The sequence below is a fragment of the Solirhodobacter olei genome (assembly GCF_004010155.1).
Taxonomy (GTDB): domain Bacteria; phylum Pseudomonadota; class Alphaproteobacteria; order Rhodobacterales; family Rhodobacteraceae; genus Solirhodobacter; species Solirhodobacter olei.
Map to the genome: position 1 here is coordinate 57,672 of NZ_RRYH01000019.1, position 56,468 is coordinate 114,139.

51 protein-coding genes and 2 pseudogenes (2 of these 53 cut by a window edge) are annotated in these 56,468 nt (G+C 65.2%); 19 read left to right on the forward strand and 34 right to left on the reverse strand.

The window, feature by feature from the left end; genetic code table 11:
• On the reverse strand, positions 1–608 hold the 5' portion of the coding sequence (locus tag EIP85_RS14600; RefSeq protein WP_127902949.1) for an SDR family NAD(P)-dependent oxidoreductase. Its footprint begins 169 nt before the window's first position; the window shows 608 of its 777 coding nt (coding positions 1–608); it begins with the start codon at positions 606–608; its stop codon lies beyond the left edge, outside the window.
• The gene (locus tag EIP85_RS14605; protein WP_127902950.1) at positions 605–1,954 is read right to left on the reverse strand and encodes an aspartate aminotransferase family protein; all 1,350 of its coding nucleotides are present in this window, start codon (positions 1,952–1,954) and stop codon (positions 605–607) included. Before EIP85_RS14605 ends, EIP85_RS14600 begins: the two co-directional genes overlap by 4 nt.
• A gap of 263 nt (positions 1,955–2,217) precedes the next feature.
• Between EIP85_RS14605 and EIP85_RS14610 the strand changes: the two genes are divergently transcribed.
• Together EIP85_RS14610 and EIP85_RS14615 are read left to right on the forward strand one after the other, a co-directional pair.
• Positions 2,218–3,141: a nitrilase-related carbon-nitrogen hydrolase gene (locus EIP85_RS14610; RefSeq protein ID WP_127902951.1), complete on the forward strand. Its 924-nt coding sequence runs from the start codon at positions 2,218–2,220 to the stop codon at positions 3,139–3,141.
• Between the two features lie 4 nt (positions 3,142–3,145).
• The gene (locus EIP85_RS14615; RefSeq protein ID WP_127902952.1) at positions 3,146–4,060 is read left to right on the forward strand and encodes a polysaccharide deacetylase family protein; all 915 of its coding nucleotides are present in this window, start codon (positions 3,146–3,148) and stop codon (positions 4,058–4,060) included.
• A gap of 59 nt (positions 4,061–4,119) precedes the next feature.
• Here the strand turns inward: EIP85_RS14615 and EIP85_RS14620 are convergent, their stop codons facing one another.
• From EIP85_RS14620 to EIP85_RS14630, 3 genes are read right to left on the reverse strand one after another with little or no spacing between them, the layout of a single operon-like run.
• Complete coding sequence (locus EIP85_RS14620; RefSeq protein WP_127902953.1) at positions 4,120–5,385, reverse strand: Zn-dependent hydrolase; 1,266 nt, start codon at positions 5,383–5,385, stop codon at positions 4,120–4,122.
• 4 nt (positions 5,386–5,389) lie between these two features.
• Positions 5,390–6,274 carry a beta-keto acid cleavage family enzyme gene (locus EIP85_RS14625; protein ID WP_127902954.1) on the reverse strand — a complete coding sequence of 295 codons (885 nt, stop codon included), beginning with the start codon at positions 6,272–6,274 and terminating at the stop codon, positions 5,390–5,392.
• Entirely contained in the window at positions 6,271–7,659 is a 1,389-nt protein-coding gene (locus EIP85_RS14630; RefSeq protein WP_127902955.1) for an amidohydrolase family protein, read from the reverse strand. The genes EIP85_RS14625 and EIP85_RS14630 overlap by 4 nt, the downstream gene beginning before the upstream one ends.
• A 153-nt stretch (positions 7,660–7,812) precedes the next feature.
• Here EIP85_RS14630 and EIP85_RS14635 point away from each other — a divergent pair, with 153 nt between their 5' ends.
• On the forward strand, positions 7,813–8,760 hold the full coding sequence (locus tag EIP85_RS14635; RefSeq protein ID WP_127902956.1) for a polysaccharide deacetylase family protein: 948 nt from the start codon (positions 7,813–7,815) through the stop codon (positions 8,758–8,760).
• An 84-nt stretch (positions 8,761–8,844) separates the two neighbouring features.
• Here the strand turns inward: EIP85_RS14635 and EIP85_RS14640 are convergent, their stop codons facing one another.
• Positions 8,845–10,512 (reverse strand): ABC transporter substrate-binding protein, encoded by a 1,668-nt coding sequence (locus EIP85_RS14640; protein WP_127902957.1) that lies wholly within the window; start codon positions 10,510–10,512, stop codon positions 8,845–8,847.
• Between the two features lie 251 nt (positions 10,513–10,763).
• On the opposite strand from EIP85_RS14640, the gene EIP85_RS14645 reads away from it, so the two are divergent.
• Positions 10,764–11,786 carry an NAD-dependent epimerase/dehydratase family protein gene (locus EIP85_RS14645; protein WP_127902958.1) on the forward strand — a complete coding sequence of 341 codons (1,023 nt, stop codon included), beginning with the start codon at positions 10,764–10,766 and terminating at the stop codon, positions 11,784–11,786.
• A 21-nt stretch (positions 11,787–11,807) separates the two neighbouring features.
• On the opposite strand, the gene EIP85_RS14650 is transcribed toward EIP85_RS14645, so the two are convergent.
• Positions 11,808–14,228 carry a GcvT family protein gene (locus tag EIP85_RS14650; RefSeq protein ID WP_127902959.1) on the reverse strand — a complete coding sequence of 807 codons (2,421 nt, stop codon included), beginning with the start codon at positions 14,226–14,228 and terminating at the stop codon, positions 11,808–11,810.
• A 337-nt stretch (positions 14,229–14,565) separates the two neighbouring features.
• Here EIP85_RS14650 and EIP85_RS14655 point away from each other — a divergent pair, with 337 nt between their 5' ends.
• Entirely contained in the window at positions 14,566–15,657 is a 1,092-nt protein-coding gene (locus EIP85_RS14655; protein WP_127902960.1) for a pyridoxal phosphate-dependent aminotransferase, read from the forward strand.
• A gap of 68 nt (positions 15,658–15,725) precedes the next feature.
• Here EIP85_RS14655 and EIP85_RS14660 read toward each other — a convergent pair whose 3' ends face one another.
• Genes EIP85_RS14660 through EIP85_RS14695 form a run of 8 tightly spaced genes read right to left on the reverse strand, consistent with a single transcriptional unit; the run spans position 15,726 to position 25,426 of the window.
• Entirely contained in the window at positions 15,726–17,264 is a 1,539-nt protein-coding gene (locus EIP85_RS14660; protein ID WP_127902961.1) for a trimethylamine methyltransferase family protein, read from the reverse strand.
• Between the two features lie 10 nt (positions 17,265–17,274).
• Positions 17,275–18,243: a D-2-hydroxyacid dehydrogenase gene (locus EIP85_RS14665; RefSeq protein WP_127902962.1), complete on the reverse strand. Its 969-nt coding sequence runs from the start codon at positions 18,241–18,243 to the stop codon at positions 17,275–17,277.
• Complete coding sequence (locus tag EIP85_RS14670) at positions 18,240–19,151, reverse strand: dihydrodipicolinate synthase family protein (protein WP_127902963.1); 912 nt, start codon at positions 19,149–19,151, stop codon at positions 18,240–18,242. The genes EIP85_RS14665 and EIP85_RS14670 overlap by 4 nt, the downstream gene beginning before the upstream one ends.
• Entirely contained in the window at positions 19,148–19,723 is a 576-nt protein-coding gene (locus EIP85_RS14675; RefSeq protein ID WP_127902964.1) for an aminomethyltransferase family protein, read from the reverse strand. Before EIP85_RS14675 ends, EIP85_RS14670 begins: the two co-directional genes overlap by 4 nt.
• 2 nt (positions 19,724–19,725) lie before the next feature.
• Positions 19,726–22,542 carry a 2Fe-2S iron-sulfur cluster-binding protein gene (locus EIP85_RS14680; protein ID WP_127902965.1) on the reverse strand — a complete coding sequence of 939 codons (2,817 nt, stop codon included), beginning with the start codon at positions 22,540–22,542 and terminating at the stop codon, positions 19,726–19,728.
• Positions 22,539–22,796, reverse strand: a complete 258-nt coding sequence (locus tag EIP85_RS14685) for a sarcosine oxidase subunit delta (protein ID WP_127902966.1) — start codon at positions 22,794–22,796, stop codon at positions 22,539–22,541. Before EIP85_RS14685 ends, EIP85_RS14680 begins: the two co-directional genes overlap by 4 nt.
• A gap of 7 nt (positions 22,797–22,803) precedes the next feature.
• Complete coding sequence (locus EIP85_RS14690; protein ID WP_127902967.1) at positions 22,804–24,045, reverse strand: FAD-dependent oxidoreductase; 1,242 nt, start codon at positions 24,043–24,045, stop codon at positions 22,804–22,806.
• Position 24,046: 1 nt separating this feature from the next.
• Complete coding sequence (locus tag EIP85_RS14695) at positions 24,047–25,426, reverse strand: MmgE/PrpD family protein (protein WP_127902968.1); 1,380 nt, start codon at positions 25,424–25,426, stop codon at positions 24,047–24,049.
• Positions 25,427–25,578: 152 nt separating this feature from the next.
• On the opposite strand from EIP85_RS14695, the gene EIP85_RS14700 reads away from it, so the two are divergent.
• Complete coding sequence (locus tag EIP85_RS14700) at positions 25,579–26,487, forward strand: LysR family transcriptional regulator (protein ID WP_127902969.1); 909 nt, start codon at positions 25,579–25,581, stop codon at positions 26,485–26,487.
• Positions 26,488–26,669: 182 nt separating this feature from the next.
• A complete protein-coding gene (locus EIP85_RS14705) occupies positions 26,670–29,174 on the forward strand; it encodes a cation:proton antiporter (protein WP_127902970.1) in 2,505 nt (834 codons plus the stop codon).
• 455 nt (positions 29,175–29,629) lie between these two features.
• Here the strand turns inward: EIP85_RS14705 and EIP85_RS14710 are convergent, their stop codons facing one another.
• The 3 genes from EIP85_RS14710 to EIP85_RS14720 form a co-directional block, all read right to left on the reverse strand.
• Positions 29,630–30,730: a Fic family protein gene (locus EIP85_RS14710; protein ID WP_127902971.1), complete on the reverse strand. Its 1,101-nt coding sequence runs from the start codon at positions 30,728–30,730 to the stop codon at positions 29,630–29,632.
• A gap of 429 nt (positions 30,731–31,159) precedes the next feature.
• Positions 31,160–31,924, reverse strand: coding sequence for an ABC transporter permease (locus EIP85_RS14715; RefSeq protein WP_127902972.1), 765 nt, complete (start codon positions 31,922–31,924; stop codon positions 31,160–31,162).
• 10 nt (positions 31,925–31,934) lie between these two features.
• On the reverse strand, positions 31,935–32,903 hold the full coding sequence (locus tag EIP85_RS14720; RefSeq protein ID WP_206615546.1) for an ATP-binding cassette domain-containing protein: 969 nt from the start codon (positions 32,901–32,903) through the stop codon (positions 31,935–31,937).
• A gap of 72 nt (positions 32,904–32,975) precedes the next feature.
• Here EIP85_RS14720 and EIP85_RS14725 point away from each other — a divergent pair, with 72 nt between their 5' ends.
• The 9 genes and pseudogenes from EIP85_RS14725 to EIP85_RS14750 all read left to right on the forward strand — a co-directional run bounded on the left by EIP85_RS14725 (position 32,976) and on the right by EIP85_RS14750 (position 40,749).
• Positions 32,976–33,551 (forward strand): MarR family winged helix-turn-helix transcriptional regulator, encoded by a 576-nt coding sequence (locus EIP85_RS14725; RefSeq protein WP_241560052.1) that lies wholly within the window; start codon positions 32,976–32,978, stop codon positions 33,549–33,551.
• Positions 33,552–33,667: 116 nt separating this feature from the next.
• Positions 33,668–34,033: an FAD-dependent oxidoreductase gene (locus EIP85_RS23475; RefSeq protein ID WP_206615547.1), complete on the forward strand. Its 366-nt coding sequence runs from the start codon at positions 33,668–33,670 to the stop codon at positions 34,031–34,033.
• A gap of 58 nt (positions 34,034–34,091) precedes the next feature.
• Positions 34,092–34,913 (forward strand): flavin monoamine oxidase family protein, encoded by an 822-nt coding sequence (locus EIP85_RS14730; protein ID WP_206615548.1) that lies wholly within the window; start codon positions 34,092–34,094, stop codon positions 34,911–34,913.
• Between the two features lie 5 nt (positions 34,914–34,918).
• Positions 34,919–35,134 (forward strand): annotated as a pseudogene (locus EIP85_RS22825) (IS110 family transposase); the annotation flags it as partial.
• A gap of 92 nt (positions 35,135–35,226) precedes the next feature.
• Positions 35,227–35,328: pseudogene (locus tag EIP85_RS23270) on the forward strand (integrase); the annotation flags it as partial.
• A gap of 278 nt (positions 35,329–35,606) precedes the next feature.
• A complete protein-coding gene (locus tag EIP85_RS14735; protein WP_164871746.1) occupies positions 35,607–36,716 on the forward strand; it encodes an ABC transporter ATP-binding protein in 1,110 nt (369 codons plus the stop codon).
• Between the two features lie 26 nt (positions 36,717–36,742).
• Positions 36,743–37,729, forward strand: coding sequence for an extracellular solute-binding protein (locus EIP85_RS14740; protein WP_127902974.1), 987 nt, complete (start codon positions 36,743–36,745; stop codon positions 37,727–37,729).
• A gap of 57 nt (positions 37,730–37,786) precedes the next feature.
• Positions 37,787–39,358 (forward strand): ABC transporter permease, encoded by a 1,572-nt coding sequence (locus EIP85_RS14745; protein WP_164871747.1) that lies wholly within the window; start codon positions 37,787–37,789, stop codon positions 39,356–39,358.
• Between the two features lie 1,001 nt (positions 39,359–40,359).
• Positions 40,360–40,749: a response regulator gene (locus EIP85_RS14750; protein WP_127902976.1), complete on the forward strand. Its 390-nt coding sequence runs from the start codon at positions 40,360–40,362 to the stop codon at positions 40,747–40,749.
• Between the two features lie 188 nt (positions 40,750–40,937).
• Here the strand turns inward: EIP85_RS14750 and EIP85_RS14755 are convergent, their stop codons facing one another.
• From EIP85_RS14755 to EIP85_RS14805, 11 genes are all read right to left on the reverse strand, one after another.
• Positions 40,938–41,555: a class I SAM-dependent methyltransferase gene (locus EIP85_RS14755; RefSeq protein ID WP_127902977.1), complete on the reverse strand. Its 618-nt coding sequence runs from the start codon at positions 41,553–41,555 to the stop codon at positions 40,938–40,940.
• Between the two features lie 16 nt (positions 41,556–41,571).
• Positions 41,572–42,312, reverse strand: a complete 741-nt coding sequence (locus EIP85_RS14760) for a CDP-alcohol phosphatidyltransferase family protein (RefSeq protein ID WP_127902978.1) — start codon at positions 42,310–42,312, stop codon at positions 41,572–41,574.
• 3 nt (positions 42,313–42,315) lie between these two features.
• Complete coding sequence (locus EIP85_RS14765; RefSeq protein WP_277749310.1) at positions 42,316–43,044, reverse strand: phosphatidylserine decarboxylase; 729 nt, start codon at positions 43,042–43,044, stop codon at positions 42,316–42,318.
• Positions 43,005–43,502, reverse strand: a complete 498-nt coding sequence (gene tnpA / locus EIP85_RS23480; RefSeq protein WP_127902980.1) for an IS66-like element accessory protein TnpA — start codon at positions 43,500–43,502, stop codon at positions 43,005–43,007. Before tnpA ends, EIP85_RS14765 begins: the two co-directional genes overlap by 40 nt.
• 77 nt (positions 43,503–43,579) lie before the next feature.
• Positions 43,580–44,404, reverse strand: a complete 825-nt coding sequence (locus tag EIP85_RS14775) for a 3-methyl-2-oxobutanoate hydroxymethyltransferase (RefSeq protein ID WP_127902981.1) — start codon at positions 44,402–44,404, stop codon at positions 43,580–43,582.
• Positions 44,405–44,417: 13 nt separating this feature from the next.
• Entirely contained in the window at positions 44,418–45,203 is a 786-nt protein-coding gene (locus EIP85_RS14780; protein WP_127902982.1) for a TIM barrel protein, read from the reverse strand.
• A 3-nt stretch (positions 45,204–45,206) separates the two neighbouring features.
• Positions 45,207–45,518, reverse strand: coding sequence for a MocE family 2Fe-2S type ferredoxin (locus EIP85_RS14785; protein ID WP_127902983.1), 312 nt, complete (start codon positions 45,516–45,518; stop codon positions 45,207–45,209).
• Between the two features lie 19 nt (positions 45,519–45,537).
• The gene (locus EIP85_RS14790; RefSeq protein WP_127902984.1) at positions 45,538–46,605 is read right to left on the reverse strand and encodes a fatty acid desaturase; all 1,068 of its coding nucleotides are present in this window, start codon (positions 46,603–46,605) and stop codon (positions 45,538–45,540) included.
• A gap of 3 nt (positions 46,606–46,608) precedes the next feature.
• Positions 46,609–47,568 carry a sugar phosphate isomerase/epimerase family protein gene (locus EIP85_RS14795; protein WP_127902985.1) on the reverse strand — a complete coding sequence of 320 codons (960 nt, stop codon included), beginning with the start codon at positions 47,566–47,568 and terminating at the stop codon, positions 46,609–46,611.
• Complete coding sequence (locus tag EIP85_RS14800; RefSeq protein WP_127902986.1) at positions 47,565–48,569, reverse strand: Gfo/Idh/MocA family oxidoreductase; 1,005 nt, start codon at positions 48,567–48,569, stop codon at positions 47,565–47,567. The genes EIP85_RS14795 and EIP85_RS14800 overlap by 4 nt, the downstream gene beginning before the upstream one ends.
• Before the next feature lie 109 nt (positions 48,570–48,678).
• Positions 48,679–49,701, reverse strand: coding sequence for a sterol desaturase family protein (locus tag EIP85_RS14805; RefSeq protein ID WP_127902987.1), 1,023 nt, complete (start codon positions 49,699–49,701; stop codon positions 48,679–48,681).
• Between the two features lie 34 nt (positions 49,702–49,735).
• Here EIP85_RS14805 and EIP85_RS14810 point away from each other — a divergent pair, with 34 nt between their 5' ends.
• Positions 49,736–50,290 (forward strand): IS630 family transposase, encoded by a 555-nt coding sequence (locus tag EIP85_RS14810; protein WP_164871749.1) that lies wholly within the window; start codon positions 49,736–49,738, stop codon positions 50,288–50,290.
• A 426-nt stretch (positions 50,291–50,716) separates the two neighbouring features.
• On the opposite strand, the gene EIP85_RS23275 is transcribed toward EIP85_RS14810, so the two are convergent.
• The 5 genes from EIP85_RS23275 to EIP85_RS14830 all read right to left on the reverse strand — a co-directional run bounded on the left by EIP85_RS23275 (position 50,717) and on the right by EIP85_RS14830 (position 54,772).
• Entirely contained in the window at positions 50,717–50,848 is a 132-nt protein-coding gene (locus EIP85_RS23275) for a hypothetical protein (RefSeq protein WP_422067218.1), read from the reverse strand.
• A 186-nt stretch (positions 50,849–51,034) separates the two neighbouring features.
• On the reverse strand, positions 51,035–51,892 hold the full coding sequence (locus tag EIP85_RS14815; protein WP_127902989.1) for an amidohydrolase family protein: 858 nt from the start codon (positions 51,890–51,892) through the stop codon (positions 51,035–51,037).
• Between the two features lie 5 nt (positions 51,893–51,897).
• Entirely contained in the window at positions 51,898–53,031 is a 1,134-nt protein-coding gene (locus tag EIP85_RS14820; RefSeq protein WP_127902990.1) for a mandelate racemase/muconate lactonizing enzyme family protein, read from the reverse strand.
• Positions 53,031–53,933: a 5-dehydro-4-deoxyglucarate dehydratase gene (gene kdgD / locus EIP85_RS14825; RefSeq protein WP_127902991.1), complete on the reverse strand. Its 903-nt coding sequence runs from the start codon at positions 53,931–53,933 to the stop codon at positions 53,031–53,033. The genes EIP85_RS14820 and kdgD overlap by 1 nt, the downstream gene beginning before the upstream one ends.
• Positions 53,934–54,019: 86 nt before the next feature.
• Complete coding sequence (locus EIP85_RS14830; protein ID WP_241560053.1) at positions 54,020–54,772, reverse strand: FadR/GntR family transcriptional regulator; 753 nt, start codon at positions 54,770–54,772, stop codon at positions 54,020–54,022.
• Between the two features lie 174 nt (positions 54,773–54,946).
• On the opposite strand from EIP85_RS14830, the gene EIP85_RS14835 reads away from it, so the two are divergent.
• The gene (locus EIP85_RS14835) at positions 54,947–55,936 is read left to right on the forward strand and encodes a TRAP transporter substrate-binding protein (RefSeq protein ID WP_127902992.1); all 990 of its coding nucleotides are present in this window, start codon (positions 54,947–54,949) and stop codon (positions 55,934–55,936) included.
• A gap of 66 nt (positions 55,937–56,002) precedes the next feature.
• Positions 56,003–56,468, forward strand: the 5' portion of a protein-coding gene (locus EIP85_RS14840) for a TRAP transporter small permease (RefSeq protein ID WP_241560054.1). Its footprint extends 80 nt past the window's final position; only the first 466 of its 546 coding nucleotides appear in the window; it begins with the start codon at positions 56,003–56,005; its stop codon lies off the right edge, out of view.

Genomic DNA, 56,468 nt, shown 5'->3' on the forward strand with positions numbered 1-56,468 from the left:
CCGCCCCGCGTCATAGGCGTATCGGTGAAGCCCGGCGCCAGCGCGTTGACCCGCACCCCGAAGGGAGCGAGGTCGAGCGCCATCGCCTTTACCAGCATTTTCGCCCCGCCCTTGGAGGCGACATAGGCCGCGCAGTTCCTCTGCGCCACTTCGCTCACTTGCGAGGTGACGAGCGTGATCGAGCCGCCCCCCCGCGGTACCATCGCCCGCGCAGCAGCCGCGGCGAAAAGAAAGGAGCCGGTCAGGTTGGTGGCGATTACTGCCTCCCACTGCGCGGGCGTGATTTCGTGGGCGAGCGCCGCCGGCCCACCGATCCCGGCCGAGGAGATCGCGGCATCGATCCGGCCGAGCCGCTCCACTGCCCGGGCGAAGAGCGCCGCGCTCGCCTCCGGATCGCGCACGTCGCAGGCCGCCGCCTCCACCCTTATGTCCCCACGCGCTATGCCGGCCGCCGTCTCGGCCGCGCCGGCCTCGGCCAGGTCGGCGAGGAGCAGATCGGCCCCGGCCCCGGCCAACGCCTCGGCGATTGAGCGGCCGATGCCGCTACCGGCCCCGGTCACCACTGCCACCCGTCCCTTCAGTGCATCGCTTGCCCAAGCCCCGCTCATAGCATCCCCTCGCGTTTCAGCATCCCAAGGCTTTCGTCGAAGGCGGCGACCGTCACCGCCACATCCCCTGGCGTATGGGCGGCGGAGAGAAGCCCGCCGGGCCAGCCGCTGAGATCGATGCCGTTCACGAGCATCGCCATCCGAAGAAGTCGCGCGAGCCCCGGCGGCTGCGCCTGCAGCCCCGCACGTCCGAGCCGCCTCGGATCGAACGGCGCCTCAGCGAGATCGGGCGCCGTGCACAGGTGAAAGGCCGAGGCCTCGCCATAGACGTGCCAGGCCACTTGCCTGGCGGCGAGCACCTCTGCGAGCCCGCGCCGCAGGTCGGCGGCCAGCGCCTCGGCCCGCCGGTTCGGTGCCCCGTCCCGGATCGCGGCGAGCGTGGCCACCCCGGCCGCCGCCGAAGCCGGCGCCGCGTTGAATGTGCCGGGGTGGTAGATCTTCTGTCGCCCGGCGCGCTCCGCGACCTCGAAATCGAGCCCTTCGAGAATCTCTGCCCGCCCCGCCACCGCGCCGCCCGGCTGCCCGCCGGCGACGATCTTGGCGAGTGTGGTCAGGTCAGGGGTGATCCCGGTCTTCTCCTGCACCCCGCCGGGGCTGACCCGGAAGCCGGTGATCACCTCATCGAAGATCAACAGCGTGCCAGTCTCGCGCGACCAGTTTCGGAGCTGTGCGAGAAAGTCGGTCGAAAGCGGGATCTTCCCCGTACAGGCGCCAAGGGGCTCCAGGATCACCGCCGCGAAGGCGCCCGTCCGTAGCGCCGCCTCAACCCTCGCCTCGTTGTAGGGGTCGAGTGCGGCGGTCTGCGCGGCCACCGCCTCGGGCACGCCGATCACCGTGCCGCCGTTGAAATGCGAGGCATAGCCAGCAGTCATGTCGTCCTGCCAGCCGTGATAGTGGGCGTGAAACCGCATCAGCCGGTCCCGCCCTGTGAAGGCACGGGCGAGGCGGACGGCCATCTGGGTGGCTTCCGAGCCGGAGGCGTGGAAGCGTACCTTCTCGGCCGAAGGCACCATGGCGACGATAGCCTCGGCCCAGGCCACCTCGGCCTCGTGGCAGGCGGCGAAATGGGTGCCGCGGGCCATCTGCTCCGCGACTGCCCGCATCACATCGGGGGGGTTGTGGCCGAGCAGCAGCGCGCCGTGGCCGCCGAAATAATCGATGTAGCAATTGCCGTCGGCGTCCCACTTCCGCGCGCCCTCGGCATGGGTGGCATAGACCGGATGCGGCCTCAAGTGGCGGGAATCGTGGACGATCCCGCTCGGCAGCACCGACCGAGCCCGTTCCGCCAGCACCGCCGACCGTGCAGTGCGTGCGCTGTAGAGAGCCTCGATCCTCCCCTCCGTCATTCCGTCTCCCCGGGGAACCCACTCATTGCAGTCCCGAGAAAAGGAGCTCGGTTCCACGAAGTCACGAAATTTTATAGGGGTCTAAGGGTCGAAACAGCTTGCCGCGCTCGGAATGTTCCAGTTCAGGGCGGCAAGCCCCGGGATTGTTGCGCCGATGGCCTCGAAAATATTGCGCTCGCATGGCCCGTCTAATTCGCCGCGCCAGTTGCGCGGCGACGCCATTCGCTTAGCGTCTCTGCATGCTGCACATCTCGGGGAGCCCAATGGCCCGCACATTCGTTGCCGCCGCCGCCCAGCTCGGCCCAATCGCTCGGCACGAGGGCCGCGTACCCGTCGTCGCCCGCATGGTGACGCTCCTTCACGAGGCGAAGGCCCGCGGTGTCTCCTTCGTCGCCTTCCCAGAGATGGCGCTCACCACCTTCTTCCCGCGCTGGCATATCGAAGATTCAGATGAGGTGCTTTCCTATTTCGAAGCCTCGATGCCCGGGCCCGAAACCCGGCCGCTGTTCGATACCGCCCGCGACCTCGGCATCGGCTTCTACCTCGGTTATGCCGAACTGATCCCCGGCCGCTCGGGCCTCAACCATCTGGGCTATAACACCGCGATCCTGGTCGACTCGGCTGGAAACGTCACCGCCAAGTACCGCAAGGTCCATGTCCCGGGCAACGCCGTGCCAGATGCCAGCCTCAAGCTCCAGCACCTCGAGCCATGGTATTTTGACGATGGCAACCTCGGGTTCCCGGTCACCGAGACGATGGGCGGCAAGTTCGGCATGCTCATCTGCAACGACCGTCGGTGGCCCGAGAGTTGGCGAATGCTCGGCCTCCAGGGGGCGGAGATTGTCGCGCTCGGCTACAACTCGCCCTCCCAGCTTCCTGACAATCCCGCCCAGAACGCGCTCCGCAAGATGCACCATCTGCTGCCGATGCAGTCGGCGGCCTACCAGAACGGCCTCTGGATCGTCGCCACCGCCAAGGCCGGGCTCGAAGGCGGCTGCCACATGATGGGCCACTCCTGCATTATCGCGCCCTCGGGAGAGGTGGTGGCCCTTTCTGCGACCGACGGCGACGAGCTTCTCACCTATCGCATCGACCTCGACGCTACCCAAGAATACAAGCGCTTCTTCGATTTCAAAACCTATCGCCGCCCCGAGGCCTACGGCCTGATCACCCAGCGGCACGAGTAAGCCCATGATCGCCCCCACCCGCGATTTCATCGGCTATGCCGGCGAACCTCCCGCGGCCCACTGGCCGAACGACGCCCGTGTCGCCGTCAACTTCTGCCTGAACTACGAGGAGGGGGGAGAGCTCTCCATCCTGAATGGTGACGACCGGTCCGAGACCCGGATCTCCGACGTAGCGGTGGAGGCGCGGATCGGTGCGCGCGACCTCAACATTGAATCTAGCTATGAATACGGCTCCCGCGTCGGCTACTGGCGGATCATGCGCGCCTTCACCGAGCGCGGGCTCGCCTGCACCGTCAACCTCGTCGGCCGTGCCGCCGAGGCGAACCCCGTCGCCGTGGCCGAGATGGTGAAGGCGGGCTTCGACCTCCAGCTCCACGGCTGGCGCTGGATCGACCAGGAGACGCTTTCCGAGGCAGAGGAGCGCGACCACATCGCCCGCCAGATCGCGCTTGCCACTCGCCTGGCCGGCAGCGCGCCCCTCGGCTACTACGCGGGCCTTCCCTCGATGAACACCCGCCGCCTGGTGGTGGAGGCCGGCTCCTTCCTCTACGACTCGGATGTCTACAACGACGACCTGCCCTACTGGTCGCCTGACCACCCGGGGCACCTGCTGGTCCCCTATTCCCTCGACACCAACGACTCGCGCTTCGGCCGCGCCGAGCGCTGCTATCAGGTCGGTGGTGAGTTTGTTGAATACATCAGCGACAGCTTCGACCTGCTTCATGCAGAGGGCGCTGGCCATCCCCAGATGATGACCGTCGGTTTGCACGCCCGCCTCATCGGCCGCCCCGGCCGGATTGGCGCGCTCCACCGGATCCTCGACCACATGAAGGCGAGGGGCGATGTCTGGATCTGCCGCCGCGCCGATCTCGCCCTTCACTGGGCCAAAGAGTGTCCCGACCCGCGGCTGAACACCTGACCACCGATCCCTTTCCCCTTGGAGAACTATCTTCGGTGGGTAAGGCGGGGGCCGGCTTGTTAGCCCGCACCGAACGTCAGAACAAACTCGGTGAGCAGGGCGATCCCGAGCCCCAGATCCTCCGCCTCCATCGCCTCGTCAGGGTTGTGGCTGCCGTTGGCATTTCGCACGAAGACCATGGCCACCGGCACCCCCGCCGCCGCGAAGGCTGCCGCGTCATGGCCCGCTCCGCTCGGGATCGGAGCCGCCGGGATGCTAAGCCGTCCCGCCGCCGCCGAAAGCCCAGCCATGAGCCGCGGGTCCATTCGCGCGGGTGCCCAGTTGAAGCTTTGCCCGAGATCAAAACGCACCCGCCTATGAGCCTCGATCGTGGCCAGGGCCTGGCGGAGCTCCCGCTCCACCCGGTTGAGCACCTCGAGAAACTCGCAGCGCACGTCGAGGGAGAATCCCAGCTCCCCTAGCACCCGGCTGCCGCCGTGCTGGGTGGGATCGGATTCCACCCGCCCGAAGGTGATGGTGAGCTCACGCCCCTCGGCCTCCAGCTGGTCCCAGATTGCCTCAGTCGCGGCGACGAGATCGGCGAAGCCCGTCACCGCGTCCGACCGGGAAAACCGGGGCTCCGCCCCGGAATGGGCATAGGCGCCGAAGATGCGGGCCTTCGGAAAGCGCCAGCCACCGGTCATCGCGGTCACGATGCCCAAGGGTTCGCCCCGCGCCAGCAGCCGAGGACCCTGCTCGATATGAAGTTCCACGAAGCCCACGATCCGGTCGGGGGCGATCTGCGCCACGCCCCGGCCCACCGCGCCGGGGTCGAAGCCCAATTCTGCCATGTGTTCGGCAAGCGTCCGCCCTGTGTCGGCTCGCCGGGCATCGAGCGCGGACACGGGCAGGCGGCCGAGCGCCGCCTCCGCCCCAGGGTAAGAGAGCGGGAACCACACCGCCTCCTCCGCCCGGGCCGCCATCACGATCAGGTCGCGCTCCGTCTCCACTCCCCGCCGGGCCAGCTCCGCCATCACCCCGAGCCCTGCGACGACCCCGGCCGCGCCGTCAAAATTGCCGCCATGCGGCACCGAATCAAGATGCGAACCGATTACAAGCGCGGGCAGGCTGGGGTCGCGCCCAGGCAGAGTGAGGTAGAGGTTGCCCGCCGCATCCACTCGCGCCTTGGCGCCGAGCGCCCGGCCGGTGCGGGCCGCAATGTCATGCGCCCGCTGCTCCCCAGGTCCGTAGGAGGCGCGCGTGACCCCCGGCGGGTCGAGGCTCGCCTCCCGGATCTCGTCGAGAAGCGCCGCTGCGAAGCCGGTCATCTCGGCAAGCCCCTCCATCACCTTAGCCCCGCCCGAGCCCGAGCCGAGCGCGGAGCTCCCGCGCCGAGAGCGGCGCCACCCCTACGCGCGCCATCACCGCGACCGCCTCCTCCACCAGCCGGGCATTCTCGACCAGCTCGCCGTCGAGTGTGGGGTGATCCTCGATCCCGGTCCTTAGGCCGCCCCCGCGCTCCACGACCAGGGGCGCGATGGCGCGGTGCGCCGTCTCGCCCTTCGAGCTTGCGCCCCAGTCGACACCCTCGGGCATCAGGTCCAGCATCGCCGCCAGCGCCGAGGGCCGGGCAGGTGCGCCCCAGACCACGCCGAAGCCGATCGAGAAGGGGGTCCGCTCCGGCACCGCGCCCAGGGACCGCATCTCGGCCGCAAGCGCCATCTGGCCGAGGTCGAAGACCGTCAGCTCCGGCAATACCCGGGTCGGGCGCAGAAGCTCTGCGATGCGGTAGAGCATGTCGGTCGGCGACAGGTAGACCTCGCCCCCCGTCCCGTAGGAGAAGCTTCCGCAGTCGAGCCCGGTCAGATCGGCGCCCGCCGGCACCAGATGGGCGATCCGCGCTTCCGGCGGCAGGATCGCCGCGGCATCCGCCGGTGCCACCGCGGGGGCGGTCAGCGCCACCGGCAGCGTCCCGCCGCCGCCGGAGGAGAGATGCACCAGCACATCCTCGTCCACCTCGCGGATGCGCGCCACCAACTCGGCGTAAAGCGCGGGATCGTTGGAAGAGCGGCCCGTCGCCGGATCGCGCACGTGGCAATGGACCACCGCCGCCCCGGCCCGTGCGGCAGCGCAAGCGTCGGCCGCAATTTCGGCCGGGGTGATCGCGACATGGGGCGTGGCGTCGCGCCCAATCACCGACCCGTTCACCGCGCAGGTGATCCAGCGCGCCGTCACGCTGGCCGCCCGCGCCGGAGAAGCGCTCCATGCCCCACTGCGCCAGGCTCAATTCGCCCGGTCCGTGCAACGATCCGCCCGCGGCTTATGGTCAGGACCGGCCGCCCAACCAACTCCATCCCCTCCCAGGGGGTGAAATCAACGTTGCTCAACATATCCTCCTGCCGAACCACCCAGCGCGCTTCCGGGTTCCAGAGCACCAGATCAGCATCTGCGCCTACCGCCAGCACGCCCTTCCGTCCGGCCAGGCCGAAGAGCGCTGCCGGCGCTCCGGCCGTCAGTTCCACGAACCGGTGGAGGCTGATCCGACCGGCCACGACGCCTTCCGAGAAAAGGATTGGCAGCAACGTCTGCAACCCCGGCATTCCGCCGGAAAAGGCGCTATAGGGACCCACGCCTTTTTCCTGTGCGCGGGCGATTTGGGCGAGCCGGTTCTGCGGCGAGTGGTCGGAGGACCAGATGGTGAGCCTGCCATCTGCAAGCGCCCGCCACAGCGCTGCCTGATCGACCTTCGTCCTGAGCGCGGGGGAGACGAGGAATTTCGCCCCCTCGAAGTCCGGTCGGTCCAGGTCGGCAGCGGTGAAGGTGAGGTAATGCGGGCAGGTCTCGCCCGAGACGCCCGCGCCTTCCAGCGCCGCTACTGAATCCGCGCCGCTGACGTGGAAAATGTGGACCCGCGCGCCGGTCGCCCCGGCATAGGTGCCGATGCGGCGGATCATCTCCGCCTCGACCGCGATCGGGCGCCCGGCCGCCTGCGCGGGCAGCCCGTTCCGTCCGGCCGCCGCCTCCCGCGCTCTGAAGAAGCTGATCAGCGCATCGTCCTCGGCATGGACGAGGCAGAGGAGCCCGTACCGCGCCGCCGCCGCCATGATTGCGAGGACGGCGGCATCGTCGAGGGCGTAGCCCTCGTAGGTGGTGAATAGCTTCAGCGAAGTGAAGCCACGTTCGGCCAGCCGCGGCAGGCCGTCGGCCAGAAAGCCCGGATCGGCCCGGCCGAGCTGGAGGTGGACGCCGTAGTCGATCACCGCCTGACCTTCTGCGGAGGCGAGATATTCGCCGAGCACCGTCTCGGGGTCCTCCGCCGCGCCACACATGGAATGCGAGAGCACTGTGGTCACTCCGCCGGCAGCCGCGGCGCTGGTTGCGGAGGTGAAATTGTCGGGACTGGGGATCTCCCCCGCAATGGCACGTTGGGCGATGTGGCAATGGCTATCGATCCCGCCTGGCAGGAGCAGAAGACCGCGGCCATCAATCTCTTCCCGCCCGGCCGGGAGATCCCGGCCGATCGCTGCGATCCGGCCGTCGGAGACTGCCAGATCGTCGGCGGTCTCGCCCTCCGGCGTCACTATCCGCGCGGACCTGATGACCAGATCGGCCGCGATCATCGCCCTCTCCTTTGCCTTCACAGGGGCACTTTAGCCCTCGCTCCGGCATGGGCTCGCATGATTATTTCCGCCTCATCGGTCCGGGAAAATTGGGCCTGCACCGCCGGACGTTTTCGCTAGATTTGCTGCATCTTGAACCGACCCGAGGCCGCGATGAATACCTTCTCCTATTCCGCCCCGCCGCAGAGCCAGCGCGATTTCATCGGCTACGGCCGCCATCCGCCCAGGATCGACTGGCCAGGCGGGGCGAAGCTCGTCCTGAACCCGGTGATTGTCTATGAGGAGGGGTCGGAATATTCGCTCACCGAGGGGCATGGGCGTAACGAGGGCTGGGGCGAGTATAACACCCAAGTGGGCCCCAATCTGCGCGACCTTGGGACCGAGACCCACTTCGAATTCGGCTCGCGCGTTGGCATTTGGCGCCTCGCGCGGATGCTGGAGGAACTTGGGCTGCAGGCCACCGTCTCTGCCACCGCAGTGGCGCTCGACCGCAACCGCGAAGTTGCGGCCTGGATGATCGAGGCGGGGCACGACCTTCTAGGGCATGGCTGGCGCTGGTTCGAGGCTTGGGACCAGAGCCGCGAGGAAGAACGCGAGCATCTTCTGAAGGCCGTGGCGCTTTACCGGGAGGTTCTCGGCCATCGCCCGATCGGCTGGAACCAACGCTCCTTCCCCTCCGTCAACACCTTCGATCTTCTGGTTGAGGAGGGCGGTTTTCTATATACCTCCGACCCCTGCAACGACGAGATCCCATATTTCACCCGGAGCTCCCGCGGCCGGATGCTGGTCGTGCCCTATTCCAAGACCTTCAACGACAGTCGTTTTCTGGTCTCGCCAGGCTATTCCAACCCTGGCGATTTTGCTGCAGATGCCATCGCTGGGATCGATTACCTGCTTGCCGAAGCCGATCGGATTGGCGGCCGGATGATGACCGTCGCCGTCCATGCCCGCTGGACCGGCCAGCCGAACCGCGCCTCGGGGCTGCGGCGGATCCTGGAACATGCGCTCGCCACGCCCGGGGTGGCGATCATGCGGCGCGACGACATTGCCCGGCATGTCCTTGAGCATTGCGCCGATCTGCCGACGCTGCCGCGGGCGTAGCCATAGCTGCGCGGGATATTTCGCACAAAAGGAGAGGGGGGACGGATCCCCCCTCGACGTGGCCGAGCATCGTTCAGAGAGCCTTCAGGCCTCCATCCACCATTTGTACATGTGGAACTCGAACATCGGGTGAATCTCGGTGCCGTGTACCGTTTTGCGGGCACTGTTGTAGAGCGTCCGCCAGTAGGGGATGATGGTCACGGCCTTTTCGACCATAATCTCCTCTAGCCGTTTCATGACCACCCGGCGCTTGTCGGCATCGGCGATGGATATCGCCTTTTCCAGAAGCTGGTCGAACTCGGGATCGGAGAAATGCGTCTCGTTCCAGGGCACGCCGGTCTTATAGGCGAGGATCATCACCTGGATGGCAAGCGGGCGGGGGCCCCATTCGGTTGCGGAGAACGGGTATTTCGTCCAGTCGTTCCAGTAAGTTGAGCCGGGCAGGATCGTCCGCTTGATCTTGATCCCGGCATCTCGGATCTGCGACGCCACCGCGTCGCAAGTGGCCGCCTGCCAGTTGGTGTCGACCGAGATCAGCTCAAACTCGTGGTCGAGCATCCCGGCCTTCTCGATCAGCGCCTTGGCTTGTTTCGGGTCGGGCTTCACCGGAGGCAATGGCGCATAGGCAGGCTGGATCGGCGCGGCGTGGAAATTCTCCGCCACCTTGCCGTGGCCGGAGAAGCCGAGGCTCAGCACGACGCTGTTGTCTACGGCAAGCTCCATCGCCTTGCGCACGTTGACGTCCTTGAACTCGGGCGAGTCCTGGTTGAAGCGCACGGTGATTGTTGACGCGGTGACAACATGAGCCTCGTTCCAGTCGGGCAGGCTGCCGAACATCTTCACGTAGTCGCCGACCGTCTGGTAGGTCATGTCGATCTCGTCGGATTCCGCCGCCGCTATATAGGCCGCGGAATCGGTGCCCAGATCAATGAACTGGATCTCGTCGAGCCAAGGGCCGCCCCAGCCTTCGGTATCGGTGCCCCACCATTTGTGCTTGGTGTTCTTGGTGAGCACCTGCTTCACGCCGACCTGGTTGGTTGTGGGCAGGAAAGGGCCTGTACCGATTGGATTAACCGAAGGGTCGCCGCCCGTGTAGCTCGGGTGCACCAGCGCTGCCGGGTAGTCAGAGAAGCCGGGGATGATGGTGATGTCAGAATACCTCGGCTTCAGAATGACGGTGTGGTCGTCCACCACCTGCATCGCCGCCGGGTCGAGCTTCTTGGTTTTCTCATCGATGAGGCTGAGAAGGCGGGTCGCCATCGAATTGCCGGCCACGGCGCTGTCGCACCAGCGCTCGATATTGAAGGCCACATCTTTCGACGTGAAGGGATCGCCGTTATTCCAGGTCACGCCCTTTCGCAGGTGAAGGGTGATCTGCGTTGCGTCGCTGTTCACGTCCCAGCTTTCGAGGAGCATCCCGCGCATCGAGCCGTCACGGTTGTATTCTACGAGATATTCGAGCCACCCGCGGCCAAAGTTGGCAATCTGAGACCAGTCCCAGGTGCGCGGATCTTTCAGTGCCCGGGTCTCCATCTCGACACGGAGCGTGCCGCCCGCCTTGGGAGTCGCTGCCGCCGCTGCCGCCTTAGGGGCGTCCAGCCCGATCATCGCATAGGCTGCCGCCGCAGAGATGCCGAGCGCGGAGGCCCTGGTCAGGAACTCGCGGCGGCTAATCTCGCCGGCCTCATGCTCCTTGGCGTAGACCTGCACCGCGGGGTGAAGGCCGGATGTGGCTTTGTTCTCGTCGTCCATGAGTCGCAGTCTCCCTGGTGGTTTTTTTGTCTGGGGTGCGTCATGCCGCACCGAACCGGGGCGCCACGCGCGGAGCCACGCTAACCGGCTGAATAGACCGGAGATTTTCATAATGGTACTGAGTCCCTCAGCTCCGCACACGCGATTACTTCGGCGCCTTTCCCCAAGGAAAACATGGTCATGGCAGCCCGGATTCCACTTGCTTCGGGGACGGGGGCGGCAATGCTTAGGGTGTGGAGCGGAGGGGTTTTATGCATCTTCTCGTCACCGGCGGCACGGGGTTCGTGATGGCCCATGTCGTGCGCCAGCACCTGCTGGCTGATCCCGAGGCTCGGGCGACCATTGTCGATATCGCAGCGCTCGACGGGCCCGCCCGACGCTTCTTCGCCGGCCTCGAGGGGCGGATGCGGGTCGTGGTGACGGATCTCAACGACCCGTCGACCTACGCGACGCTGCCGGGTGACGCTGATGCCGTCGTCCATGGCGCGGCGATGACCCCACATCGTTACACTGCGCCCGATGGAGCCGAGCACTGGCCGGAGCGGGACGCACCACTACGCATTGTCGAGACCAATATCATGGCCACGGCGCGGCTGCTCGACTGGTGGCGGGGCCAGCCTGGGGGCGGGCGGTTCGTCTATCTCTCCTCCGGCTCGGTTTATGCTCCAGAGGTGCCGGGCGTGGAGTTCGTCGGCGAGGACGATCATGTCCGCCCCGACGCACTCTACGACATCACGAAATACACCGGCGAGCGGCTGACCCGTCGGTTTGGCGCGCTTTACGGGCGGCCCATGGTCTCGGTGCGGCTGTCGAGCGTCTTCGGCGCGATGGACCGCGCGACCGGGGCACGGCATGTCCGCTGCATCCCGCAGCGCCTGGCCATGAACGCACTGGCCGGCCGGCCGAGTCGCGTCGTTTCGGCCGAAGCGACGGGCGACTACGTCTCTGTCACCGATGTGGCCCGGGCAATACGCCTCCTCATCGCCGCGCCGGAGGGCACGCTTGCGCATTCAGTCTACAACATCGCCGACGCCAAACTGACGACCATCAGCGAACTGCAGGCGCTTCTCGCTCCGCTAACGGGCGGGTGTCCGGTCGAGGTGGTGGCGGAGGCCGAGGCCGAGATCACCCAGCCCGCCTCGCTCCGAACCGGCAAATACGCCGCCTACGACACCGCGCGCCTGGCTGCCGATACCGGCTGGTCGCCGCGTCCGATGGCCGAGACGCTCGCGGAATACGTGGACTGGCTGAAGGCGGAGGCCGCCGCGGGGTAGGGCTGGCGCTTCTCCCGGCCCTTAGCCGCGCAGCCGTAGTCCCTCCGGGTCGAACGGCGGCCGCTCCAGGATCCGGGCACGGTGCGGCTGGCCGAGCACCGCCACGGAGAGCTCGATGTCCGGCCGGGCGTGATCGGCCTTCACGTAGCCAATCGCCAACGATTTGCCCACCGAGTAGCCGTAGGCGCCGGATGAGACCTGGCCCACCGGGGTGCCGTCGGCGAGGAAGATCGGCTCGCCGCCGGTCGCATCCGCATCCACTGCCTCGATCTCGACCATGATCATCCGGTCCCGCGGCGCCTTGCTGGCGACGGCTCGGTAAGCTTCGGAATTCAGGAAAGGCCCTTTGTCGAGCTTCACCAGTCGCTCCAGCCCCGATTCCTGCGGCCAATATTCCGGCGAATACTCCCGCCCCCAGCTTCCGTAGCCCTTCTCGATCCGGAGAGAGGCGAGTGCCCGCGAGCCGACCGGCCCGGCGCCGAACTCGCGGCCGGCCTCGATGAGCGCGGTGTAGAGCGCCGCCTGATCCACGGCCCGACAATGCAGCTCCCAGCCGAGATCGCCCGTGAACGAGACCCTGAGGGCGGTGACCTCGATCCCCGCGACGGTGATGCGCGCCGAGCGCAGGAAGGGGAAGGCTTCGTTCGTGAGGTCCGCATTGGTCAGCCGTGCAAGGATTTCCCTCGCCTTCGGTCCGGCGAGGTTGAAGCCACAATGGCTTTCTGTGAGCGAGCGGAAAGTGGTGCCATCGGGCAGCGGCACGGCATTGAAGAAGCGCTGGTGGAAGCGCTCGGCCATGCCGGAGCCGACCATCAGGAACTCGCCCTCGCCCAGGTTTGTCACCGTGAAGTCGCCGGCCACACCGCCGCGCTTGCCGATTAGCGGGGCAAGGCAGCTCCGCCCCGGCACCGAGGGCATCCGGTTGGCGAGAAGCGCGTTCAGCCAGCCCTCCGCCCCCGGCCCCCTCACCTGGTATTTGGCGTAGTTGGAGATATCGAGAATGCCGGCCCGCTCGCGCAACATCCGCACCTCGCGGCCGACAGGCTCCCACCAGTTTTGGCGGGTAAAGCCCACCGTCTCCTCCCGTGGCTCGCCGTTGGTGGAGAACCAAAGAGGATGCTCCCAGCCGTAGTTGAGCCCGAAGATCGCACCCATCTCCTTCTGCATCCGGTAGACCGGTCGGGTCCTCACTGGACGGCCCGCCGCGCGTTCCTCGTTCGGGAAATGGATCTTGAACCGGTGGGAGTACTGGTCCTGCACTCGCGCCTTGGTGAATTCCTTGCCTGCCCAGGCGCCGTAGCGGGCCATGTCCCAGCCGAAGAGATCAAGGGTGGGCTCGCCCTGGATGATCCATTCCGCGGCGAGTTTGCCGAGCCCGCCAGATTGCGAGAAGCCGGGGATCAACCCGTTGCAGCAGAAGTAGTTGCTCAGCTCGGGCACCGGTCCGAAAAGCACCGCCGAGTCTGGCGACCAGATCATTGGGCCGTTGATCACCCGTTTGATCCCCGCCGTGCCGACCGCAGGAACCCGGGCGATGGCGCGTAGCATATTGGGCTCGATCCTTTCCAGATCGTCAGCGAAAAGCTCATGACCGAAGCCCTGCGGTGTGCCCTTCTCCGCCCAGAACCGCATGTCTCGCTCATAGGCGCCGACGAGCAGGCCGAGCCCCTCCTGGCGCAGGTAGTACTCCCCGTCGCGGTCGGCGACTGAGGGTAGGCGGCGGCCGAGCGAGGCGATCTCGGCGATCGTCTCGGTGACGAAATACTGGTGCTCGGTCGGGATCAGCGGCAGGTCGACCCCGGCGAGCGCGGCCACCTCGCGGCCCCAGAGCCCGGCGGCGTTCACCACCCATTGTGTATGGATCTCGCCCTTCTCTGTATGCACGATCCAGGAGCCGTCGGGCTGTGGTTCTGTGCCGGTCACCGGGGTGAAACGGTGGATCTCCGCCCCCCGGGCGCGGGCGCCGGCGGCATAGGCATGGGTCACTCCGGAGGGGTCCACATTGCCGCCATCGGGTTCATACATGATGCAGCGGATGCCGTCGAAGTCGACCAGCGGGTGCAGCCTCTCTGCCTCGTCGCGGCTGACCTCGTGGAAGTTCATCCCGTAGCGCCGGGCCTTGGCCTCCTGGAGCCGGAGCTGATGTTCGCGCTCCTCGGTCTGGGCGAGGTAGAGCGAACCGGGCTGGAAGATGCCGCAGCCTTGGCCGGTCTCGGCCTCCAGCTCCTTGTAGAGGTTCATCGTGTAGTGCTGGAGCCGGCTGATGTTGGTGGAATCGTGCAGCCCGTGGATGTTCGCTGCCGCGTGCCAGGTGCTGCCGGAGGTAAGCTCGCTCCGCTCCAGAAGCACGACGTCGCTCCAGCCGAGCTTGGCCAGGTGGTAGAGGATTGAACAGCCGGCGAGCCCGCCCCCGATGACAACGGCCTGAGCGTGAGTGCGCATGAATCCTGGTCCTCCCCGGGGGCGATGCCTTGAGATCGTAGGAGGCGGCCCTAGGCCGGTAAAGCCGTCCCGCGGTCCGGGCGGGGCAAACGGCAGCTGGAATGGCTGAAAAAATCAACGCCATGGGGAACGGAAATCTTTTGGCGCCCAACGGGCGGCACCGAGCCGACCGGCATGGCTCGGTTTCGGCTGGCCTTAGAGCGGATGTTCTCTTTTATATCAATTATATACGACCCGGCCCCCGTTTCCGCGCCGCCCGTGCCTGCTGCGACGGTCGGGGCTAGACGACGGCCCGCATTCGCGGCTTACTTCGCCCGGCCATAGACCCGGAGGACCGATGATCCGCCCGCTCCCTTCCGTTGCCGCGCTCTCGCCCTATCCGATGGCGGATCCGGCCCCGCCGGGTTCCATCGCCCTGTCGCAGAACGAGAGCGCCTTTCCCCCGAGCCCCGCGGTGGCCGAGGCTCTGCGCCGCGCCGCCGAGGGGGCGGAGCTCTATCCCGACACCGACTGGACCGCGCTACGCGCCGCGCTCGGCGCGGCCCACGGCCTCGATCCGGCGCGCCTTCTGTGCGGCGCGGGCTCGATGGAGCTGATCGGCGCCCTGATCCGCGCCTTCGCCGGGCCAGACGACGAGGTGCTGGCCCCGGCACAGGGCTATATCTTCGTCGCCACCGCCGCCGCCCAGGCCGGCGCCCGCTACGTCACCGCGCCGGAGCGCGATTTTCGGGTGGATATTGCGGCGCTCCTCGCCGCGGTGACGCCGGCGACCCGCATCGTCTTTCTCTGCAACCCCGGCAACCCGACCGGCACCGCGATCGCGAATGCCGAGATCGTCGGGTTCCGCGAGCGACTGGCTGGGGACGTACTTCTCGTCATCGATCAGGCCTACGGGGAATTCGATGGGCAGGACGCGGCGCCTCTCTTCCGTCTGGTGGAGCGCGGCGACACAGTGGTGATCCGCACCCTCTCCAAGGCCTACGGCCTCGCGGGGGCCCGGGTCGGTTGGGGGCTCTTCCCGCCTGAGATCGCCGAGGAGGTGCGCAAGCTTATCAGCCCCGGCAATGTTGCCGCGACGAGCCAGGCGATGGCGGTTGCCGCGCTGGCCGACCAGGCCTACATGCGCCGCACGGTGGCCGTGACCGCCGCCCGCCGCGGCCGCTTTGCCGCCGGTCTCCGCGCTCTGGGGCTTACGCCGCCGGAGAGCCGGACGAATTTTGTCCTAATCCCTTTCGCCGACCCCGAGACCGCCGCGGCCGCCGACAGGGCGCTGAAGGCGGCTGGCCTCATTTTGCGGAGCATGAGGGGCTACGGCCTCGGCCACTGCCTGCGTGCCACCATCGGCCCGGAACCGGCAATGGAACGTACACTGGCCGTGATCGCCGAGGTTCTGAGAGGGCGGAACGTCGACGGACCGGGAGTCCGATGACGGTAGCGTGAGGGAGCTATCCTTGAACCGGAATTAGGGCCGAAGCCCCGCTGGGCCAGGGCCCGCCCTTATGGCTCCCCTAAGCCGATTTCCTCCCGCCGATGCGCCACATAGGCGTCGAGTTCTTCGCGAACCCCGGGGTCCATCACCGGCTCCTCATAGTCAGCCAGCGCCTGCTGCCAGAGTGATGTCGCCCGGTCGAGCGCGTCATGAGCCCCGGCGATCTCCCAATTCTCGTAGTTCGTCCAGTCCGACAGCATTGGCCGGTAGAAGGCTGTCTCATAGCGCGCCATCGTATGGGCCGCACCGAAGAAATGCCCGCCAGTCGGCACCTCGCGGATCGCGTCGAAGCCCAGATCGTCCTCGCCGAAGGCCAAAGGTTTCAGGAACTCTACCATGTTCTGGAGGATCTCCACGTCGAGGATCAGCTTCTCGTAAGACGCCGTGAGCCCGCCCTGTAGCCACCCCGCCGCGTGGTAGATGAGGTTCGCGCCGCCGAGCACCGCGCCCCAGGTGGCCATCTCCGTCTCATAGGCCGCCTGCAGATCGACCGCGTTCGAGGCGTTGGAGTTCGAAGTGCGGTAGGGCAGCCCATAGCGCCGGGCCAGCTGGCCGCCGACCACATTGGCCTTCGCGTTCTCCGGTGTGCCGAAGGCAGGCGCGCCCGAGCGCATATCGACGTTGGAGGTGAAGGCGCCGTACATCACGGGCGTCCCTGGATTTACGAGCTGGGTCAGCACGATGCCGAACAGCGCCTCGGCGTTCTGCTGAGCGAGTGCCGCGGCCAGCGTCACCGGCGTCATAGCCCCCATCAGCGTGAAGGGGGTGATCGTGACCGGCTGGCCGTGCTCCGCCATGGCGATCAGGCCGTCGCCCATCTGCTCGTCGAAGAGCCGGGGGGAGTTGACCGAGATGATCGTCGTTACGCCAGGCGAGGCACGCATCTCGTCGAGCGTGATGCCGCGGGCGATCGCGGTCATTCGGATGCCGTCCAACACCCGGCCTCGGCCGATGGCAGAGAGGTGGAAGCAGCGGTCCGAAAGCGTCAGATTGGCCCGGTAGGTATCCAGGTGCCGGCTCCCTGCCGGAAGCTCCACTGGCGCCACCACCTGGTTGCCGATCATGTGGATCACATTGAAGTGCTGGGCGAGGCGGATGAAGTTTTCATAATCCTTGAGGTTGCCCGAGCGACGCCCGTTCACCCGGTCATGCACGTTGGGCGGCCCGGCGACGAGGCCGAAGACCATCGCATTTCCGCCGAAGAGAAGCTCCCGCTCCGGATTGCGGCTGGTCAGGGTGTAGCGCGAGGGCGCGGTCTTCAGCGCCTCAGCCACCAGGCTCTCGTCGATCCGCACCACCGAGCTTTCGCGGTCCACGATTGCGCCCGCTTCCTCAAAGAGGTCGAGCACGTTGGCCCCCATCACGCGAATGCCCAGCTCCGACAGGATGCGCATCGAGGTCGCGTGCAGCCGGTCCATCTGCTCGGGGTCGAGAAGCTCCATCGGCCGGTAGGGGTTTTCCACCCGCTGCCAGGGCATCTGGGGGATGCCCTCATGGCTCCGTCCTGCCCGTGCCTTACGTCCGCCGCCACGCCGTTCGCTCGACATTCCTATCCCCTCAATAGCCTCGCACTGGATCGACGATATTTTCGAGCGGCTCGCCGCGTCGGTAGCGGCGCAGGTTTTCCGCGAAGATCCGCAAGGCGCCCTCCTCCCAGCCGGGGTAGACGGCAGAGCAATGCGGAGTGATCAGCACGTTCTCGCGCGACCAGAGCGGATCCTCCGGGGGCAGTGGCTCGGTCTCGAAGACGTCGAGCGCGGCTCCCTTGAGCCGGCCGCCCTCGAGCGCCGCGACGAGCGCCGCGCCGGAGACCACGCCACCACGCGAGACGTCGATGAGGACCGCGCCTGGCTTCATAGCGGCGAAGGCCTCCGGCCCGAAGAGCCCGCGCGTCGACTCGTTGAGCGGCACGCAGACGGCAACGAAATCCGCACGTGGCAGCAGCGTGAGGAGGTCGGCCTCGCCATGCACCTCATCAACATCAGGTGTCGGCCGCGGCCGCGCCCGGCAGCCGAGCACGACGAGCCCCGCAGCCTTTGCCCGCCGCGCTACCGCAGCGCCAGTCTTGCCGAGCCCAACGATCAGTGCCGTTCGCCCGGCGACCGGCTCCACGCCGAGGGCGAGCCATTCCCGCCGCCGCTGCGCCTGCGCGAAGACGTGGCGGTTCTGCGCGAAATGCAGCATTGCGCCCATAACGCATTCTGCCATCATCTCAGAGGCCACTCCGGCTGAATTGGTCACGGTGATCCGCGCCGGATCCCAGGGTCGCAGGTGGTCGGTCCCCGAACCGCCGACGGCAATCCAGCGCAGGGCCGGCGCCGCCATCAGCGCCTCGCGCGGATAGGGTGCCGTGCCGGGAAAGCGCATGGAATAGACCACCTCGGCCTGGGTCTCTGCCAGCGCCGCCTTCATTCCCTCGTGGCTATCGCAGAGGTGGACCGAAAGGTCGGGATGGGTCTCCGCCAGCAACTGCCGTGCGCGGGCGCCGCCGTCGGTATGCAGAAGGACGATGGGCCGATCGCTCATAGTTGCGCCTCCGCTTCGTAGCCCAAGGCGTCCAGTCGGGTGGTGAGTTCGAGGCCCGACTCCCACGTCGCATCGAGGTGCGGCGCGCGGAGGTTCAGCCAGCGTCGGTCGTTTGAGTGGACGGCAAGAACCGCCTTGATCCCGCCGATTAGCCCGGCCTTCTGCACTGCCTGGCGCTTGGCCTTCATCACGGCCTCGGCGGCCACGACGTCGCGCCCGGCCCGGACGCCGTCGTAGACAGCCCGGATTTCCCGCGCGTTGAGGTTCACCGTGGCCGAGATGCAGCCCGTGCCCCCTGCGGCGAGCCCAGGTACCAGGAAGCTCTCTGAGCCCGGGAATACCGCGATCTCCGGCGCTGCCGCGATCACCGCCTGGGTGTTCGCCCAGTCGCCGGAACTGTCCTTGTAGGCGACCACCGCCCCGGGAAACCGCTCGCCAAGCCGACCCGCTAGCTCCGGCGTCACCGGCACGCCGCTGTTCTGGGGGATGTTGTAGAGGATCACCCGGAGACGCGGGTCCTCCACCTGTCTGATCAGCTCGGCGAAGTAGCGTGCCTGCCCGTCGTCGCCAACCGTGCCGTAGAAGAACGAGGGCAGCACCATAACCGCCGCGCAGCCGAGCCCAACTGCATGGACCGAAAGCGCCACCGTGTCGGGCAGCGCGGTGAGCCCGGTGCCGGGCATTAGCCGGTCGGCGGCGATCCCGTCCTCCACAAGCCATTCGAGCGCTTGCATCCGCTCCGCCATACCGATGGAAAGCGCCTCGCCGGTCGTCCCGAAGGGCGAGAGGTAGTGCGCTCCCTCGGCGAGGATCGCCTGGGCGTGGCTCAGGTAGAGGTCGCGTGCGATGGTGCCGTCATCGTTGAAGGGGGTCACGAGCGGGCAGACGACGCCAGCGAGTTTCGTCATGGTTCCACTTCTCTCTGGCAGAGGTCATGGGTCGCCGCAGCGACCCGACCGATCAGGTGTGCCGTCAGGGTGATATCGAAGAGTATGTCGAAGCCCCTTCCGCCGCGTAAGACCACCGCTTCCACCCCGCAGATCCGGGTCTGGGCGATACGGTCCCCAGGGAAGATCGTCGGCCTGAGATCGACCGCGCAAAGTCGCGCCATCGCCTCGTCTTGCGCGGGACCCGAGAGGCGGAACCAAGCCCAGCCCTCTTCGCGCCAGGCGCTCCAACCGCGCGGGCCGGGGTGAGCACGCCAACTCTCGAGGGTCCGATCGAGCGCCTCACCAGCGCCCTCGGCCAGCAGCAGCAGATCCTCACGCCCGAGCCGCAGGAGCCGCATCCCTTGCCAGTCGGCAAGCCGGTTCACCTCCGGCAGCGCCGCGCCATGGCCAATGAGCCAGTCGGTGCTGCCGGGGCCCTTCAGCCCGAACCTCGGCGCCGCCGTCAGATCGGCGAGGTCGAGCGGGCCCTTGGGAAGCGCCAGCCCCTCGGCTGCACCGCCGGGATTGCGAGGATGAACCTGCTGTATCATGGTCACATCTCCTGCCGTCGGCCATCGGGGTCGAACGACACATGGTTCATCACCTGTGCGGCGACGAGCGTCCCGTTGCGGCATTTCGCCGTCACTTGCGTGCCTTCGACCGCATCCTCTGGGTGGACGTAGCCGAGTGCTACCGCGCGGCCGAGCGTTGGGGATTGCGCAATGGAGGTCACATGCCCGACCGGCGTGCCCTTCCGCAGGATAAGGCAACTTTCTCCCGGCAGTTTCCCCCCCTCAGGAAAGCGGAGTCCCACCAGCCGCCGGGAGAGCCCGAGTCGTTGGCGCATCTCCAGCGCCCGCTTCCCAACGAAGAAGGGCTTTCTGCGCGAGATCGCCCAGCCCATACCGAGCTCGTCCGGCGTCGTCAGTGCATCGGTATCCTGGCCGATGATGATATGGCCCTTTTCAAGCCGCAGGATGCGCGAGGCCTCAAGTCCATAGGGCAGGAGTCCCTCCGCCTTTCCTGCCTCGGTTAGCGCCTCCCAGAGCGGCACCGCGCGGCTAGCTGGGCAGTGCAGCTCCACGCTCACCTCGCCGGTGAAGCCGATGCGCATCGCGCGGACTGGCACGCCGGCCACCTCGCCCTCGCGGCCGTGGAGATGGGGGAAGGCCGCCGTCGAAAGGTCGAAGCTGCTCCCTGCCGCCTGCAGTATCGCCCGCGCCCGGGGACCGGTGACGTTGATTGCGGCGAAGGCGGAGGTGAGGTTTGCCACATCCACCTTCATCCGCCACTGGGCGTTCCAGAAGAGCATGTCAGCATAGACCCGGGCGACGGCGCCGGTGGTCGCGGTGACGTAGTAGCGGTCCTCCGCCATCCGGAAGGCCACGCCGTCGTCGATGACGGTGCCCATCTCGTTCAGCATCAGGCAGTAGCGCACCCGACCTATGGGTTGGTTCGCATGCGCCATGGTGTAGAGCCGGTCGAGGAAGGCGCCGGCCTCCGGCCCCCGCAACTCCAGCTTGCCGAGGGTGGAGACATCGAGCATCCCGGCGGCTTGGCGGACCGCCGCCACCTCGTCTGCCACGTCGCCGTACTGGAACGGCCGCCACCATGCGCCGGCCGGCTGCATCCGCGCGCCGAGCGCAAGGTGGCGACCGTGGAGCGCTGTCCGCCGCTCCACCGGGGCATCACCTGCGGCGAGGAGGCCGAGCGGCTCGGGCCCCACCGGCGGGCGCGCCGTCGTCACCCCAACTTCGCCTACCGTCCGCCCGGTCGCCTGGGCGAGGATGCGCGCGGCTGCAGCGGCGGAGTGGCGGCCCTGGCTCGGCCCCATGCCGAGGGTAGAGAAGCGCTTGAGCAGTTCCAGCTCGCCGTAGCCCTCCTGCACGGTGTGGATTAGATCCTTCACCTGCAGATCTTCGTCGAGGTCGACGAAATCGCGCCCCTTCGGATGCGCAGCGACGGGCAGGGCGAAGGCCCCTGGCGCCGTCTCCGGCGCAGGTTCAGGTGCCGGCGCAGGACCACCAAGCCGGGCGAGCGCCTCGAGCGCCGCCCGCGCCCCGTCGGCCCGCGCTGCCTCGGCCCCGCCCCGGCCGTTCACCGCCCCGGCGAGGCCCAGTGGCCCTTCGGGCAGCGACAGCCGGAAGCGGCCAGTGGCCTCGTCATGTCCGAGCCGCGCGCCCGCCTGGCAGGGGAGCTGCCAGGCGGGCACCTCGCCCGCCGAGACCGCAAGCAGGTCGCAATCAATCCAGCGCCCACCTACGCGCACGGCCTTCAGATGCCGCCGGCCGCGCGCCTCCTCGACCGTCGCTCGGATCACCTCCACCCCGCGCCGGCGGAGCACCGCGGCCATCTGGCCGCCGCTGCCGCCCGGCCGTGGATCGGCCAGCGCCGCCAGCTCGACGCCCGCCTCGGCGAGGTCCAGTGCCACGCGGTAACCCTCCGGCTCGGTCGCTAGTACCACCGCGCGCCGGCCCGGGCGCACGGCGTAGTGCGCCATGAGCCGCTGCGCTGCGCTGCCGAGGAGGATCCCAGGCAGGTCGTTGTTGCGGAAGACGGGCGGCTGGCCGATCGCTCCGGTCGCGAAGATCACCTGCCGCGCCCGTGTACGCCAGAGCCGCCCGTCCCGGATCAGCGGCAGCCAGTTGTCCTCGAACCAGCCGTTGCAGGTTGTCTTCCGCATCAGCCGCAGCCCCGGCGCCGCTTCGACCCGGGCGAGCAGGCCGGGGAGCGCCGCCGCCCCCTCCCGCTGCCAGGTTGCCGCGCCGCCGGGCATTGTGTTCTCGTCGCAGAGGATTACGTCGGCCCCGGCCTCCGCCGCCGTCACCGCGGCCGAGAGCCCGGCGAGCCCGCCGCCAACCACGAGGAGGTCGCAGTGGAGATGCGCGGCGATGAACTCCCCGCCGGTCGCGGCCGGTTCGATGGTGCCGAGACCGGCGCGGCGGCGGATCATCGGCTCCCAGACCCGCAGGAAGGCGTCCTTCCCCGGGCCCATGAAACTGCGGTAGTAGAAGCCCACCGGCAGGAATCGCCCCAGCAGGTCGAGCACCGCTCCCCGATCCCGGGCAAGCGAGCCCGAGACGTTCTGCGCACGAACCTCCAGCCCCTCGCAGAGTGCCACCCGCTCGGCCAGCATGTTGGGCTGACCGGGAAGTTGGACGAGCGTATTGGCCTCGGCCCCCGCCATGGACAGGATGCCGCGCGGCCGATGATACTTGAAGGAGCGCGAGAGCATCCACTGCCCGTCGGCCGCCAGCGCGCTCGCTATGCTGTCGCCCGCGAAGCCCATCACCTCGCGCCCCTCGAAGCGGAAACGTAGCGGCCGGGTGCGGTCGATCCGCGTGCCCCAAGGCTCCGGCAGCCGGCTCATTCAGCCTCTCCGGGATCGAAGGTCCGCAGGACGCGATTGGTCACGATGTCGCGCTCGGCCAGGAAGAAGTAATTGGAGGGGACATGCCGCCACCATTCGACGACGACCCCCGGCTGGTTCTCGGCCTGGAAGAGGTAGCGCGCCCAGTCGGCATCGCTCGCCACCTCCGGGTCGGGTGCCTCACGCATCGGGCCGAAGGACTGGAACTCATCAATGTTGCGCGGGCCGTTCATCGGGCAGGTCAGGATCTTCATGTGGGCCTCAATGGCTCGCCGCCGTCGCGCCCATCTCGTTCAGCAGCCGGAAACTGCCGAAGCGGGCGAGGGCGAAGGGCTTCAGGATCGCCGGCACCCGGCCGGTGGCGATGGTCTCGGCCATCCGCTTGCCGGCGACGGGCGTGGCCTTGAACCCCCAGGTGCCCCAGCCGCAGTCGAGCCAAAGATTCTCAACCGGGCTCGCCCCCATAATCGGGCTGTAGTCGGGCGTCATGTCGGTGATGCCAGCCCATTGCCGGGTGAGTTGGACGGATTTCAGGAAGGGGAAGAGATGCACCGCCCCGGCCGCCAGATGCTCCTTCATGTCGAGCGTCGAGCGGGTGGAATAGAGCTGGTAGGGATCCGAGCCACCGCCGATCACCACCTCGCCCCGGTCGGTCTGCACGAGATAGGTGTGCAGGCTCACCGACGAGACGAGATTGTGCAGGAAGGGCTTCAGCGGCTGGGTCACCATCGCCTGGAGCGGGAAGTTGCGGATCGGGAGTTCCACCCCCGCTTTCAGCGCCACCGGATAGTTCATCCCGCCGCAGGCGATCAGCACGTTCCCGCATCCGATCCGCCCACGGTTGGTGAGCACGGCGCCGATCCGCTCGCCCACCCGTTCGAAGGCCAGCACCTCCGTCCGCTGGTGGAGCTCCACACCCCGCCGCGCCGCCTGAGAGGCATAGCCCCAGGCCACGGCATCGTGGCGTGCGGTGCCGCCATCAGCGTGCCAGAGCCCGCCGACGATTTCCAGCGCGCCACCGTAGTCCATGTGCAGAAGTGGCGCGAGCGCCTCCACCCCCTTGGTGTCCACCACCTCGATCCGGGTGCCGAGATGCCGGCCCATCTCCGCACGCAAATGGAAGCTCCGAAGCGTCGCTTCGCTGTGTGCGAGCGTGAGCTGACCGCGCTGCGAGAACATCACATTGAAGTCGAGCTCGCGGCTCATCTCCTCGAAGAGCTGCACGCCCTCGCGGTAGAAGGCTATCCCCTCCGGGGTGATGTAGTTCGACCGGATCGTGGTTGTGTTGCGCGCGGTGTTGCCACCCGCCAGCCAACCCTTTTCCAGCACCGCGACCGAGCGGATGCCGTGATAGCGCGACAGGTAATAGGCGCAGGCGAGCCCGTGGCCGCCGCCGCCGACGATCACAACGTCATAGGCGGGGCGCAGATCCGGCGTCGGCGGCAGATCGCCGCGGACCGGGTAGCGCCGGCTAAGCCCGTATTTCAGAAGCCTCAGCGGCACGTCAGGCCCCGGCCGGAGCGTAGAGATGGTGGGCGAGATCCGCGAACCGGCTTTCCGGAGCCATGAGGGCCAGCGCCGCGTCGCGGATCGCCCCGGCCCGCACTTGGCCCACGACCGGCGCGGCGAAATCCATGAACTTCGCGATCACCTCGTCGCGCGTCGTCGGAGCCTCCGGCCCGCCACGGGCATGGGTGTCGCCGGAGCGGAGCACGCGCCCGTCGGTGAGGGTGATCGTCACATCGGCCCAGCGTCCGGTGGGGAAGCGCGCCTCGTGCCGGGGCTCCTCGCGCACGGAGATCTTGGGCAAGAAGGCCGCCACGTCGGGATCGCTCAGCCCCACGCCCGAAATCTGCTCCACCCCGATCCGCCGGTACACGGCCATGGCGGCCACCGCGAAGGGCAGGCTGTACTGCGCTTTCGACGTAGTGTCCGGCATCCCGGGGAAGAGTTGCGCGGCGTTGTGAAAGGTCGCCACCTCTACCGCCGCGATACCCTCGGGGTGCAGATCTTCCGCCAGCACCAGCGCCCGCGTCGCGTCGATGGCCGCATGAGCCCAGCGGCAGATCGGGTAGGGCTTCACGTACTGGTGCTGCATCTGCCAGAAGGCCCCAAGGTCGGCCCAGTACTCCGCCACCTCCGGCGCCTCCACCGTGATCGCAGGCGCGCCGGTAAAGCCGCGCTCGGCCATAACCGCGGCCGTAAGGCCGACCAGCACACCCCAGCCGGAGCCGTCGTGCAGCATGGTCGGCGTCGCTATCTCGCGCATCATCTGGCTGCGGGGGCCGTGGTATTCCGCGATCCCCAGCGCCTCGCGCAGCTCGCGCGCCGTCATCCCACGCAGCCGCGCCGCCATCGCCGCAACGCCGAGCGCGTTCCAGGCGCCCGAGGTGTGGTAATCGCTCACCGTCGCATGCAACGCAATCGCCGCGCGCCCGGCGACCTCGTAGCAGGTGATGAGCGCGGCAAGCGCCGCCGGCCCGCTCAGCTCCGGCATCCCCTCGGCCAGCGCGGCAAGCGCCGGCATGGCGACCACGCCGATATGCCCCTTCGTCGGGTTGTAGCCATCGTGGCCGTCGAGGTTGTCGGTCTGCGTTGCCGCGGCGAAAGCCGCGCCGGCGAGGCTCACACGCCGCCCGTCGAAGAGCATCCGCGCCGGGATTGCCCCTGGCCCCGCGCCGTATAGGAGGCAGGCCGTCTCGCGTGCGATGATACCGGCCTCCATCGGCCCCGCCGCGATGACGATGCCGAGCGTGTCGAGGAAGGCGAGCGCCGCCGCCGCCATCACAGGCTCGGGGAAAGCCTCAGCGGGCCGGCCGAGCGTGAAGCACGTGAGCCGTTCAAGCGCTGTTTCTGCCGCGCTCGTGCCGCCGGTGTCCGCCATTTTGCGCCGCTCCCTGCAGATCGCGCCCCAAAATTAATTCGAGACCATGCCTAACGCACGAAATTCAATCAGGGAGCGTGCCCAAATATTTTGGGGCCATGGAGATGAGTGAAACGATTGATGGCCCATCACGACAGAGCTAGGATCAGCCCATGAAGCCGCCAGCCCCGCTCAACCATATCCGCTCGTTCGAGGCCGCCGCCCGGCATCTAAGCTTCACCGCTGCGGCGGAGGAACTCGGCTATACTCAGGCCGCGATCTCCAGCCACGTCCGAGCGCTCGAGCATTACATCGGTCGCCAGCTCTTCCATCGCAACCCCCGCAGCCTCAAGCTTACCGAGATGGGTGAGGCTTTCCTTCCCACGCTGCGCCCCGCGCTCGACCAGATCGACCACGCGACCGAGGCCATCGTCGCCTCCGCCCGCAACCGTACAGTGGTGGTCTCCTGTCCGATGAGCCTGGCCGAGAACTGGCTCGCTGGCTGCCTTGCCGAATACCGTCGGGCGCATCCCGAGATCGAGGTAGTCCTGCACGGAACGATCTGGGAGGACTTGGGCGAGCAGGCGGCCGATATCACGCTTTCGATCCGTCGTGAGGACGACCGGCTGCACGGCGGAATACGACTCTGGGACGATCAGCTGACGCTCCTTTGCGCGCCGCGCCTACTTGAGGGGCCGCAAGCGATCCGCGAGACAGTCGACGTGCTGCGCCACGACTGGATCTTCGTGCTAGGCCGGCAGGAGTACTGGCACAGCATGGCCGCCGCGCTCGGCATCGACAGCGGAGGGCACGACAAGGCGCTGTCGACCAACGCCTCCAATATCGCGCTGGAACTGGCCGCCACCGGCTGCGGCCTGATCGCGACCCAGCGGTCCCTGGCCCTGACTTATCTCGAGCGCGGCCTACTGGCCGAGCCGTTCCCGGGCATCCGCCCACCGAGCCCTTGGACCTATTATCTGTTCGGCAGCCAGCTGTCCAAGGGAAGCGTGGTGCGCAACGTCAGGCACTGGATCTTGGAATGCGCGCGCAGCGCCTTTGCCACCCCCCCAAGCGCCGTGTGAAAGGGCTCTTCGCCTGGGCGGCTGATCGTGCCCTTTGAACAGTCAGGACAATGCGGCTGCTGCCGTTCAACCTCTAACGGCCCAGGAAAATATCTCCCTATTCTAGACTCAAAGGCCGGACTGACTCATCGTTAATCGGATTCCACTGATGCGGGAACTGAACACACAGCGATCGGGGGCTGATGGACATCGTAATTGTCACCGCGATCATCGCGTCACTCTTCGTGATCATCGGTGCCGCCGAACCGTTGGCTGCGCGACTGCGGCTTCCCTACACCGTGATACTTGCCCTGCTGGGCATATTGATTGGTGGGGCCGCCATCTTCTTCCTGCGTACCAGCCTCACAGATGCGCTGAACCCAGTTGCCGAGGCGATCCTCAGCTTCCCCATTAGGTCGAACGTCTTCTTGTATGTCCTTCTGCCGACCCTGATCTTCCAGCCGACCCTGGATATGAACATTCGGCGTATGTTCGATGATTGGGTGCCGATCCTGGTGATGGCTGTCCTGGCTGTCGTCGCAGCGACGGTCTCAGTCGGCTATGCGCTCCATTGGGCAAGTTCGTTGCCGCTGGTCGTCTGCCTTCTTACTGGGGCGATTGTCTCTACAACCGATCCATCCGCGGTGGTCGGTATCTTCCGGTCTATCTCCGCGCCCCAACGCCTCACGCGGATCATCGAAGGCGAAAGCCTCTTGAACGATGCCGCTGCGATCGCTCTTTTTGGCCTCTTCCTGGGATCTGTTATGTTCAGTTCCTCTGAGCCGCAGCTCGGCACCGCTCTCCGGAACTTTCCGGTTCTGATCATTGGGGGCGTTGTCGCTGGCTGGATTGTCGCTCGGGCCGGACTTGCGGTCATGAGGTTAGCCACACACTATCCCTTGGCACAGCTCTCGATCACTGTGGCCCTTCCATACCTAGCCTATATCGGCGCGGAGGAGGCCATCGGTGCTTCGGGGGTTATCGCCGTTGTCTCTACAGGACTAATGCTTAACCTGCATGCGCCGGGCCGCCTTCCCCCCGAAGCCATGGCCAAATTGCGCGAGATGTGGAATCTTCTCGCCCATTGGTCCGGGGCCCTCATCTTCATCTTGGCCGCCCTTCTCGTCCCGCGTCTGCTGGAAGAGGTTCGGGCTGACGATTTCCTGCTGGTCGGAATTGTCATTATAGCTGCGACTGCCGCCCGCGCACTCATGCTCTTCGGCCTTCTTCCGCTTCTCACTGCGCTGCGCCTGTCTCCGCCGATCGATCGGAACTACCGCAGTGCCATCCTTTGGGGCGGCCTGCGTGGAGCTGTTACACTCACCCTGGCTCTCGCGGTGACAGAAAACTTCTTCGTACCAGCTGAGGTCAAACGCGTGGTTGCAATTCTGGCCACGGGCTACACGCTCTTCACCTTGATCGTGCAGGGCTCGAGTCTGAGATGGCTCATCGGCGCGCTCGGGCTAGATCGTCTGTCCCCGATCGACCAGGCGCTCTCAAACCAGGTCGTCGCCGTGGCGCTGCAGACCGTGCGCGAAGATGTTGCCAAAACAACCGAGGACTATGAACTCACGCGCGAGATTGCCCGATCGGAGGCCAAGCGCTTCGCCGAGCGGCTCGACCGCGCTGTAGAAGCCGCGGAGGCTGATGCCGAGATTCTCGACCGCGATCGCATCGCTCTCGGTCTCATCGCGTTGACCTCCGCCGAGCGCGATGGGATCCTCGACCATGTCCGGGAGCGGATCATTTCCGGGCGCCTTTCGGAACACCTGCTCTCGGATGCCGAGCGATTGATTGAGGCGGTCCGCGCCGAGGGGCGTATCGGCTACCAGCGTGCCGCTCGACGGAGCATTTCCTATGGGCGCGGCTTCCGCCTTGTCCTCTTCATCCATAACCGCCTGCACTGGTCCAGCCCACTCGCTCGTCTGACCGTCGATCGGTTCGAACGGCTGCTTGCCCAGCGGCTTATCCTGCGCGATCTTGGCCGGTTCATCGACAGACGCATCCTGCGCATCCACGGCCGGCGAGTGGCTGAGCTCCTCCATGAACTGCTATCGCGCCGACGCGAGGCGGTCGAAACCGCATTGGACGGACTTCGTTTGCAGTATCCCGGTTATGCCGAAGAGGTGGAGAGACGCTTTGTCCGGCGCACCGCGCTGCGACTCGAGGAGCACGAGTATGGCTCACTCAAGGAGGATGGGCTTATTGGCGACGAACTCTTTACCGTCCTGATGTCACGGATCGCCGCGGAACGGACTCAGACGGAGCACCGGCCGGCTCTTGATCTTGCGCTGCAGAAGGCGGAACTCGTGCGCCAGTTCCCACTCTTCGCTGAGATTGATGAGACGGCGCATCGGCTGCTGACGCGGGCCTTGGTGAGCCGCTATGCGAATGAGGGGGAGGTGATCCTCCGCAGAGACGCAACCGCAAGGAGCGTATTCTTCATCGCGTCAGGTGCCGTTGAGCTCGAAACGGCAGGACAAACCTGGCGCCTCGGGCGAGGCGAGATGTTTGGGCAGATGTCAATCCTGTCGAACGGGCCTCGCCGCACCATGGTGCGCGCCATCGCGCCGTCGACCTTTCTCGTTTTGGATGACACGCGGTTTCGCAGGCTTCTGCGCCAGAGCACTGCGCTTAGGGAAGCGGTGCGCGAGAGCGCGCACAAGCGCGGTATCCCGACAGAGACACTATTGCCTGAAATTGGATAGAAATCGAGGATCTGTCGCGAAGTTTGGTCGGCAGACGAGGGGCTCAGATGGCCAGGCGGCTCCTCGCACATTGGGAAATGTCCGAGGTTCTCCATCCTCAGATGGCGGGCGCTTGGCATGATCTCAGCAAGCCTTGCGCCCTCTGACGGGGTGGCGGAGCAATCGTAGGCGCCGAAGAGCAGGGCAACGAGCAACGACCGCGCATCAATTTGCCGCGCCGTGTAACTGCTGCTCCGTTCCAGCACGCCGACGTGCTGCCCCGACCATCCGCTAACATCGGATGGAAGCATTCGACAGTCGGAAGGTGACCGCCGGCATCGCCTGATACGCTCGGCAAAGGTCGAAAAATCGACTGGCCGGAGTCAACGTGACAACGCGCTTCAGGCCTTAGATTGGGTGAATGAGAGATAGGCCCGACGGCCTTCGATCTTTTTTCTATCAAAGTTCACAGTAAGTCAGATTACCAGCCAATACCGCGTATGCCTCCGCTCCCCGGTTCGGCTGAGCGCGCCCATTTCGACGAGGCACTGCAGATCCCTGGTCGTGGTCGCGCGCGACGTGCCGGTCATGGCGATGTAGTTCTCGGCGCTGAGGCCCCCTTTGAATCCGTCCGGTCCCTCGCGGAACATGCGCTCGATCACCTTGGCCTGCCGGTCGTTCAGCTGGTTGCTGAACTGGGCGTAGAATTTCGCCTTGGAGATGAAGAATGCGACCCGGGTCAGTGTGACCTGCTGGGCCTGGAGGATGGTCTCGGCGAACCAGAGGAGCCAGCCGGTGACGTCCAGCGTCTTCTGGTGAGTTTCGAGCTGGTCGTAGTAGCATTTCCGATCACGTTCGATCGTGTAGGCCACAGCGATCAGACTCGGCTGGCCGATGTTCTGGGCGAGGATCTTTTCGGCCAAGGCGCGGCCGAGGCGCCCATTGCCGTCCTCGAAGGGATGGATGCTCTCGAACCAGAGATGCCCAAGCGCCGCGCGCGTGAGTGCGGGCAGTGGCGCGGACCCTTCTGGCGCCGTGCGGTTGAACCAGTCGACGAACACGTCCATCTCGCCCTGGACCCGCGCCGAGGGCGGGGCTTCGAAATGCACGGTCGGTTGGTCGATGCGACCGGACACGATCTGCATCGCGTCGGCATGCCGCCGGTAGGATCCGATGGTTTCAAGGCCGCGGTCGTGGGACAGGAGCATCCCATGCCAACGACATAGAGTGTCGTGTGTCAGGGGTGTGGCGTAGTTCAAGTAGACGTCCACCATCATCTCCGCGACGCCCTGCTCCCGGGGCCTCGATGGTGCGCTGTCAGCGCTCAGACCGAACTGACGGCGTAGGGAGGATTGCACACTGGACCTGTCCAGCACCTCGCCTTCGATGGCGCTCGTCCGCATCGCCTCTTCGCTTAGCAGTTCGATGCGCAAGCGGTCGCGCTCGGCGCTGGTCACATGGCAGACGGCACCGAGGATCTCTCCGGATGACAGCAGAAACCGCTGTTCGAGAGGTTCGACCGCGCCGACGTCATAGCGAAAGCTCGGCCAGTCGGGCTGAGTCCAGTTGCACTGCATGAGCTATAGAATCCCATTCTATAACTCACAATACAAGCTCAATGTGAGTTATGGAGGCGCGCTCAATGCATCAAGATCACTCACATCTGCCCTTGCATCAAAAAGCCCCTGCAAAACCGGGGCCAATGGTTTGGCCCCCGCCGTCCCCGGGGGAGAGCCTTCGAACGCAACCGCTGAGAAGGAGGAACCCTATGCAGATCGTTCGAATTGGGTTGGACTTGGCGAAGTGCGGGTTCGAAGTTCATGGTGTCGACGCGGAGGACAGGGTTGGGGTCCATATACGTCCACATATGACAACGCCTGTCACTCAGCTTCGCGTTCGAGCAATGCAAGGAGCGTTTCCGTCCAGCGACCGACTCACGGCACGACGCGCCCACCATTTGAATGACTGGAATGGTGGGCGGGCGGCTAACGAAGCCGCAGCGGGCTCTATTTCGTCTGCTGTCGGAACACCAGGTTGCCCAGCCAGGCCGAGAGCAGAACGATGACGATGGCGATCGCAACGCCGATTTCGGTCGTCTGGCTCCAGTACTCACTGCGGAAGATCGCCCGTTCTGCGTCGACGATATACTTGAACGGATCGAGGTCAGACAGGATCCGCAACCAACGCGGCGCCAGCGTCATCGGCAGCAGGATGCCGGAGAGGAGAAGGATCGGCAGGGCAATGGAATTCAGGAGCGGCGCGAGCGCGTCCTCGCTCTTCAGGGCAAGACCGGCGGCATAGGAGAGATAGGCGAAGGCCGCTCCGAGCAGCGCCACCACGATCAACGCGCCGAAGATCGCCGCGAGTGGGATCCGGAGCCCGAAGAGGAAAGCAGCAGCGATGAGGATGATCCCCTGAAGGCAAATGATCACCACATCGCGCAGCACGCGACCCGTGATCAGCGCGGTACGGCTTGCCGGGGTCACCATCATCCGGTCGATGACCCCGCTCCGCCATTCGGCGATGATGCCGAAGCCTACGAAGGCAGCACCGAAGATCCCCAGTTGCACCAGAAGTCCCGGAACAAACACCTGCCACGCGTCCCCGGGCGGAAAGCCCGGTGTCTTTGCCACCGCCTGCAGAAGAGGCCCGAAGAGGGCCAGGTAGAGGATCGGCTGCATCAACGAAACCAGCACCCAGACCGGGTTCTGCAGTGAGATGACCATCGAGCGGCGGAAGACAACCAGGCTGTCGTGGATATATCTGCGCATGATCGCGTTCCTAATCCCTGAGGGTCCGACCGGTGAGGGCCAGGAAGACATCATCGAGCGTCGGCTGTGCCACCTCGACCCCGATCGCCTCGACCCCGATCGAGTTCATGTCCTTGAGAAGCTTCGCCAGAGCCGCCGCCCCGTCCTGTACTTGGATGCGCACGACATTGCCCTCGACGTTCGGCTCCGAGGCTCCGACCAGCGCCCCGGTGATCGCGGCCGCCGCTTCCGCATCGCCGGTGTCACGAAGGGTCAGAGTGATCGCATCGCCCGAAACGCGCTTCTTGAGTTCCTTGGGCGTGCCCTCTCTGACGATCGTTCCGTGGTCGATGATCAGGATCCGGTCGGAGAGAGAATCCGCCTCGTCCATGTAATGCGTGGTCAGGAAGACGGTCGTGCCGAAATCGTCTCTGAGCTTGCGGATGTGGGTCCACAGATTGGCCCGCGATTGCGGGTCGAGCCCGGTCGAGGGCTCGTCAAGGAAGACCAGCTGCGGTCGATGGATCAGCCCCATCACGATGTCGAGCCGCCGCCGCTGCCCGCCCGAGAGCGCGGCGCATTTGCGGTCCCAGACATCCTCAAGGTCGAGCGCGGACAAGAGCTCCTCCGCCCGCTCCCGCGCCGCCTTCGGTGCAATCCCGTAAAGCTCAGCATGCCACGTGATTTCGTTGCCGACCCGCGCCAACTCCGAAGTCGATCCGCTCTGGCTGACGTAGCCGATGCGCCGCCGGACGCCGACAGGATCGGCGCGCAGGTCAAGTCCGGCCACTTTCGCTGTGCCGCCGGTCGGCTCGAGAAGGGTGCAGAGCATCTTCAGCGTTGTCGTCTTGCCGGCGCCATTCGGCCCGAGGAAGCCGACGATCTCGCCCGCCTTCACCGTAAGGTCGATCCCTTTGACCGCCTCGATCGCCTTGCCGCGCGTTCGGTAGACGCGCTTCAACCCGTGCGCCTCGATCATCGTCTCAGGGGCGACCGCCATCTTGACCTCTGACTCGGCTGGGTTCATATTTATCTTGAAATGCGAGATATTTGATAATCGAGGTAAAGTCAAGTGCAGCCTCCTGAAAACCAAGCCGACCTGACCTTCCGGCTCACCCGCGCAATCCGGGAATACCAGAACGCCAGCGACATCATGGACGAGGCGTTCACGGCGCTCCTCGGGATCAATCGGACCGACGGGAGGTGTCTGGACATCATCGACCTGCACGGCCACCCGACCGCCGGGCAATTGGCAGCAGAGAGTGGGCTGACCACCGGAACGGTAACCGCCGTCGTCGACCGGCTGGAAAAAGCCGGCTACGTCCGCCGCCGGCGCGATCCTGGCGACCGGCGTAAGGTCGTCGTCGAGGCGACCGAGACCGCGCAAGAGCTTGGTACATTGGTTTTCGATGAGGTAGGGCGGCTCGGCCAGGCGCTGATGGGTCGAATGACGCCGGAGCAGCTTCTCATCGTTATCCGCTTCCTCGAAGTGGGCAACAGGATGAGTAGGGAAATGGCTGCGCTGCTTTCGAAGCACGTGCCATCCGGCGCCTCTTCGCCCGAGGACCGGCGCGAACGCGCCCGCGCGTTCCACCGCGAACAGAAGGCGATGGTGAGAAGGCTCGAGGCTTCGTTTGGGCCGCGCTGAATGCGGACAGCAAGACAGGATGCGCTCTCGCCCGATTGCGCCATCAACGGACATGCCGTCTTGCACCGTCAGTATCCACCAACATTATACGGGTAGCCCTGAAGAGGAAATTTGCCATGGCCTGGGAAGCTGACGTTGTCATCATCGGTACCGGCGCCGCCGGCATCGGGGCGATGCGAGGGCTCGCAGGCTCTGGTATGTCTGTCATCGTGTTGGAAGCGCTGCCACGGCTAGGCGGCCGGGCGTGGACCCGGCAAGCGGCGGGCGTGGCGCTCGACCTGGGGTGCGGCTATCTGCACTCTGCAGAGCGCAATCCCTGGGTTTCAATCGCTGAGGCGGCCGGCATCGAAATCGACCGTACCCCCCCCCGCCTGGAACAAGCAGCCCGGGAGTTCAGACGTTCATGCCGTCGAGCGTGTTGCAGCACTCCAAGCCTTCGAGCGCTGGACTGCCCGCATTCACGGCCCCGGGCCGGCCAGTGATTGCGCGGCCGATCTCTTGGACCCTGCTGACGCCCGCTGGACCCCCTACCTACAGGCAATGAGCGGTTATATCAGCGGCGACGAACTCGAGCGCATCTCGGTTCAGGACTACGCCGCCTACGATGCGGCGGCGAGCGATACAAACTGGCGTCTTCCCGCCGGCTATGGAGCCCTGGTAACCGGAAGCCTGCCGCCCGGGGCGCAAGTGCACCTCGGCACGCCTGTCCAAGCCGTCAGGCTCGAAACCCCGGGCGTGGTGGTTCATACGACCAAGGGCGCCCTTCGGGCCCGTGCCATCATCGTCACCGTCTCGACGAACGTCCTTTCAGGAGACAGCATCTCATGGCCCGTAGAGCTTTCTCCGTGGCGCGAGGCCGCCGCCGACCTTCCCCTTGGCAACGATGAGAAGCTCTATTTCGAGATTCTGGGTGAAGGCCCATTCGAAGTGGAGACATACTACCCAGGCGACTTGCGCGATCCAGCGTCCGGCGCTTTCTATATCCGTCCGCAGGGTAAGCCTGTGGTAGAGTGCTTTCTTGGCGGTGCTGGTGCGCGACGGGCGTCCACGGAGGGCGCTGAGGCAGCCTTCGCCCGAGCCATGGACCAGCTCAGAGCGATCTATGGCTCTGACGTTCAGCGCCATCTGAAGCCTTTGATCGCATCGAATTGGACCACAACGGCAGAAATCGGAGGCGGGTATAGCCACGCCCTGCCGGGCAAGGCCGAAGCGCGCCGTGCACTCGCCCAACCCTTCGACGACCGGGTGTTCTTCGCCGGAGAGGCCACGCATCGAGATGACTTTTCGACCGCCCACGGCGCCCTGCTTTCCGGCCTCCGCGCCGGAGCGGAAGTGCTTGCAGCGTCAGCCATGGAGGCCTAGCGGCGGCTCATCATTGGGTGCGGACGTTGGCGGCGACAGGGCACGAGGTGCGCCTGATCGCACCGGAGTTCGTCAAGCCGTATTTGAAGAACCAGGAGAACGATATGGCGGACGCCGAGGCCATCACAGAGGCGGCCAGTCGACCGACCATGGGTTTTGTCGAGGTGAAGACGCCGGGACAGCAAGGGCTCGGCATGATCTTCCAACTGCGCGACCGGCTTGAAGCATCATGGGTCATCAACAGGGCAATGAACCGGGAGCTATTCGAGCTTTACGTCGAAACCCAGCTGGCTCCGACGGACCAAGATCGCCAGCCCAAATCTACCGCAAGACCGGTAATCTGAGAGCCATCCAGCTTCTTCTGGGATATACCAAGATGGACAGCACGGTGCGCTACCTTGGCGTGGAACTTTAGGATGCCTTGGCACTTGCCGAGGCGGTAGACATCTGATCGATCGGGCCGCTCGACATGGGCGGTCCAGTACTGCCGTTTGCACGCCTGTCGACACGCTGCACTGCGGCACAACAGATCGGACATTCGCGCCTGGCGCTTGCCCCTCACACAGCCGCAGATCTTCAGCGCGGTGTCAGATCCCCGAACATTCTAATGTTGGCGCACCTCCGACCCCAACAACGAATTGTAGGGTCCCCGTTACAAATTCGTCATGACGCTCGTCTATCCGGATCGCCATGTTGTCTGACTTGGACCCTTCATTAGCCGAAGCGGAGACGCTTGCGACCTTGCGCGACGACGCGGGGGCGAAATCGGCCGCGCTGCGCATTCGAGGGCTTGGTCATAGCTATGAGCAAACTCCCGTCCTCAGGGATCTCACGCTCCACCTCCCTGAGGGAGAATACTGCTGCCTTCTTGGCGATTCCGGTTCCGGAAAGACCACGCTCCTGAAACTGATTGCCGGGATAGAGCGGCTTCAGCGGGGTTGTATAGAAATCGGGGGCTTGACCGTCGCGGATGGGCGGGCCGGTCGCTCGCTTCCGCCTGAGGCGCGTCACTTGGGCATGGTGTTTCAGGATCAGGCGCTCTGGCCGCATCTTAGTCTGCAGGCCCATCTGGAGTTTCCGCTCCGGGCACGACGCCAGACAGTCGACCAAAAGGACCTGGCCATGCTCATCGAGCGCATGGGGCTTGCCGGACTCGAAGCGCGCAAGCCCGGCGCCCTTTCGGGCGGGCAGAGACAGCGCGTCGGGCTGGCCCGTGCCCTCGCGGGAAATCCCAAGCTGCTGCTGCTCGATGAACCCCTGTCGGCGGTCGACACGGCGATGCGCAACGAATTGCGCGGCTATCTCCACCAGCTGTTTCGGGAACTTCGGTTTTCCGCCCTCCACGTTACGCATGATCCCGAAGAAGCGTTCCAGCTCGGCACCCGGATCGGGGTGCTTGAAATGGGACGTCTGGTGCAGTGGGACCGACCGGAGACGCTCTACCGGCAGCCGGCCACCCGCAACGTGGCGCGTCTCACCGGTCCGTGCGGGATCGTGGGCGTCGACTGCGTGGAAAGCGATGGACGAGAGGCAAACATCCGCTGGATGGATCAGGTCGTTCGGGTCCCGGCCCATCCTGACGTCAGACCCGGCGCATGCTCCCTTCTGCTCCGGCCTGATGCGTTGGCACCGTCATGCGACGGGCTGAACGCCGCCGTGACCTCAGCCCGCTTTCATGGCGACCGCTGGCTTGTCGAGGTTGCGGTCGAACAGGCGGGCCTGCTGCCGGTTTTCCTTAATCAGCCGCCGTCGGACCAGCTGTCCCTTCGCCTTGTCAGAGAGTCCGCCTGGGCCATCCCGTAGACAGATCCATCAGAAAGGATTTCGGAATGCTGAAACGTTTCCTGCCCGTAGCCACGGCTATGTTGGTGGCATTTTCCCTGCCCGCCCATGCTGCCCAGACGCTCGTGCTTTACAGCTCCGGCCCCGGCTCTCTGGCCAAAGCCCTGGCGAAGGGCTTCGAGCATAGCACCGGCACAAAGGTTGAACTCTATACCGCGAGCACCGGCAAGGTGGTTGCCCGCCTCTCTGCCGAGAAGGGCAACCCTAAGGCCGACGTCGTCATACTCGCAAATTGGACGGCGGGACTCGCCCTTGCCGATCAGCAACCCGTCGAGACGTTCCGTCCCGAAGACATCGTGAAGACCCTTCGCCCGTCACTTGACGCGGCCGGGCCGTTCCTACCGATCGGGGGCGACACCGTCTCCATCTTGGTCAACACCAAGAAGGTCTCGGATCCAAGCAGTCTTACGGACTGGTTTGCGCTGAACGGCAAGGCTTGGGACGATCGGGTGACAATGCCCAATCCATTACTCTCTGGTACGGCCTCAGACTTCGTGCTGGCCTTCCAGGCCGAGTATGGCCAGAGGGCTTGGGACTATTTCAACGCGCTAAAGGCCGAAGGCACGATCTGGCCCGGTCCGAACGCGGCTGCGCTGCGCCCGGTCGAACTCGGCGCGCGGTCTGCCATGCTTTCCGCGGTCGGCCACACCTCGCTTAAGGCTAAGGCGAAAGGGAACGCGCTTGACCTCGTCTTTCCCAAGACCGGGACGGTGCTGATCCCGCGCCCGATCTTCATTCTGAAGTCAGCGCACAACATGGATGCGGCCAAGGCGTTCGTGCGCTACAGCATGTCCCCGGCTGGGCAGAAACTGGTCTCCAAGGCGCTCCTGATCCCGGCGGCGGCCAGCGTCGAACCGGCCAAGATCTGGCCTGATCTGTCGAGCGTTAAGTTCATCCACGCGGATTGGACGAAGCTTGCGGGAGAGCGCGCGAAGGTGCTGGCAAAGTTCCGTAAAGACGTGCTCGGTCAGTAACCGATGCACCGAACCGGGTTGCCCAGGCTGCTGGGCCTGGGTGCTTGGATCATCCTATTGATCCTTGTCGCCGCACCTCTGTTGCAAATCGTCGTGATGGCGCTTTGGCCGGCGCATGCGGGTGTGGGCGCCAGTGGGCTTGGGGGCGCCCTGCGGACCCCTGACTTCTGGAGCGCTCTTCAAGGTACGTTGACCCTTGCCTTCCTGACGATGGTTTTCTCTGTAGGTCTCGGCGGAGGCTTGGCCTCGCTCGTGGTGGAACGCCCGCTTCCGGCACAATGGCTGTGGGAAGCGTTGTTGCTCGCGCCATTCCTGCTGCCCCCCTACCTCACTGGCATATCCTGGAGCCTCGCGCTGCAGCCCGGGGGCTATTGCTCGCAATTTGTGGGAGCTGCCTGTGCCCCGCTCGGGCGGGCGCTTTATTCTCTGCCGGGAATGGCCTGGGTCATGGCCCTCCACCTCGCACCGCTGACCTATCTCATGCTGAGAGCCGCTCTGCTGCAACGCGCATTCACCCCGGCCCTGGCCGCCCGCGTTCATGGCGCCGGCCGTTTACGAACGCTTATTCTGATTGAACTTCCGTCACTGGCCCCCGCGATCGGCGCCGCCGCTCTTCTGACCTTCCTCGCCGGCAGCGAGGAATACGGCGTACCGGCAGTGATCGGCAGCTATGCCGGCATCAATGTGCTGGCAACGTCGGTCGAGGGGGCTGTGAGCGTCTGGCCAATCGACCTGCCTAAGGCCGCCTCGCTTGGACTGATGCTATGCCTGCTTGCCGTCCTCGCCTGGCTCACTTACCGCTGGCTTGCAACGTTCGACGGTGATGCGCCGCACAGGCAAGCGCGTCAGTCTGGTTGGTCTGCCTTTCTGCCGGTGTTTGCGTTTGTCATATTGGCCGATGTCGTCCCGATCGGCGTCATTGTTGCGACGTCGCTGATGAGGGCAGTTACCAACGGCTTGGCCGAAGCGAATTTGACCTGGTCCCATTACATAACGCTCTTCACTCAGGGCTCTGACGGGTTGCAGGCTTTCACCAACAGCCTCTGGCTTAGTCTGGTTACGGCAGCGGTCACAGTAGCTGCCGGCTTGATCGTCGCCGCAGCGCTGCGCCGTCCGGGCAGTCGGTCGCGCGGACTCGACCTCATGGCGACATTGCCAACCGCACTGCCTGGAGTCGTCGTTGCCGTGGGACTCGTCCTGTTTTGGAACGCCCGTTGGAACCCGGTCACGCTTTATGGAACACCGCTCATCCTGGTGGTTTCCTATATGACCGTGACGTTCCCCTATGCGCTGCGCTATGCCCAGATCGGCCTTGCGGCGAGCGGAGGCAACTTGAATGCCGCTGGAGCGGTACATGGCGCGGGCCCGCTGCGCAGGCTGGTGACAGTCACATTGCCCCTCGCTGCACCCGCCTTGGCTGGAGCGGCATCAGTGGTATTCGCACTCTCCATGCGGGAATTGGTGACCTCGGTGATGCTGCAGCCGCCGGGAACAGAAGTCGTCTCCACCTATGTGATGAACCAATTTTTGCAGGGGGACGTGGGTGATGGTATGGCCATGGCCGTCGTCGGCGTCTTCAGCAGTGCAATCATGCTTGGATTGGCGCGATTGGCGATCGGCAGGCGGTAGGGCCGCGCGGCTGCCTCGGTCCTTGTCCTCCCGTTTGGTTTGTTCGATCCCACAGATGATGGCGCTGGCAACCGCGAGGACCCAGGCGACAACAACGACGGCATGGAAGCGGCCTTTACGCCCTTTGGGTGCTTTTTTCCTCCAACGTGTTCCCGATCCAGGATTCTGCGCGTGATCTGGCGCTTGGTGGCCCGGATACCAACACATCGCGCAACGACTTCGTCCAACCCTTTCGGTCGGCATCATCAGTGTCGTAGCTCACCCATAGAGATCCATCGTCCGATTGATGAAGATACCACCAGCTCTCGCGCTGGCCTCTCTTCTGTCGAGCGATAACAGACGACCTCATTTCATGCCCCACCGTTTCTCACTGCCAAACTTATCAGATGAATGCCGTGATTGCGACCGGGCCTTGCCCCATCGGGTGGCCCGGTTTCAGTCTTAGTGCATATCTGGATCCGCAGAGGCATGCGCTAACCATCAAACAAGCGGACTGTCCAAGACCTTTCCCAGAATATTTGCGACTGCCGTCGGAGAAAAAATTAGGAAGGCCGTAAGACCAGCAAGGAACGCAAGCCCAAAGCTGTACAGCGAGGCCCTTTTTTTGCTGAAAGAATGGGCCAAGCCGCCAGGGCATCGGCAAGACGCGGCGGAGTGCGCCCCAACGCCGGCGGCCTGAGTGTCAATGCGGAACAAGCACGGATGTGCGTTGCAACGGGCCTACGGGGTATTGGCCATTTGCTCGCCGCGCACTGGGCCTAACTACATCTCCCGCACGGTTAGATTACAGTTGCCCAAGTCCGACCGGGTATCCACCCAGCCAGCCTGCGCAACTGATTGAAACATGTTATACTATAGGCGCGGTCGCGAGGTCGTGGCCGGTATGGTTGTCGGCCCAGGCAATGCCTCAGTCTTACCGAGTGTCGGCATAGGTTAGAAGGATTCCGCCCAGGCTGCGGGTAAGGTACCGATTAAGACCGTCATCATGATGAGGATGGGACATGGACCTTCCGAGGGTAATGCACATCGACGATGAACCCGACATTCGGGAAATCGCCCTGATTGCGCTGGAGACCGTAGGTGGCCTTTCTGTCGTTCAGTGCGCCTCCGGCGAAGAAGCGATCGCCATGGCCCCGGATTGGCAACCCGACGTGTTCGTGATCGATGTGATGATGCCGGGGATGACAGGCGTTGAGACCTTTCATGCACTGCGCGCGATGTCCCAGTTTTCGACAACACCGATGATCTTTCTGACGGCTAAGGCGCAAGTGGGAGACTTGGATATCCTTCGCGAGGTCGGGGCCGACGCGGTGATGACCAAGCCATTCGATCCAATGACGCTGGCGGAACGCGTGATTGAGGTCTGGCGCGGCACGCGTCCTGACGGCTGAGCATGGGTTTCCTTAAGATTTGCATCTCGCTCCGCGGCATCAAGCTACCTCGGAAGATAACCGAACAGACCATGGCTCGTTCCCGCAGGTCGATTGGCTCGAGGATTCAAACTTTGCTGCGTCTGCTCAATCGCCGAGGCTTACGAACACGGCTCACCTTCTGGCTGCGCCCATAGCGGCTGCCACAATCAGCTTGCTTTGCGGAACGCCAGAAAGGTCATCATGCCAAGCGGTGGAAGTGCCTTTCGCTCGACCAGTGTCAACGATGGCTCGCCCAACACTGTCGCAATCGGAAAGTCAGAGTGCCAGCCGATCAGGTTGGAAAGTGGCGCTGCGAGGCGCTCGATCGTCGCGAGCAGTCCGGTCTCTCGGGCGAAGTGGTTCGTAATCAGAACGACTCCACCCGGCTTGCAGACTCGGGCCATCTCGGAAAGCACGCGTTTCGGCTCGGGAACGACGGACATGATATGCATGGCCACGACGGTGTCGAAACTCGCGTCGGGGAAGTCCAGCTCGCGGGCATCCATCCGCAAGAGCGACTTGACCTGAGACAGACCAAGATCCCGGACCTTGTTGCGTGCCTTCTCAAGCATCTCGTCCGAATAATCGACGCCCGTCACCTCGACGTCCGGCGCATAGCGCGGCAGGGCGAGGCCGGTTCCCACACCGACCTCCAGGACCGTGCCGCCACGTGCATTGACGAACTCCACCGCCTGGCGGCGGCCGCCTTCGGTCACGGCCCCGAAGGTCCGGTCATAGACCGGAGCCCAGCGGGCGTAAGACTTCTGAATCGCCTGGATCTCCATGGCGCGGAAGTTGACGCTACGTCAACGATTTGGCAACCCGCCAAGACCAGAAAATCCCCGCGAAATAGGCAAGATCCAGCGCGGTCAAGGCGAGCCACGGAAAGCTGAGCAAGGCCGCGATTGCGGCCACGCAACCTATGAGAAAGGGCCGTGCGTTTTCCCGATAGATTGTGAGCGATTTCAGAGACCAGGTTGGGATCCGGCTGATCATTAGAAGGCCAACGCCGATGAGATAGAGGGCGATCGCCGGGGCAGGCAGGATGGGGGTCTTTGACCAAATGAACGACACAAACATCGGCAACATGGCGAGAAGCGCGCCTGCGGGAGCCGGGACACCTTTGAAGAAGCGTTTCGGAGGGCCGTCTTCGGCAGACTTGGTATCGACGTTGAAGCGCGCGAGCCGCATCATGCAGCACAGGCCATAGATGACGACCGCGATCCAACCGGCGTTGCGCATCCCGGGAAAGGCCCAGATGTAGAGGGTCAGGCCGGGCGCCACGCCGAAGTTGAGGAAGTCAGCGAGAGAGTCGAGTTCGGCGCCAAGCGGGCTTTCGCTCTTCAGCATCCGCGCGAGGCGTCCATCGAGGCCGTCGAGAACGCCTGCAGCGATCACAAGCTGCACAGCGACAACGAACTCCTGCTGGAAAGCAAAGCGGATTGCGGTGAGGCCGGCGCAAATGGCCCCGATTGTTGCAAGATTGGGGAGGAGCGCGATGATCGGGAGTTCAACCCTTCGCTTTCCAGGCTGTCGGCCCATGGTCTAGCTCACCTCCCCGAAACGACGTGGCTCATCCGCATGGAGGTCGGCGAGAACCGTTTCGCCTGCAATCATGGTTTGGCCCAGTGACACCAGCGGTTCGACGCCCTCCGGGAGATAGACGTCGAGGCGTGAACCAAAGCGGATAAGCCCGAAACGCTCCCCGGCCCTTAGAGGTTGGCCCTTTTCCGCCCAACATACGATCCGCCGCGCAACGAGCCCGGCGATCTGCACCACGGCGATTTTGCGGCCGTCGGCAAGCTCGAGGCAGAGGCCATTGCGCTCATTGTTTTCGCTCGCTTTGTCGAGCGAGGCGTTCACAAACGTCCCAGGATGATATGCGATAGATACGATCCGGCCCGCGACGGGGGACCGGTTCACATGACAATTGAAGACGCTCATAAAGACACTGACCCGGGTCATGGCGTCAGGCCCCATGCCAAGCTCCGCGGGAGGCACCGCAGGCTCGATCAAGGACACGACGCCATCCGCAGGGCTCAGGATCAGGCCCTCCCGAATTGGCGTCGCGCGCTTCGGGTCGCGGAAGAAGTAGTAGCACCAGATGGTGAGGCCGACGCCCAACCAACCGAGCGGCGGCCAAAGGAGGAAAAGGACTAGGGTCACGGCGCCAAAGATCGCGACGAACTTGATCCCTTCACGGTGCATCGGCTTGAGAAAGGTTTCGAGCATGGTCATCTGGAATTCATCCGCAACTTGCTCCGTGGTCCTAATGGTGATTGGCTCGGCCAATGCCGGTTCATGCTTCGGGCCGTTTGTCCCGTACCAAGATCAGTGCGAGCTTTCCATCCCGGCTGAGACGGGACCGGAGAGAACAAAGGGCCGGCCCCTTCCGACCGCGCCAAACACATTTCACTACGCATAGCAGCCAGGTCCGTCGACAGGCTGCGATCCTCGGCCACAACCGGAACAAACGCTGATGGTGCAGCCCGTCGTTCCGGATCGGCCGCCTTGGCTTCCTTGATCCATTTCGTCAGCAGGTTCGCATTGATCCCATTGTCCAGCGCAAGCCGCGATACCGACACACCGGGTTCAAGACAGGCCGCAACAAGACGCGCTTTCGACCCCGGCTCGTATCGCCGGCGGCCGTCGCGCAAAACACGCGTTACAACCAGCCTCTGTTCATCGCTCTCAATCACTTGGTGTCCACCTACGCTAAGTGGACACCTCATGGAGCAAAGCGCTTAACGGCAAAAGGTGCGGAGAAATTCGCGCTTACTCAGGGATAGAGCACTCTGAGGGCTGTACCTCAGCCTTCTGTCGCCTTCAGGAACGCCGCCAGCTCCGCATCCGCCACGGACACGACATGCGACGGCTCGGGATAGGCGCCGGATGTCACTTCGGCCCGGAACTCGCGGAATGCGGCTATCCGGTCGGCCTGGATGCGCTCCAGCTCCGGCCCGAGGCTGCGGTAGACCTTGCCGTGGCGCGGCTTGTGGTTCTTGCCGTAGCCGCAGACATCCTCGGTGAAGAGGTACTGGGCATCGGCATGACGTCCCGCTCCCATGCCCAGCATCACGAGCGAGGAGTTCTCGGTCAGGACCTTCGCGACCCGGTCAGGCACGACCTCCAGTTCGGCCGCGAAGACGCCGATCTCCTCCAGCTTCTTCGTGTGCCGCCAGAGTGCCAGCGCCTCGTCTGCAGTCTTGCCGACGGCGCGCCAGCCGGTCCATGTGATGTAGGAGGGGATCAGCCCGATGTGGCCGACCACCGGGATGTGGTTGTCACAGAGCGTCTTCTGGATGTCGTAGGAGGCCGAGCAGTAGTAGGCGTCGCCGCCGAGGGCGGCATAGTGATAGGCGGCACGCAGGTAGTCCTCTGCCGTGGCGAGCGGGCGACCGGCGAAGCTGCCCCAGCCGCCATAAGGCAGGCCGACCTGCACGAAGCAGTCGCCGGCCGCCTCGCGCATCTCGGCGTCAAAGAAGCGCCCCTCGATCGATAGCATGTGGATACCCGCAGCGGCGGCGGCGGCGGCCTCGTCATGGGTGGTGACGTAAAGCATCGCGATCTTCTCGCCGCGCGCCTTCATGGCGCGGATGTCGGCGACGTGGGGGCGGTTGTGGTACATGCCCATCGTTCTCTCCGTCTCAGAGTGTGAAGGCGCGGCGGAACGCCTCGAGCGCACGTTCGGTGTCCTCAGGGGACGAGGCCCAGGCCTCCATCCCGACTGGCCCGCGATAGCCCATGGCGTTCAGCGCTGTGGCGATGGCGGGGTAGTTGATCTCGCCGGTCCCGGGTTCCATCCGGCCGGGCACGTCGGCCACCTGGATCTCGCCGACCCAGGGCAGGCATTTCCGGCAGAGCTCGATCAGGTTCCCTTCGCCGATCTGGGCGTGGTAGAGGTCGAGGTTAAGCCGCAGTCGGGGATGGTTCACCGAGGAAACTAGCGCCAGCGTGTCCTCGGCTCGGCCGAAGGGCACGCCGGGGTGATCGACCGGCAGGTTGAGGTTCTCCAGCGTGAAGGTGACGCCCTCTTCCTCGGCCATGTCGCAGACCCGGCAGAGCGTGTCGCGTGCCTTCAGCCACATCGCCCCCGTGACCACCTCCGCCGGAGTCACTGGCAACCCACCCTCGCCAAGCCCCGTGCCGTGGAGGTTCAATCGCGCGACGCCCAGCCGCTTGCCGACCTGCGCGGTCTCCCGCGCGGTCGTCAGCAACTCCGCCGCCCCCTCATCGTCGGTCAGCCGGCCGCGCAGATATCCGTTCATGATGGTGAAGCTGGCGCCAGTCTTCTCCAGCTTCGTCAGGTCATGGTCCGGCCAGTTCCACAGGCCCACGCCGAAGCCCATCTCCTTGAGGCGAGAAGCGCGCCAGTCAATCGGGTGATCGAGCCAGATCATCTCGGCGCAGGCTGCAAGCTGAAAGGGCTGCATCGCTCAGACCTCGACCAGGACGCGGCCGTTCTCAACCTTCGTGCGGTAGGTGTGAAGGTTCTCGCATGCTGGCGGCGTTTCCACTTCGCCGGTGCGGCAGTCGAAGATCGAGGAATGCTTCGGGCATTCGATAGTCGCCTCCACGACCAGCCCTTCGGACAGATGGATGTTCTCGTGCGTGCAAAGCCCGTCAGTGCAGTAGTAGCTGTCCGCATGATCGCGCACGATGATGAACGTCCGGGGGCCGTGATCGAACCGGATCACATCCTCGGCCTCAATGTCGTCCGTGGCACAGGCATCGATCCACTGGGCCATCATCTTTCTCCTCGGTGTCTCAGGCGGCCGGGCTCGGTTCGGGTCCGTCCTGGTAGGGGTTTGCGGTTGGCGGCAGTGGGCGCCGCAGATGAAAATCCGGGTTGGTGCGCTGGCGCCAAAGCACCGGCAACATCTCGGCGAGTGCCTCGCCCATCGACCCGCTGGGAGCCGGGAAGTCGGCCCTGCAGAGCTCGTGAAGGGCGGGCAAGCGGTAGTAGGGGACCAGCGGGAACATGTGATGCTCGACGTGGTAGTTCATGTTCCAGTAGATGAACCTGCTGACAGGGTTCATGTAGACGGTTCGGCTGTTCAGCCGATGATCCAGAACGTTGTCGGCAAGGCCGCCGTGCTGGAGCCAACCACAGATCACCATGTGCCAGCAGCCATAGAGCCGCGGCAGGCCTATCAGCAGGACCGGTATCCAGGACCTGGTCGCCACCGCGAGGGCGATCGCTGCAACGTAGACGGCAAGCCAGACGCGCGCCGTGCGGATGACGGTGGCATGGAAGACCGGCTCCACATAGGTGGCCTCGTCGGGCAGGATGCGCCCCGAGGCATGGGCAACGAGCCGCCTCAGCCCGTCGACCACATCCGGCACCCCCACCAGGTTCGATGCCACTTTCAGTGCCACCACCGGCCGCATGATCGCCACCTCCGGATCGCGGCCGACAATGACCGTGTCGGAATGATGCCGGGCATGGCTGAACTTCCAGCAGGAGGGGTCGCGCAACATGCAGAAGCAGGCAATCTGGTAGACGAACTTGTTCATCCACCGTGTCTTGAAGGCCGTCCCGTGGCCACACTCGTGCCAGCGCGAATCCATGGCCGAGCCGTAGAGGACCCCGTAGGCGAGCCAGAACGGCGCCGACCACCAGCTGGGCATGAGGGCGACGGCCGCGGCCGCGAAGGCGATCATCAGCCCGAACAGCAAGAGCGTATCGCGGATCGCGGGCTGGTCCGCCCGCTGCATCAACGCCTTCATCTGCGCCCGTGGGATCGGCGTGCGGTACCAGCCCTCGGTGACGAGGCCGTGCGCGATCGCGCGTGGGCCATCCCCTTCCAGCAGATCATAGTCCCGCATATGCATCTTTCAGATATCCTGTGGTTTGAAGTCTGCGGGCGCGGCGGGCATGACGCCTTTGAGCAGGGCCACAGATTTCTCCAGCCCTTCGAGGGAATTCAGGAGCACGTCTTCATGCTCGATCGAGAGCCAGCCATCGTAGCCTGCCATCTTCAGCCGGTAACAGAACTGTCGCCACCATTCCTCGCCATGGCCGAAGCCGAGGGTGATGTAGGACCAGCTCCGCGCCGGGATATCCATCAGCGTGCCATTCTCCAAAAGGCTCGTGGTGGCCTGCAATGGGGCGTTGAGGAAAGTGTCCTTGGCATGGACGTGGTAGACCGCCTCACCCAGCACCTCGGCCGCGATAAGGGGATCGGCGCCCATCCAGAACAGGTGGCTCGGGTCGAGGTTGGCGCCGATGACGGGGCCGATCGCCGCGCGCAGCTTCAGAAGGGACGGGACGTTGTAGACGCATTGGTTGCCGTGCAGCTCCAGCGCGATCCGCTCGACGCCATTCTCCTTTGCGAGCGCGGCGATCTCGGTCCAGAACGGGACCAGCTTCTCCTCCCACTGGTAGCGAAGGATCGCCTGGGTCTCCGGCGGCCAGGAGGAGACCACCCAGTTCGGCATGGTGTCGGTGGGGCTGCCCGCGGGCAGGCCGGACATGGTGCAGACGGTCCGGATCCCCATCTCGCCGGCAATGCGGATCGTGTCCCTGAGGCCCGCGCCCTGCGCCGGGTCCGTCGGGTGCAGCGGATTGCCGTTGGCGTTGAGGCTGATGATCTCCAGCCCGCGGTCGGCGAAGGCCTTCAGGAACGCCTTCTGCTTCGCCGCATTGCCAAGCATCCCCTTCAGGTCGAAATGCGGCGCGGTGGACCAGCCGCAGGTGTTCACCTCGACCCCGGAGACGCCGAGGCGGGCGGCGTGGTCGAGCATCGCCTCGAAGGAAAGTCCCCCGAGGCTGTCGGATACGAATCCCAGTTTCATGCGTAAAGCTCCGGTCTGGCGATCATTTCGACGGGGACCCTGCGGCCCTCGTTCAGCGCGCGGACGCCTGCCTCGGCGACGACAGCGGCGCAGTAGCCGTCCCAGCTCGACGCGGCGAGCGCGGGATAGGCGCCGGTCTCAATGAAATGCAGGAAGGCGCGGTTCTGGCGGCGGTAGGCCTCGGCGTAGCGGCTGCGCCAGTCGGCGTCATAGCCGGTCGCCTGCCGCAGGTCGCGGTCAATCCGAGTGTAGGCGACCTGGTTCATCGCGATGCTGGCCTGCTCGCCGACAAGCTCGGCCCGCACGTCGTAGCCATAGGCGGCGTTGTTGTTGATCTCGACCGTGACGACCTGGCCGGCGACGGTCTCCAGCACCATCACCACCGGGGCGACGACCGCGTCCGACCGCTTCGGCTGCCAGGCGGAGATCGTGGCGTATTCGGTGCCGAGCACGTGGCGGACGACGTCGAACTCGTGCGGGGCGGAGTTGGTGATCGCCATCGCGCCGGTAAAGTCGGCGGCGGGCGTCGCCACATTGCGGTGGAAATTGTGCATCATCAGCGCCCGGCCGAGCTTGCCGCCGGCCAGAGCCTCGCGCATCTCGACATAGGCCTGATCATAGCGGCGCATGAAGCCCAGTTGGACGAAGCGCGCGCCGGCGGCCTCTTCGGCCTCCATCACCTGGCGGCACTCGGCGGGCGATTGCGACAGTGGCTTCTCGCAGAGGACGCGCTTGCCGGCGCGGATGCAAGCCAGCGAAAGGGGCGCATGGGTGAAATCCGGGCTCGCGACGATCACTGCATCAACGTCGGCGCGGGCTACCACCGCTTCGGCATCGCTTGCGGCATCGGCGGCGCCATGCGTGTCGGCAACCTTTCGGGCGCGAGCGCCGTCCATGTCGCAGACCACCTGGAGCGCGGCGCCCGGCAGATCTTCTGCTACGATTTTCGCGTGATCGGCCCCCATGAGGCCGGCGCCGATGACCGCAATGCGAACTGTCATTCTGATCCTTCAATGTTTGTCGGGTTGAGATGGCCGCGCTTCTGCGGGTATCGGCGAGGTTCCACCTTCAGGCACCTTGGGCCTGTCGGCAGGGTTGAGTCTGCTTGGGTTATGCGGCCGGAGTGACGGGCGCCTTCTTGCGGCCCATGCGCTCCTTCTTGCGGCGGAACCGTTCCTTCATGCGCTCGTCGGCTTCCTTGGTGCCGTCGTGCCAGGTGCCGAACCACTTATCGAGCGGCACGAGGCCGTCGCCGCCGTAGTTCACCTCGAAGTACTTGTGGTGCAGGTAGTGGGTGTAGGCGTGGCTATCCATCGCCCGCTCGTCCGTCAGTTCCAGCTTGTCGAAGCCGATGTGGCCGACGATGGCGCCGTAGGCGGTGCTGGTCAGCTGGAACAGCGCGACGAAGGGGGTCGAGGGCAAGAGCAGGTGCCACATCATCTCCGAAAAGAAGAAGGTGGACTCCACCGGATGCATCGACATCGACGACCACGGGCTCGGGTTGATCGAGTTGTGGTGGACGGAGTGGATCCAGCGGTAGAGCGGGCCCTGGTGGATCAGCCAGTGGCCACAGAAGAAATGCACCTCGTGAATGGCGGGGACAAGCAGGATGAGGATGGCAATCCAGACAGGGTGCGCTGCCGGGTCGATCCGGTTCGAAAAGCCGTTGGCAAAGCACCAGAGCGTGACCACCTCGATCATGGTCCAGATCGGGATCGACACGAAGAAGCTCCGCAGGAAATTGTCGATATTCTGGCTCTTGAACCAGAACACGTCCGAAGGATTCTCCGAGGGGAACTTGTGGTTGTACTTGAACCGTGTGCCCTGGATGCGCCGGACGTAGTAGAAGAACTCGATCGAGCCGTACATCACGAAGATGCCCGCAGCGTTGACCGCATAGAGCCGGAGCGCCCAACCCCAGGCAAAGGATTTCATCACCGCCCAGTCCGGCAGCACGAGGTACCAGTAGGCCATCGTCACGGCCATGAAGATCGTGTTGTGCGGCCAGAGATAGGCGATCAGCCACTTGCCGAGCTGGCCGAACTTGCCTGTCCAGAACGGCGCGATCTTCAGCGGCATGCTAGGTGCCCAGTTGCCGCGCTTGTCGCGCGTACCGTACTTGAGATCATCCATCGTCTCCCCCCGCGTCGGACCGACTCGATCTGTTGTGTGGAATTTTTATACCATCTACGTGGAAATATGGCATATTCATTTTTCAGATGAAGCCAGGGTGGGTCAGCAAGGCACACTCACCCGGACTTGGGCCGAGCGCGGAACCCGCCCCCGGGCACCCCGGGACATCCGTTTCAAATGGGCCTATATCTTCGGGGCCGTCTGTCCAGGACGTGGGGCAACCGCCGCGCTGGTCATGCCCTTTGCCAATACCGAGGCGATGAACGCCCATCTGATCGAGATCTCGAAGGCCGTCGCAGCCGGTGCCCACGTCATTCTGGTCATGGTTGGTGCCGGCTGGCATGGATCACAGGCGCTCTGCGTCCCCAAAAACCTCACCATCGTGACGCTGCCACCCTACGCCCCCGAACTGAACCCGGTCGAGAACATCTGGGCCTATCTTCGCGCGAACTGCCTCGCCATTTCCGTCTTCGATACCTACGACGATATCGTCGCACGATGCTGCAACGCATGGAACTTCTTCGCAAACGACCCGGAACGCGTCCGTTCAATCAGTGACCGAGAATACGCTAGAGAGGTCAATCAATAGGGCCGTTGGTATGACGCGAACCACGTTAGCGTTTTGGTTTACCGAAAACTCCCGTCCCTTCGCCCTAATGCTGCGCTTCTCGACGAGCTCAGCCCTTCTGGTCGTAATGGGCATGAGGATTATGCTTGCGCCGGAGGTATTTGTTGAGCAGGAGGATCAGGTCATGGCACAGAGATAGCCTTGGATGGTACACTTTCTATGTGCGCTGGTGGGCGCCCAGGCCGAGATCTAGTGTGCCAGCAGCGTAAGATATTCGCGTCGGCATTGAATGGATCAGCGGATTTGGCGGCGGCAAGGCGCTGTGCCTGATCGCGACCACCTATTTTTGAGCCGGTCTACGCGGCGGGCAAGGAATTGCAGCAGACGGTGACGACCTCGGCCACCGACGCCATGTCGACCTTCTGGCTGAAGCCTCTGATCGACCCGTTAATGGCCGAGCTCCAGGAGCAGGTCGGTGATGCCGCCAATGGCAGACACAAGGAAGATTCGATCGTATAGCGCGTCGAGCGTGCGGTCCCCGAAGATCAGCGTATCGCGCAGCACATCGATGCCGGACATCGATTTCCCGCCGATCTCTTCGACGGTGTGGGGCATAGCGTTAAAGTAGTTTGTGGAGCTTGCCGTGATTCTCTGCCTCAGGAGGCAGGATCATGGGCAAGCCCTATTCTTTGGATCTTCGGTCTCTGACCTGCTCACTGTCGTCCAGTCAGTCTTTGCAACCGAACCCCGCCAGACCCTCCGGGATCAGAACCCGTAAAGCTCCGCGGGATTGTCGACGAGGATCCTGCGCTGCTCAGCCTCGCTGGCCCAGTCGGCGAGCGTGTCGAGGAGTGTCGCGTCGTCCGGATAGGCGGTGCGGGGCGTGCCGACATGCGGCCAGTTCGAGCCCCAGAGGATGCGTTCGGGCGCGTGGTCGATCACCCGGCGGGCGAGGGGGGCGACATCGGCGAAATCGGGCGCGCCGGTCCGGCTCACCTCGTTGGCGCCGGCGAGCTTGAACCAGGCATTGCCGCGGTCCATCAGGCGCAGGATCTCGTCCACCCTGGGGTCGTCGTCGGGGACGGGCGGAAGAAACTTGCCGAAATGGTCGATGACGTAATTCGTCCCGATGGCGCGGAGCGCGTCGAGGTGCTCGGAGATCCCGCGGGCGTTGAACTGGACGATGAGGCTCCAGCCCATTGCGCGGCAGATCTCCTCCACCGGCTTCATCGCGGCGATGGGGGTAGCACCCTGAGGCAGGTTCATCACGCGCCCGCCGCGCACGCCGCGGGCATGGAGCGCGGCGAGCTGTGCTTCCGCCATGCCGGGCTTCAGCGCGATAATGGCGCGGGCCTTTTCCGGGCCGAGGATGTCGAGGGCGGCCAGCGTCGAGCCGTTGTCGAACTGGTAGGCGTTCGACTGGGTGATCACCACCCGCTCCAGCCCGAGGCGCCGCTGGACGCGGGCGTAATCTTGAGGCGTCGCAAGCTCGGCGATGGGCGGGCCGCCGGGCTGGGCTTCGAAGCCCTCCATGTAGAAGTGCATGTGGCAGTCGGTGCTGCCGGCGGGGGCCTTCAGCCGCGGGGCCGGACCGTCGAGCGGGCGGGTGTTGGCCGGGATCATGCGGTTCAGCCCCTGAGGGCGAATTCGGCCAGCGCTGCGCGGTCGATCTCGATCCCGAGGCCGGGAGCGTTCGGCACGGCGACCTTGCCAGCGACATGGTCGAGCGGCTGCGTGAGGATAGCCTGTCGGAACGGGTTCCGGGTGCGGTCGAATTCAAGGATCGGGTCAAGCGCAGCGGGACGGGGCGGATCGGGCGGGAGGGCCGCGAGGAATTGCAGGCTCGCGGCCAGCGCCACGCCGGTGCCCCAGACATGCGGCACCAGTCGCGTGCCGGCGAGCGCGGCCATATCGGCGATGCGGCGCATCTCGCTGAAGCCGCCGGTGCCGCAGATGTCGGGCTGCAGGATGTCGACGGCCTGCCGGGCGAGCGGTTCCCGCATGCCGTAGCGGCCGTGCCAGGTCTCGCCGCCGGCGACAGGTATCGGCTGGCCCGCGCGAACGGCAAGGTAGGGTTCGAGCCGCTCGGGCAGCACCGGCTCCTCGAACCAGTCGATCTCGTAGCGCTCTGCCTTGCGGCCGAGCTGGATCGCCTCCAGCGCGTCATAGCCGTGGTTGGCGTCGATCATCAGCCGGGTCTCTGGCCCGATCGCTTCGCGCACGGCGGCGATGGCGGTGAGGTCCTCGGCCAGATCGAAGCCGATCTTGATCTTCACCGCGTGGAAGCCCTCGGCGACATAGCCCGAGGTCTCCGCCGCGAGGTCGGCGATGCGGTCGCCGCCGACACAGCGGAAGCCGCCGGTGGCATAGGCCGCAATCTCCTCGCGGAAGCGGCCGCCGAGCAAGGTGGAGACAGGCACTCCGAAATGCTTGCCCTTGATGTCCCAGAGCGCGATGTCGATGCCCGAGAGCGCCGTGACGGTCAGCCCGCGCTGTCCCTGGTCGCGCAGCAGGTGGTAGAGATCGAGCCAGAGGCGTTCCGTCTCCAGCGGATCCCGGCCGACCAACGCGGGCGCGTAGGCCGCGACCACGGCCGCGTTCGGGCCCGCTGGGCCGAGGCATTCGCCCCAGCCGGTGGTGCCGTCGTCGCAGGTGATCTCCACCAGGCAATGCTGGCGGCGGTCGAAGCGCATGGAGGCGCTTTCAAAGGCGGCCTCCAGCTTGTGGTCGAGCAGGTGGGTGCGGACGCTCTCGATCTTCATCAGCGGTGCGGCTCGATCAGGTTGGCGAGCATCTCCATCTCCTCCTTGGTCAGGTCGGTCAGCGGCGCGCGCACCGGGCCCGCGTCGAAGCCCATGAGCCGGACACCGGCCTTGATGGCCGAGACGGCATAGCCCACCTGGCGGTCGCGGATCTCGATGAAGGGGTAGAAGAAGTCCTTCAGGATCGCGTTGGTCGTCGCGTGATCGCCGGCGCGCAGGGCATCATAGAAGCTGACGGCGAGCTTTGGGACGAAATTGAACACGGCGGAGGAATAGGTCGTCACCCCGGCACCGAGATAGGCATCGGCGAAAAGCTCGGCCGTGGGCATTCCGCCGAGATAGGTCAACCGCTCGCCCAGCTTCACGGTGATCTCGCGCACCAGGCCGATCTGACCGGAGCCGTCCTTGAAGCCGATCAGGTTGGGGCAGGCGTCGCAGAGCCGTGCGAGTGTGGCGGCGGTGAGGATGGCGTTGTCGCGGTTGTAGACCACCACGCCGATGCGGACCGCATCGCAGACGGCCTTCACATGGGCGAAGAGCCCCTCCTGCGAGGCGCCGATGAGGTAATGCGGCAGCAGCAGCAGCCCGTCGGCCCCGGCCGCTTCGGCGGCCTTCGCTATGTCCACCGCCATGCGGGTGCCGTAGCCACAGCCGGAGATGATCGGCGTGTCGCCGGCCGCGGCCTTGGCGGCGCGCACCACGGCCGGGATCTCTTCCGGCGCCAGCGAGAAGAACTCGCCCGTGCCGCCCGCGGCGAAGAGTGCGCTCGCCGCAAAGCCGGAGAGCCAGCCCACGTGAGCAGTATAGGGTCGGGCGTTGAACGCGCCCTCGGCGTCGAACGGCGTGACGGGGAAAGAAAGCAGGCCCGCGCCAAGCGCGGCTTTCAAGGCGATGGGTTCCATGGCGGTCACTAAGATCCTTCGTCGGTTTCGAGAGATCATATGACCTGTCAGATCACTGTCAACTTGTTATATGATGTCTATGGCGATCAGCTGCGCCGGATCATCCGCCGGTAGCGCTCCAGGCTGCCTTTCAGGTGCAGCCGCACGGCGTCGCGGGCGGCCTCCTCGTCGCGGGCGGAGATCGCGTCGGCAATGCGTTTGTGCTCGGCCTGGATCTGCTCGAGATAGCCGGCCTCGGCGCGTTCGGCGAGACCCTCCTGCAGCGAGGCGCGCGGGATCACGTTGCGGCCCATGATCTCCAGGAACTCGCGGAAGCGCGGGTTGTTCGTCGCATCGGCGACGGCCAAGTGGAATGCGAAGTCGGCCGCCGTGGTGGGCTTGCCTTCGGCGATCAGGATGGCGAGGTCGTCGTAGCGCTCGAGGATGGTTTGTTCCTGTGCCGGGGAGCGGCGGGTGGCGGCGAGGCCGGCGGCCTCGATCTCTACCGCGGCGCGAAGTTCCAGGGCCTCAATGACCGAAGAAATTCTAGCTGTTTCAATGGATTGGAATGGAATTGACGGCTCTGCCTCGCGCTTGAGGATGAAGACGCCGACGCCGTGGCGCGGCTCCACCAGCCCATCGGCCCGCAGCGAGGCGATGGCCTCGCGGATCACGGTGCGGCTGACGCCGAAGCGCTGTGTGAGGCCGGCCTCGCTGGGCAGCTTGTCGCCGGGGGCAAGCGCGCCGCCGAGGATTTCCGCCTGCAGCTGCTCGACCACCATGCCGACGAGGTTCCGCCGGCCCGAGGGGCGGGCCGGCGGAAGCTCTGCCGTGGAGTCTTGGATGCGTGAGCGGGCCAATCTTCTTGCCTCCAGCCTTGGATTGCCGCGGGTACCGGCCTGCGTAACCCCCTGCCTAGCGTGCCGCGGGCGGCGAGTCGAGAAATGAGTTGACGACTCATCGAATGGTTATAGGATGACACTCGCTTAGACATATGACAAGTTGGCCGTGCATCAGGCCAGGGAGGAGAAGAAATGAAACTGGGACATGTCCTTCGCTCGACGCTCTTCGTCGGCGCCGTCGCGGGGATCGCGATGGCCACTCAAGCATCCGCGGTGACCTGGCGCGGCTGGAACATTCATGGGCCGGGCTATCCGAACACGGTCGCCATGCACGATTTCGCCAAGGCGGTGACCGCCAAGACCGACGGTCGCATCAAGGCGACGGTCTATGACAACGGCGTTCTCGGCGACCAGCCCGACGCGATCGAGCAGACCCGCAGCGGCGCCCTCAATTTCGCCAACTTCAACATGGGGCCGATGGGGCCGATCGTTCCCATGACCAACGTGCTGTCGCTGCCGTTCCTGTTCAACGGCGTGGAGCAGATGCACCATGTGATGGACGGCAAGATCGGGCAGGAATTCAGCGACGCGCTGGCCAAGAAGGGTCTCGTCGCGCTGTCCTGGTTCGATTCCGGCGCGCGCAGTATGTACAACACCAAGCACCCGATCACGAAGCCCTCCGACGTGAAGGGCCTAAAGATCCGGGTGATGAACAACGATCTTTACGTGCAGATGATCGACGCCATGGGCGGCAACGCCACCCCGATGGCCTTCGGCGAGGTCTACCAGGCGCTCAAGACGGGCGTCATCGACGGGGCGGAAAACAACTACCCCTCCTATGACGAGACCAACCACTTTGAGGTGGCCAAGTACTACTCGACCACCGATCACCTGATCATTCCGGAATGCCTCTGCATCGCCAAGGCGAGCTGGGATGCGCTGTCGAACGGAGATCAGAAGATTGTCCGCCAGGCGGCGATCGATGCGGCGATCGAGCAGCGCAAGCTCTGGGCGCAGGACTCCACGAAGGCCAAGAAGGCGGTGGAAGCCGGCGGGGCGAAGATCAACGTGATCAAGAACCTCAAGCCGTTCCAGGACGCGATGAAGCCGATCTACACGAAGTTCTTTGAGAAGAACCCGAGCCTCAAGCCGCTCGTGGAACAGATCCGGGCCACGAAATAAGCCCGGAGACAAGAACGAAGGCCCCGGGTGCCACGGCGCCCGGGGCCGTCTTGCGGGGAGGGGAATTTGGCAAACGTTCATGACGACACGGGAGAGCTGGCGCCGCCCGCCCCCGTTCACCGCTCCAACGCCGTAGAGCGGGCGCTGGATTTAATCGCCTGGCTCTGCATGCTTGTCGCGGGCATAGCGCTGGTGGTCATCATCGTCACCTTCGGCTGGCTGGTCTACGGCCGCTACATCCTCGATGACACGCCGACCTGGGTGGAGCAGCTCTCGCTTCTCCTCGTCTCCTACATCACCTTCCTCGGCGCGGCCGTGGGGGTGCGGCGCAATACGCACCTGAGCATCGATTTCATCCGCGAGGGCCTACCGATGCTGCCGCGCGAGGTGATGCGCTATCTGTCCGATCTCTTCGTGCTGGTCTTTGGCAGCTTTATGGCCTGGGAGGGCTGGGTGCTGGTCATGTTCAACACCGACCGGCCGATCCCGATGCTGGATATCGCCGAAAGCTGGCGGGCGCTGCCGGTCTGCA

Excerpts from the sequence above, each read along its gene's own strand:
- EIP85_RS14750 (WP_127902976.1), top strand. The coding sequence starts at position 40,360 with ATGGACCTTCCGAGGGTAATGCACATCGACGATGAACCCGACATTCGG.
- EIP85_RS14820 (WP_127902990.1), bottom strand. The coding sequence starts at position 53,031 with ATGAAGATCGAGAGCGTCCGCACCCACCTGCTCGACCACAAGCTGGAG.
- EIP85_RS14785 (WP_127902983.1), bottom strand. The coding sequence starts at position 45,518 with ATGGCCCAGTGGATCGATGCCTGTGCCACGGACGACATTGAGGCCGAG.
- EIP85_RS14655 (WP_127902960.1), top strand. The coding sequence starts at position 14,566 with ATGATCCGCCCGCTCCCTTCCGTTGCCGCGCTCTCGCCCTATCCGATG.
- EIP85_RS14645 (WP_127902958.1), top strand. The coding sequence starts at position 10,764 with ATGCATCTTCTCGTCACCGGCGGCACGGGGTTCGTGATGGCCCATGTC.
- EIP85_RS14615 (WP_127902952.1), top strand. The coding sequence starts at position 3,146 with ATGATCGCCCCCACCCGCGATTTCATCGGCTATGCCGGCGAACCTCCC.
- EIP85_RS14775 (WP_127902981.1), bottom strand. The coding sequence starts at position 44,404 with ATGGGCATGTACCACAACCGCCCCCACGTCGCCGACATCCGCGCCATG.
- EIP85_RS14710 (WP_127902971.1), bottom strand. The coding sequence starts at position 30,730 with ATGCAGTGCAACTGGACTCAGCCCGACTGGCCGAGCTTTCGCTATGAC.
- EIP85_RS14620 (WP_127902953.1), bottom strand. The coding sequence starts at position 5,385 with ATGGAGGGGCTTGCCGAGATGACCGGCTTCGCAGCGGCGCTTCTCGAC.
- EIP85_RS14670 (WP_127902963.1), bottom strand. The coding sequence starts at position 19,151 with ATGACGAAACTCGCTGGCGTCGTCTGCCCGCTCGTGACCCCCTTCAAC.
- EIP85_RS14650 (WP_127902959.1), bottom strand. The coding sequence starts at position 14,228 with ATGCGCACTCACGCTCAGGCCGTTGTCATCGGGGGCGGGCTCGCCGGC.
- EIP85_RS14800 (WP_127902986.1), bottom strand. The coding sequence starts at position 48,569 with ATGACAGTTCGCATTGCGGTCATCGGCGCCGGCCTCATGGGGGCCGAT.
- EIP85_RS14835 (WP_127902992.1), top strand. The coding sequence starts at position 54,947 with ATGAAACTGGGACATGTCCTTCGCTCGACGCTCTTCGTCGGCGCCGTC.
- EIP85_RS14675 (WP_127902964.1), bottom strand. The coding sequence starts at position 19,723 with ATGATACAGCAGGTTCATCCTCGCAATCCCGGCGGTGCAGCCGAGGGG.
- EIP85_RS14730 (WP_206615548.1), top strand. The coding sequence starts at position 34,092 with ATGAGCGGTTATATCAGCGGCGACGAACTCGAGCGCATCTCGGTTCAG.
- EIP85_RS14605 (WP_127902950.1), bottom strand. The coding sequence starts at position 1,954 with ATGACGGAGGGGAGGATCGAGGCTCTCTACAGCGCACGCACTGCACGG.
- EIP85_RS14715 (WP_127902972.1), bottom strand. The coding sequence starts at position 31,924 with ATGCGCAGATATATCCACGACAGCCTGGTTGTCTTCCGCCGCTCGATG.
- EIP85_RS23275 (WP_422067218.1), bottom strand. The coding sequence starts at position 50,848 with ATGTCCGGCATCGATGTGCTGCGCGATACGCTGATCTTCGGGGACCGC.
- EIP85_RS14685 (WP_127902966.1), bottom strand. The coding sequence starts at position 22,796 with ATGAAGATCCTGACCTGCCCGATGAACGGCCCGCGCAACATTGATGAG.
- EIP85_RS14790 (WP_127902984.1), bottom strand. The coding sequence starts at position 46,605 with ATGCATATGCGGGACTATGATCTGCTGGAAGGGGATGGCCCACGCGCG.
- EIP85_RS14665 (WP_127902962.1), bottom strand. The coding sequence starts at position 18,243 with ATGAGCGATCGGCCCATCGTCCTTCTGCATACCGACGGCGGCGCCCGC.
- EIP85_RS14610 (WP_127902951.1), top strand. The coding sequence starts at position 2,218 with ATGGCCCGCACATTCGTTGCCGCCGCCGCCCAGCTCGGCCCAATCGCT.
- EIP85_RS14720 (WP_206615546.1), bottom strand. The coding sequence starts at position 32,903 with ATGGCGGTCGCCCCTGAGACGATGATCGAGGCGCACGGGTTGAAGCGC.
- EIP85_RS14755 (WP_127902977.1), bottom strand. The coding sequence starts at position 41,555 with ATGGAGATCCAGGCGATTCAGAAGTCTTACGCCCGCTGGGCTCCGGTC.
- EIP85_RS14635 (WP_127902956.1), top strand. The coding sequence starts at position 7,813 with ATGAATACCTTCTCCTATTCCGCCCCGCCGCAGAGCCAGCGCGATTTC.
- kdgD (WP_127902991.1), bottom strand. The coding sequence starts at position 53,933 with ATGGAACCCATCGCCTTGAAAGCCGCGCTTGGCGCGGGCCTGCTTTCT.
- EIP85_RS14805 (WP_127902987.1), bottom strand. The coding sequence starts at position 49,701 with ATGGATGATCTCAAGTACGGTACGCGCGACAAGCGCGGCAACTGGGCA.
- EIP85_RS14660 (WP_127902961.1), bottom strand. The coding sequence starts at position 17,264 with ATGTCGAGCGAACGGCGTGGCGGCGGACGTAAGGCACGGGCAGGACGG.
- EIP85_RS14680 (WP_127902965.1), bottom strand. The coding sequence starts at position 22,542 with ATGAGCCGGCTGCCGGAGCCTTGGGGCACGCGGATCGACCGCACCCGG.
- EIP85_RS14640 (WP_127902957.1), bottom strand. The coding sequence starts at position 10,512 with ATGGACGACGAGAACAAAGCCACATCCGGCCTTCACCCCGCGGTGCAG.
- EIP85_RS14760 (WP_127902978.1), bottom strand. The coding sequence starts at position 42,312 with ATGGGCCGACAGCCTGGAAAGCGAAGGGTTGAACTCCCGATCATCGCG.
- EIP85_RS23475 (WP_206615547.1), top strand. The coding sequence starts at position 33,668 with ATGGCCTGGGAAGCTGACGTTGTCATCATCGGTACCGGCGCCGCCGGC.
- EIP85_RS14700 (WP_127902969.1), top strand. The coding sequence starts at position 25,579 with ATGAAGCCGCCAGCCCCGCTCAACCATATCCGCTCGTTCGAGGCCGCC.
- EIP85_RS14630 (WP_127902955.1), bottom strand. The coding sequence starts at position 7,659 with ATGATCGCGGCCGATCTGGTCATCAGGTCCGCGCGGATAGTGACGCCG.
- EIP85_RS14795 (WP_127902985.1), bottom strand. The coding sequence starts at position 47,568 with ATGAAACTGGGATTCGTATCCGACAGCCTCGGGGGACTTTCCTTCGAG.
- EIP85_RS14815 (WP_127902989.1), bottom strand. The coding sequence starts at position 51,892 with ATGATCCCGGCCAACACCCGCCCGCTCGACGGTCCGGCCCCGCGGCTG.
- EIP85_RS14740 (WP_127902974.1), top strand. The coding sequence starts at position 36,743 with ATGCTGAAACGTTTCCTGCCCGTAGCCACGGCTATGTTGGTGGCATTT.
- EIP85_RS14705 (WP_127902970.1), top strand. The coding sequence starts at position 26,670 with ATGGACATCGTAATTGTCACCGCGATCATCGCGTCACTCTTCGTGATC.
- EIP85_RS14695 (WP_127902968.1), bottom strand. The coding sequence starts at position 25,426 with ATGGCGGACACCGGCGGCACGAGCGCGGCAGAAACAGCGCTTGAACGG.
- tnpA (WP_127902980.1), bottom strand. The coding sequence starts at position 43,502 with ATGAGGTGTCCACTTAGCGTAGGTGGACACCAAGTGATTGAGAGCGAT.
- EIP85_RS14780 (WP_127902982.1), bottom strand. The coding sequence starts at position 45,203 with ATGCAGCCCTTTCAGCTTGCAGCCTGCGCCGAGATGATCTGGCTCGAT.